The following is a 57,671-nucleotide window of genomic DNA, read 5'->3' on the forward strand; positions in this document are numbered from 1 at the left end:
GTTTCACTCAAGTCCAGACGCGATCACCATCACCGAGCGCGACACCGGGCGATATCTGGAGGTCAACGACGGTTTCTGTCGCCTCACCGGCTACCGCGCTGACGAAGTGGTGGGCAAAACCGTTTATCAGGTGGGGATCTGGGCCGAAGAGAAACAACGCTCGACCTTGCTCGCCGAGTTGCAGATCAAGGGACGCGTGCATCATCAGGAAATGCTCGGGCGCAACAAGCGCGGCGAATTGCTCACGGTGGAAGTCTCGGTCGAGCCGATTACCCTCAACGAAACCGCGTGCCTGCTGCTGACCGCGCGCGACGTCAGCCTGTTGAAGAACGCCGAAGCGCAGATTCGTCACCTGGCCTATCACGACCCGCTGACCAACCTGCCCAATCGCGCGCTGCTGATGGATCGCTTGAGTCAGCAGATCGCCCTGCTCAAGCGCCACAATCTACGCGGCGCCTTGCTGTTTCTCGACCTCGATCACTTCAAGCACATCAACGATTCCCTCGGTCACCCGGTCGGCGACACCGTGCTGAAAATCATCACCGCGCGGCTCGAAGCCAGCGTGCGCATGGAAGACACGGTGGCGCGCCTCGGTGGCGATGAGTTTGTGGTGTTGCTCAGCGGCCTCGAAGGTTCGCGCAGTGAAGTCAGCGAACAAGTGCGCGCGCTGGCCGACACCATTCGCGAATTGCTTTCGGAGCCGATGTTCCTCGATGGCCAGCGCCTGCAAGTGACGCCGAGCATTGGCGTCGCGTTGATCCCCGATCACGGTTCGACCCCGACCGACCTGCTCAAACGCGCCGACATCGCCCTTTACCGGGCCAAGGACTCCGGGCGCAACACCACGCAGATGTATCACAACACCATGCAGAAAGCGGCCAGCGAACGCCTGCGCATGGAGACCGACCTGCGTCTGGCGCTGTCACGCGGCGAGTTCAACGTGCACTTTCAGCCGCAGGTCGATGCCCGCGACAACCGCATCATCGGCGCCGAAGCGCTGGTGCGCTGGAATCATCCCGAACTCGGCGCGCAATCGCCCACCGAGTTCATCAAGGTACTGGAAGACAGCGGCCTGATTCTCGAAGTCGGCACGTGGATCCTCGATGAAGCCTGCAACGCCTTCAAAAAACTGATCGCGTTGAAACTGGTCGACCCGCTGAACTTCAGCCTGTGCGTGAACATCAGCCCGAGACAGTTCCGCCAGAACGATTTCGTCGAACGCATCGAACACAGCATGACCAGCCACGGCCTGCCCTGCTCGCTGCTTAAACTGGAAATTACCGAAGGCATCGTCATCCAGAATCTGGAAGACACCATCAGCAAAATGCGCCGCCTGAAAAAGCTTGGCGTGAGCTTCGCCATGGATGATTTCGGCACCGGTTACTCATCGCTGACCTATCTGAAACGCCTGCCGGTGGACACCTTGAAAATCGACCAGTCGTTCATCCGCGATGCGATCACCGACTCCAATGTCGCGGAGATCATTCGCGCAATTGTCGCGATGGCGCGCAGCTTGGAGCTGGAAGTGATTGCCGAGGGCGTGGAGACGCCGGAACAGTTGGCGTTCTTGCAGGGGCTGGACTGCCATTTGTATCAAGGTTATTTGCATAGCCGTCCGGTGGGGTTGGAGGATCTGAAAAAACTGCTGCCCTGAATCGGCGGTCGCACGGCCTGGCAACAGAGCAACAATTGCCACGGTTTGCGTCAGCCTGTAGGGTCGCGTTTTTTGCGCCGCTTCGAGATCAACCATGCAGGATGCATCCCTTCCCCGCCCGGCCCTGCTGGGCATCGACCTTGGCACCACCAACAGCCTGATCGCCGTCTGGCGTGAAGGACGCGCCGAGCTGATCCGCAACGCCCTCGGCGATGTGCTGACACCGTCGGTGGTCAGCCTTGATGAAGACGACACGATTCTGGTCGGCAAAGCCGCCCGCGCCCGCCTGACCACGCACCCGGAACGCACTGCCGCCGCGTTCAAGCGCTTCATGGGCAGCGACCGGCAAATCCAGCTCGGCTCTCGCCAGTTCAGCCCGGAAGAGTTGTCGGCGCTGGTACTTGGCTCACTCAAGCAAGACGCGGAAGCCTTTCTCGGCCAGGCGGTCACAGAAGCGGTCATTTCCGTACCGGCATATTTCAGTGACGAGCAGCGCAAGCGCACCTTGTTCGCCGCCGAACTGGCCGGGCTGTCCGTGACGCGCCTGATCAATGAACCGACCGCTGCCGCCATGGCGTACGGCCTGCACGAACAGAAGTTCGAACGCACGCTGATTTTCGATCTCGGCGGCGGCACGTTCGACGTCACCGTGCTCGAATACGCATTGCCGCTGATCGAAGTGCACGCCTCCACCGGTGACAACTTTCTTGGCGGTGAAGACTTCACCGCCGCCCTGTTGCAGGCCTGCCTGAAACACTGGCAACTCACCCCCTCAACAATCGATGCACAAGCCATGGCCAGCCTCGGTGATGCCCTCGAACAGCTGAAATGCAAACTCGGCGAAGGCGCGCAGCACTTGAGCTGGCGGTATGCCGAGCAGACATTCGAATGGGAACTGGATGAAGCCGCTGCGGTGAAAATCTGGGAGCCGTTGCTGGCCCGCTTGCGCGCACCAATCGAACAGGCTCTGCGCGATGCCCGACTGAAACCGCGCGACCTCGACAGCCTCGTACTGGTCGGTGGCGCCACGCGCATGCCGGCGGTACAGCAAATGGTCGCCACGTTGTTTGGACGCCTGCCTTATCGGCATCTTGATCCGGACACCATCGTGGCTCTGGGCGCAGCGACGCAGGCGGCATGCAAGGCGCGGGACGGTGCGGTCGAGGAATTGATTTTGACCGATGTCTGCCCTTATACGCTGGGGATTTCGACCAATCGTGGCGAAGGCGTCAGTGGCGCGTTCTCGCCGATCATCGAACGTAACACGGTGATTCCAACGTCACGGGTGCAGCGTTACTCGACGACGTTTGCGCAACAGACTGAAATCCGTATCGCGGTTTACCAAGGGGAACGCCCGTGGGTACGCGACAATATTTTCATCGATTCTTTCGACATCCAGTTCACCCCTAGTGAGCAGCTGCAGAGCCTCGATGTGCGTTTCAGTTATGACATCAACGGCCTGCTGGAAGTAGACGTCACGCTTCTGGAAACCGGCGAACGTTACGGCCACAGCATCGACCGCAGCCCGACCGGACTGGATGAACAGGCGCGCAGAGACAGCCATGCCCGGCTCGCGACGCTCAAAGTCCACCCTCGCGACGCCCTGCCCAACCGCACCCTGCTCGCACGTCTGGAGCGAGCATGGATGCAAACTCTGGGCGACGAGCGTGCGCGCATTGCCGAGTGGATGGACACCTTCAACACCGTGCTTGCCGGCCAGCAAGCCAGCAAAATCGCCAGCCACCGCTCAGCGCTGAATGATGCGCTGGATCAGATGCGTCTTTAACCGTTCAGTTGCCGTAAAGCAGCCTGCAACCCGCCGGACAACATATCTGCCCCACTGTCCGGCGGCACGCCATAGCGGTTAGGCAGTTTGTCTCCCGGAAAGCCGAACAACACCAGCGGCAGGAATGGCAGAAACGGCGACAATCCAAGAAATATCAGCAGTGTCGGTATGCCCCGGCCCATATCGTGCAACCGCCGTAGAACTGCCGCGAACAACAGCAGCACGCCAAGCAAAAAGATGACCAACCCGCCAATCGTCGTGCCCGTTATCAGCCCCGCTATTGGGGTTACCACTACGCATCCCAGGACCTGAGCGATAAAAGCCTTGCGCCCCAGCCGTGATCCGAGGCGCCAGAAAGCTTTCGCTGGTACTGGCTGGACATCACTGTTGGCTAACAGCAACCGCTCCGACCACGACAGCAACGCGCACAGTGCCAAGCGCAAACCGACGCTGTTCTGCACGTCATCCTTACCCTGCTGCAGTTGCCGCAACACTCGCGTTTTCGGCACACCGGCAGCGCCGTAGCGAATCAAGCTTTTGAGCGCATCCAGCGCCTCATAGGCCAATAGTTTGTCGACACCGAAATCCGTCAACACCTTGCGCGGTGGCCACACCGGTTCGCCCTTGATCAGACCGTCGCGAAAGCCTTCGAACCAGTCATCCTCGCAACTGACCGCTTCAATCGACTGCAACAACGCCCGGTGCTGCTCGGCGCTCAGGCCTGGATCGTGGTAGAGCACGCCCCAGAACATCAACAAGCCCAGCAGATCATCGCCGCACGCCGCACGGTCACTTTCGACGCAGGTGTAAAGCAGGGTATTGGCGGGCAGCCTGGCGCTGTCGAGAGCCTGCTCGACACTGAACAACTGTTGCACCAGCAAACCGTGCACAGGATCGTCACCCTGCAGCCAGCCCAGCAAACCGGCGCCATTGCCCTGCTCACGCAGCAAGCGCCGCAATAGCGGCTGCAGTCGGCTCAAAGGATGCGCAGGATTGAACGGCAAACGCTCCAGACACTGCGCATCAATCAATTGCAACCAGCGCTCGGGTTGTTCCAGCAATGCCAGAAAAAACACGGTTTGAGCGTGCCAATCCCAGATGGCCGCTCCCAACCCGATCGGCGGCAAACCTGTCGCGCGCCGACTCAACTGGAGCATGAGATCAAGCTCCGAGAGGTCATTGCCGTCTTTGACCGCACTCAGCTCGAACGCGTCGGCGATGCGTGCAAGCGCCGTGTCGCTATAGGGCCGCAAGCGCTGCAACCACAGACGACAAACCTTGTGCAGCGCACCTTCGGACAACGCGAGCGGCAATTGCGGTGAAAGTGTTTGCGAGTCAGTGAAAGCGCTCATGGCCTGCGCAACAGGCGCCTTGGCCAGCCAATGCAGATGTTGCCTGGCCTGATACTTCAGGCCGCTCAAAACCAGGCATTCCAGCGCGTCCACCGGCAGCGGTTCGTCGACAATCTGCTGCAACAAGGCCGAATCACCACGATGCAGCGCCCAGGCGTGCCGGTACAGACGCAGCAAACGGCTGTCGTGGTTTTCGCCGATCAACTGCGCGAGCAATGGCAACTCGTCGCCCGCCATGCGCCAATCAACAAAGCTTTGCGCCAGTGCATCAAGCTTGAGCCGTCCGACACCCAACCAACGGGTCAAGGTCTCGGGCCGTTGTGACGGACTGCCATACACTTGGCACTCAGCACCCAGTTCGTCCGGCCAAACGGCGCAGTCCTCCAGACGATCGAACGCCTGAATCAGCACCGGCAGAAAGGTCGGCTGACGCTTGGCACACAGCTCCAGCAAGCGACTCTCTGCCGCGGGATGGCGATGTTCGCTCCAGAGCCGAATCCAGCATGGAAACGCTTGATCGTCGTGCCCCAACAGACTGTACTGACACGCCAGCAGGTACAGCCAGTCGACGTTATCCGGCGCGGCATCGTGCTGTTCGGCACAGCATTGCAGGAACGTCGGCGCGCCCATCCCCGCTTGGGTGAACTGCACCAGCAACCGCTTGAGGTACGCGGCATCGTTGGGCAACGGCAAGCACGTGTGCCGACTGGCGAACTCGGCGAACTCGTGAAGCGGACGCTGAGTAAAGATGAAATCGAGGCTACGGGCATACCACAGCGACTCGGTCTGTGCCGGCTCTGACCAGGCGCTCATCAGATCCGTGTCGAACGGGTCGGGCGTCTTGATGCGCTGCAAAAAGCCTTCTACCGCTTGCGCATCGTCGAATGCCAGATCGAGCAATTGCTGGTCCCAGGCCATGCGCTGCGCCAACAGATTCGCACAACGGTAGGACAACGGACCGGCGCCGGAAAGTCGGTGGTACAAGCCCCAGTTGAGGTCATCGAAAACCTCCAGTGACAAGTCATCCAGCGTCCGGACAAATGCCTGCCATGCCGCGTAGTTGAAGCGTCGCGCGGGATCATCCAGCAGCGCACAGAAATCCAGGAAAGCTTGAGGCGCCCGGACGACATTGGCTTGTGCAGCGTCGATCTCGTCTCCAGCCTCTTCCTCCTCTTCACGGGCCAGACGCAGGGCACTCTCGTAGGCCATGCGTAGCGCTTGAAAACCTTCCGGATCGGTTTCCGGATGGTGCGCCGGCAAACGGGCGCGATAGGCGCTGCGAATCAGGGTTTCGTCAGTAGTCGGTTCAATGCCCAGTCGAATCCAGCAACTCATGACCAGTCGAACTCCCCAAGCGATGCCGGACGAGACGGCGGATCAATATCCATGTGCCAAGGCAGATCAGCGAGAAAGTGTGGAATGTTTTGCGCAAGGCCTCGGGCAATCCTGGTGTTGAAAGCGCTGGTGCCCTCACGACTCATCTCGACCGCCAGTTCACCATCGCTTTTGCTCATGCAGCACCAAAAAGTTCGTCCCACCAGAAAGCCGTTGAAATAAGCCATCCAGCTGCCGTAATGAAACTGCGCCCTCAACGCCAGACGACTGTGCAACCAGTTGCTCTCGTCCAGACCGATCCATTGATTACGCACGGCGCAGCGCAACAGAAAGCCCATCCGGCCGTAATCCCAGGACAAGATGCCGCCGGGACCACAGCTGCCGAAGGTACGGCTGGCAAATTCATGCAGGACGCGCTCGCGCGGGCTCAGCTCATTGAGCAACGACTGCCATTCACTCGGCAGGCATCGCTGCCACGCCAGATAGGCCGCACTGAGGTGTTTGGCATGGCCGTCGTCGGTCATCCATCCGAGCATGTCGAACAACTGTTGCCGATCATCGATACCCCAACTTTCCTTGAGGTTGATGTAACGATCGTTGCAGAACGCCGGGTCGTCATACCTGGCGCCGGTGTTGAGCGCGGCCATTGGTGCGGACAACGCGCACAGCCAGCGCTGTTGAATCTCGTCCATGAAAAAAGGCTCCAGGCCGACCGCTGGGAAATGGGGGCCGGCAAAACTGCGCCGATTGTAAAGAGCCCCGCCAACAGCGGCAAACCCTGCATCGCTTTGACTGCGCGCACAAAAAAGGCCCCGACGTATCGGGGCCTTTCGTTCAGCGGCTTATCGCCGGTTCGGGCGATTGTGTGTCAGCACATGAATCAATGCTGCAACGCCGGCTGCTGCGCTCCATTGATCGGGATGCGCTTGGCTTTCGCCTCTTCCGGGATCACACGGAGCAGGTCGATGCTCAGCAGGCCGTTGCGCAGGGCAGCGTCCTTGATCTCGATGTGATCAGCCAGACGGAACGACAGCTTGAAGGCTCGCTGAGCGATGCCTTGATGCAAGAACGTGACGCTTTCGTCGGTGTCACGTTTGCCGCCACTGATGGTCAGCACACCCTTCTCGACTTGCAGGTCCAGGTCTTCTTCCTGGAAACCGGCGGCCGCAACGACGATACGGTATTGGTCATCACCGTGTTTTTCGACGTTGTAGGGTGGGTAGCTGCTGCCTGGCTCGTTGCGCAGGGCGGTTTCGAACAGGTCGTTGAAACGGTCGAAACCTACCGAGGAACGGAACAGTGGTGCGAGAGAAAATGCCGTACTCATGATTCAAATCTCCTGAAAACAATCAGCAAGGTTTTGTGTCTCCGCGACCCGAATTCGGCATCGCGTAACCCTTAGATAGGGACCGCTGTTTTGATTTCAAGAGAATATTTTGAGATTTTTTATGCGGCTTCGACGAGCGGCAATCCGAGCAGACGCGAGACTTGATCCGGCTCGGTTTCGCGGCGCAGAACGGTGAAAAGCTCAGCGGCCTCCGGGTAGTTGCGCGTCAGCATGGCCAGCCATTGCTTGAGGCGACCGGGCGATTGGCGCGCGGTCATCTGCGCTTTGGCCTGCAGCCAGAAGTCCTGAATCAGCGGCATCAGCTCGGCCCAGGTCATCTCGACGACCTCTTCGCCAGCACGAGCGGCGGCGATCTGCCGGGCCAGATCGGGGCGCGAGACCAGGCCCCGACCGAGCATAATGTCTTCGACACCACTGATTTCGCGGCAACGGCGCCAGTCTTCGACGCTCCAGATATCGCCGTTGGCGAACACCGGCACCTTGACCACGTCCTGCACGCGCGGGATCCACTCCCAATGTGCCGGCGGTTTGTAGCCGTCCATTTTCGTCCGCGCGTGTACAACGATGTGCTCCGCCCCGCCTTCGGCGAGCGCCGTGGCGCAGACCAGCGAACCGTCAGGACTGTCGAAACCCAGGCGCATTTTTGCGGTAACCAGGATGTGCGCCGGCACCGCGCGACGGACATGCTCGACGATCTGGTTGAGCAGCTCCGGCTCCTTGAGCAGCACGGCGCCGCCGCGGGATTTGTTGACGGTCTTGGCCGGGCAGCCGAAGTTGAGGTCGATCACTTCAGAACCGAGCTCGCAGGCCAGAGCGGCGTTTTCCGCCAGGCACACCGGATCGGAACCGAGCAATTGCACGCGCAGCGGCACGCCGGACGCGGTGCGAGCACCGTTGAGCAGCTCGGGGCCGAACTTGTGGAAATACGCCGGGGTGAGCAACTGGTCGTTGACCCGAATGAATTCGGTCACGCACCAGTCGATGCCGCCAACGCGGGTCAGCACGTCGCGCAGGATGTCGTCGACCAACCCTTCCATGGGCGCCAGAGCAATTTGCATGGGGAAACACTACTTGAAGAAAAACGTGCGGCAGTTTACTGGATATCGCCCAAATCCGCAGAACTACACATATCTCTGTGGGAGCGAGCCTGCTCGCGAAGACGGTCTTTCAGCTCATGCATGCGTGACTGACCTGACGCTTTCGCGAGCAGGCTCGCTCCCACAGGGTGAGATTTACATCGCCTCTGCAATCTGGATCGCCGGGCCATAGCCTTCGATGAATTCCGCCGGCATACGCTTCGGCTTGCCGGTCGACAGTTCGATGCACACAAACGTGGTCTGCGCGCGCAGCAGGGTGGCGTTGTCGCTGGGGCGTTTGAGCTGGAAGTGACGGGTCATTTTCAAGCGCTGATCCCAGTCGACGATCCAGGTCGCCAGTTGCAGTTCATCACCTTCATAGGCGGCGGCCAGGTAATCGATTTCGTGGCGGACAACGGCCATCGCCCGATCCAGTCGCCGGTATTCGACCAGGTCCAGGCCGAGGCGCTGCGAATGGCGCCAGGCGCAGCGCTCGAGCCAGGTCACGTAAACGGCGTTGTTGGCGTGCCCGAGCCCGTCGATGTCTTCCGTGCCTACTTGCAGATCAATGGTAAACGGCGTTGCCCGATCCCAGCCCATGCCCCACTCCCGGTCAAAGTATTCAACCGGGGCAGTGTAACGGAGCTCAGGCCGATTGGCGCGCCTGAAGGCTGCGACCGGCAAGCAGTGATAACACACCATCAATCACTCGAGGGTCGGCCAGCACGCGTTGATGGCCGCCGCTTTCCAGGCGCAGCAGACGACTGTCGAACCAGGCTTCGTGAATCAATTGCGATTCTTTGACCGAGACAAAATTGTCGTCCTCGGCATGCACGATCAAACCGGGCATATCCAGTTGGTAGTGAGCCACGTCGAGCGTCGCGGCGCGCATGCCGACGTCCTGCTCGACTTGACGGATGAACGCAGAACGCGCGCGCGGCGGCATGCCGACCATGCGCGCAAAACCGCGCAGCACGCCGAGAATCCGCGACGGTGCGGCGATGCTGACCAGAGTTTCCGTGCGCAGGCCCAATTGCACAGCGAGCATCGCGCTGGCGCCGCCCATGGAATGGCCGATAACCGCTTGCAGCGGCGGCAATTCGGCAGCGGCTTCGAGCATGGCGCGGGCGAACAGCACTACATTGGCTTCTCGCCCAGGGGAGCGACCGTGGGCCGGACCGTCGAGCGCGACGACGGTATAGCCGGCATCGACCAGAGCATTGATCAGCGAGGCGAATTGGGTTGGCCGCCCTTCCCAACCATGCATCAGCAGCACCGTAGGGCCTTGCCCCCAGCGCAGCGCCGACAGGCCGAAGCGCAATGTGATGCGTTCGGAGCTGGCCAACAGCGGCAGCTCCCAATCCCGCAGCGGTAGCGCGCGGGGCGTCATGAACGCCAGACGCATTTTGCTCGCCACCAGCTTCGGTGCAAACCAGCCCAAGGTACCGTTAACGCCACGAACCCACTTCAACGCGTTCATCGCACTCTCCTCAGGCTTGTTGCCTTCAGGTCAACGCACCGCCGACTTGGCGGCGCGCAGCAATCGATCGGATAACTCTCCCGGACCCAGCGCTCTGGCCAAGGCCAGACCACCGACCATCAACGCGACATCGGCCAGAGCCTTGTCGGTGTCTTCAGGGCTGGCCGCCAGTTGCGCGACCATCAGCTCCAGATGCTCGTTCAGTGCAATGCGGAACGACTCTGGCAGACGGCCCAGCTCGCCAATAGACGCCGGAATCGGGCATGCGGCTTCGCTGGAATCACGGTGTTTGCGCGACAGGTAGAACGCAGCGACCAAAGCGCGACGCTCTTCGCCGGTCAGATCGGCGTCCATGTCGGCAATCAGGTCGCGACGGCGGCCCAGCAGTTGCTTGAACGCTTCGAGCATCATCGCGTCCTTGCTTTCGAAGTGTGCGTAGAAGCCGCCGACGGTCAGGCCGGCTGCGCCCATCACTTCGCCCACGCTCGGGTCTGCCGGGCCGCGCTGAATCAACGCGGCGCTGGCAGCCTTGAGGATGCGTTCGCGGGTTTGAGCTTTTTTATCGTTCATCGTTGCCTCCGAATATTACGACTAGAATATTATTCGCATAATAATATTCCGCAAGTCATGAATATGACCGCTGGTCTGAAGCACAGTGTAAGGAAAAAGGAGAGTTGGCCAAACGCCAGACAAACAAAAGGGCCATTCAATAATTGAATGACCCTTATAAAATCCCGCAGAGCGGGTAATCGTGGCGTCCCCTAGGGGACTCGAACCCCTGTTACCGCCGTGAAAGGGCGGTGTCCTAGGCCACTAGACGAAGGGGACACAAACCCTTCTATACAACTGATCAGTGCTGAGAGCTGATCGATTCAAGGCCGGTGTGGCCAGACCTTGAACTGTAAAATTGGTGGAGCTAAGCGGGATCGAACCGCTGACCTCCTGCATGCCATGCAGGCGCTCTCCCAGCTGAGCTATAGCCCCGGATTTTTCGCCTCACGGCGGAGTGATCTCTTGCAACATCACTTCTGTAAAACTGGCGTCCCCTAGGGGACTCGAACCCCTGTTACCGCCGTGAAAGGGCGGTGTCCTAGGCCACTAGACGAAGGGGACGCAAACCCTTCTATACAACTGATCAACGCTGAGTGCTGATCGCTTCAAGGCCGGTGTGGCCAGACCTCGAAGTGTAAATTGGTGGAGCTAGACGGGATCGAACCGTCGACCTCTTGCATGCCATGCAAGCGCTCTCCCAGCTGAGCTATAGCCCCTCATCGCTGAGGACGGGGCGAATCTTAAGGGCGTATCGAAAGCCTGTCAAACTTATTTTTGAAAAATTTCAAAATTTTTTGCCGGGATAACAATCACTTACCGCCCTCCCCTGTAAAACCGGGAGGTTTGCAACGCGGGCAGACCTGCAGGAGCTGGCGCAGCCTGCGATCTTTTGACTTTGCCTTTTGAAAACAAGATCAAAAGATCGCAGCCTGCGGCAGCTCCTACCAAGAAGCAAAAGCGTTTAGACGATAGAGCCCAAGAGCTTTTCCCATTCCTTGTTTTCTTTCTTCGACACGCCGCCCAGCAGCTCAATCGCCTGTCGCAGGCGGAAACGGGTGAGATCCGGGCCGAGGATTTCCATCGCATCGAGCACCGACACCGAACTCGCCTGCCCGGTGATCGCAGCAAACATCAGCGGCATCGCGTCGCGCAGTTTCAGCTCGAGGGATTCGACCACCGCCTGAATCGTCGCGGTGATGCTGTCCTTCTCCCACTGCCGCAGACTTTCCAGTTTCCACAGGATCAACTGCATCAACTGGCGAACCTGATCGCCGGAGAGCTTTTTCGACTCGAACAGCCTGGCGTCCGGATTAACGCCGCCGGCAAAGAAGAACCCCGCCAGCGGTGCGACCTGGCTGAAAGTTTCAACCCGGCCCTGCACGTGCGGCGCGATTTTCATCATGTATTCAGAGTTGAACGCCCACTTCTGCACGCGGGCGGCAAACTCTTCCACCGGCAGATCGCGCAGCCACTGGCCGTTGAGCCACGATAGCTTCTCGATGTCGAAGATCGGCCCGCCGAGGGAGACACGCTTGAGGTCGAAGTTGTCGACCATTTCCTGCAGCGAGAACTTCTCGCGCTCGTCCGGCATCGACCAGCCCATGCGCCCGAGGTAGTTGAGCATCGCTTCCGGCATGAAGCCCATGCGCTCGTAGAACGTCACCGAGGTCGGGTTCTTGCGCTTGGACAGCTTGCTCTTGTCCGGGTTGCGCAGCAGCGGCATGTAGCACAGCTCCGGTTGTTCCCAGCCGAAGTATTCGTAAAGCAGGATCAGTTTCGGCGCCGATGGCAGCCATTCTTCGCCACGCAGGACGTGGGTGATGCCCATCAGATGGTCATCGACGACGTTGGCGAGGAAGTACGTCGGCAGGCCATCGGTCTTCATCAGCACTTGCATGTCCATACGATCCCACGGGATCTCGACGTCACCACGGAGCATGTCCGGCACCACGCAGACGCCTTCGCTCGGCACCTTCATGCGAATCACGTGCGGTTCGCCAGCAGCCAGGCGCGCCGCGACTTCTTCCTTCGACAGCAACAGTGCGCGACCGTCGTAACGTGGAGTTTCGCCGCGAGCCATTTGCTCGGCGCGCATCTGGTCCAGCTCTTCAGCAGTGCAGAAGCACGGGAACGCATGGCCCATGTCGACCAGTTGCTGGCAGTAGTTCTGGTAGATATCGCCGCGCTCGCTCTGCCGATATGGGCCGTGCGGGCCGCCGACGTCCGGGCCTTCGCTCCAGTCGATGCCGAGCCAGCGCAGGGCGTCGAAGATCTGCTGTTCGGACTCGCGGGTCGAACGCAACTGATCGGTGTCTTCGATGCGCAGGATGAACTCACCGCCGTGCTGCTTGGCAAAGCAGTAGTTGAACAATGCGATGTAAGCGGTACCTACGTGGGGGTCCCCGGTAGGCGATGGCGCGATGCGAGTGCGGACGGTGGTCATGGCATGTCTCGAAAAGAATGAAAAGCAAAACAATCAAGCGGCGAATGGTAACAGGCGACACCCGCCCCGCTCCAGCGGGCAGGGTATTTAAGCCGGAAGCCCTAAGGCCTTCCGATTGTGTGAAGGCCATTCGCGAGCAGGCTCGCTCCCACAGGAATATGCAATTGCTATGTGGGAGCGAGCCTGCTCGCGAAGAGGCCCGGCAAGGCGATCAAGATCAAACGGTGAGAAGTCGTTCGCGCAGTTTGGCAATCTCGTCGCGCATCTGCGCCGCCGCTTCAAACTCCAGATCCCGCGCCAGTTGGTACATCTTCTCTTCCAGCGCGCGGATGCGTTTGGTGATTTCGCTTGGCGAGCGCAACTCGGCTTCGTACTTGGCGTTCTCTTCGGCGGCCTTGGCCATGCCTTTGCGCTTCTTGCTGCGCGAACCCGGCACGGTGGCGCCTTCCATGATGTCGGCGACGTCCTTGATCACACCTTTCGGGGTAATGCCGTTCTCAAGGTTGAAGGCGATCTGCTTCTCGCGGCGGCGCTCGGTCTCGCCGATCGCTCGCTCCATCGAACCGGTCATGCGATCGGCGTAGAGAATCGCTCGGCCGTTGAGGTTACGTGCCGCACGGCCAATGGTCTGGATCAGCGAGCGTTCGGAACGCAGGAAGCCTTCCTTGTCGGCATCGAGAATCGCCACCAGCGACACTTCCGGCATGTCGAGCCCTTCGCGCAGCAGGTTGATCCCGACCAACACATCGAACACGCCGAGGCGCAAGTCGCGGATGATCTCGACGCGCTCGACGGTGTCGATGTCCGAGTGCAGATAACGCACGCGCACGCCGTGGTCGGCGAGGTAATCGGTCAGGTCTTCGGCCATGCGCTTGGTCAGCGTGGTGACCAGCACACGTTCTTCGATCGCCACGCGCTTGGTGATTTCCGAGAGCAAGTCATCGACCTGGGTCAGCGCCGGCCGCACTTCAACCTGCGGGTCGACCAGACCGGTCGGCCGTACCACTTGCTCAACCACGCGGCCGGCGTGCTCGGCTTCGTAGTTGCCGGGCGTTGCCGAGACGAAGATGGTCTGCGGGCTGACCCCTTCCCACTCGTCGAAACGCATGGGCCGGTTGTCCAGCGCCGAAGGCAGGCGGAAGCCGTACTCAACGAGGGTTTCCTTGCGCGAACGGTCGCCCTTATACATTGCGCCGACCTGCGGCACGCTGACGTGGGATTCGTCGATCACCAGCAAGGCGTCGGCGGGCAAGTAGTCGTAAAGCGTGGGTGGCGCCGCGCCGGCCGGACGCCCGGACAGGTAGCGCGAGTAGTTTTCGATGCCGTTGCAATAGCCCAGTTCGAGGATCATTTCCAGGTCGAAACGGGTGCGCTGTTCAAGACGCTGGGCTTCCACCAGTTTGTTGTTGCTGCGCAGGTATTCGAGGCGCTCCTGCAATTCGACCTTGATGCCTTCGATGGCGTCGAGCAGGGTTTCCCGAGGCGTCACGTAGTGACTTTTCGGGTAGAAAGTGAAGCGCGGCATCTTGCGGATGACTTCGCCGGTCAGTGGGTCGAAGGCGGAAATGCTCTCGACCTCGTCATCGAACAGCTCAATGCGGATCGCTTCGAGGTCGGATTCCGCCGGGAAGATATCGATCACGTCACCACGCACGCGGAACGTCGCCCGGGCAAAATCCATATCGTTGCGGGTGTATTGCAGGTCGGCCAGGCGCCGCAGCAGAGCGCGCTGATCAAGCTTGTCGCCGCGATCAACGTGCAAGACCATTTTCAGATAGGTTTCCGGACTGCCCAGACCATAGATGCACGACACCGTGGTGACGATGATCGCGTCCTTGCGTTCCAGCAACGCTTTGGTCGCGGACAGGCGCATCTGCTCGATGTGGTCGTTGATCGACGCGTCCTTCTCGATGAAGGTGTCGGACGACGGCACATACGCTTCGGGCTGGTAGTAGTCGTAGTAGGAAACGAAATATTCCACCGCGTTGTTCGGGAAGAACGCCTTGAACTCCCCGTACAACTGCGCGGCCAGGGTCTTGTTCGGCGCCAGTACCAGCGTCGGACGCTGTACCTGCGAAATGACGTTGGCGATGCTGAAGGTCTTGCCCGAACCGGTCACACCGAGCAGCGTCTGGTGCGCCAGCCCGGCGTCAATGCCCTCAACCAACTGGCGAATGGCTTCCGGCTGATCGCCGGCGGGCTCGAAGCGGGTGACTAGCTGGAATTCCGACATACACACCTCTGGAATCGCGGCGTTCCGCGTCAGACGGAACACCACGAGGACGACCGCAAACGACCGATGTCGCGCAAGAAAAAACCTGGATTGTGCTGAATGTGGTGGCGATTGCCTGACCTTTCAAGGCAAACGTCCTACATCCGGTAAAGAATCTGACAAAGTCAATCGACTAACGGTCAAGAAATAATCGGAAAAACTTACCGTAAAAGCCGATTCGCCTGTCGCCATTGCGCGGTGATGGCCTCTATACTAGCTCCCCGTTTGTGCACCGCTCTAGTGCATTCGGCTGGAGCGCTACACGTCCCTCCACTCTCCATTCAGAGCCGACGTAATAATGAGCCTGTTCTCCGCTGTCGAAATGGCACCCCGCGATCCAATCCTGGGCCTCAACGAAGCATTCAACGCCGATACCCGGACCACCAAGGTCAACCTGGGCGTGGGCGTGTACTGCAACGAAGAGGGGCGAATTCCACTGCTGCGTGCGGTGATCGAAGCCGAGACGATTCGCGTCGCGCAACACGCTTCGCGCGGTTACCTGCCGATCGATGGCATCGCCGCCTACGACCAGGCCGTGCAGAAACTGCTGTTCGGCAACGATTCGCCGCTGATCAGCGCCGGTCGCGTCATCACCACTCAGGCCGTCGGCGGGACTGGCGCACTGAAAATCGGTGCCGACTTCCTCAAGCAACTGCTGCCGAACGCCGTCGTGGCGATCAGCGACCCGAGCTGGGAAAACCACCGCGCACTGTTCGAAACCGCTGGTTTCCCGGTGCAGAACTACCGTTACTACGACGCTGCCACCCATGACGTGAACCGTGCCGGCATGCTCGACGACCTCAACGCCCTGCCGAACGGCTCGATCGTTGTCCTGCATGCTTGCTGCCACAACCCGACCGGCGTCGACCTGACCCCGGCGGACTGGAACAAGGTGCTGGAAGTGGTCAAGGCCAAAGGTCACGTGCCGTTCCTCGACATGGCTTACCAGGGTTTCGGCGACGGCATCGACGAAGACGCCGCCGCTGTGCGCCTGTTCGCCGAATCCGGCCTGACCTTTTTCGTCTCGAGCTCGTTCTCCAAATCGTTCTCGCTATACGGCGAACGCGTTGGCGCACTGTCGATCATCAGCGAATCGAAAGAAGAAAGCGCGCGCGTGCTGTCGCAGGTCAAGCGCGTGATCCGCACCAACTACTCCAACCCGCCGACCCATGGCGCCAGCATTGTTGCTGCCGTGCTCAACAGCCCGGAACTGCGCGCGCAGTGGGAAGCCGAGCTGGCCGAGATGCGCCTGCGTATTCGCGGCATGCGCGAACAGATGGTTGCCCTGCTGGCGGAAAAAGCCCCGGGCCGCGATTTCAGCTTCGTTGGTCGTCAGCGCGGCATGTTCTCCTACTCCGGCCTGACCACTGAACAGGTGCATCGCCTGCGCAACGAGTTCGGCATCTACGCCCTGGACACCGGCCGCATCTGCGTGGCCGCGCTGAACCAGAGCAACATCAAGGCTGTGACGGACGCGATCGTTCAGGTCATCTGATTTCGGCCAGTGATGAAAAACGGGAAGCCTTTTCGGCTTCCCGTTTTTATTTGTCTCTGGAAACGCCTTGCAACCTCTAGACTGCACACAATTCAGAACCGTAGGAGCTGGTAGGAGCTGACGAGTGAAACGAGGCTGCGATCTTTTGATCTTGTTTTTTAAGATCAAGATCAAGATCAAGAGCAAGATCAAAAGATCGCAGCGTTCCGCAGCTCCTACCGGTTTTGTGTACACCCGAGATTTTTGAAGAGAACCCACATGAAAAACGACAACCTGCGCGCTGACCGTGACGACCTGGATGATTTCATCCCGCGCGCTCCGGCCAAGCGTGAAAAGAGCCTGGTACTGCAAGTCGCCGCCGGGGTATTTCTCGGTGGCCTGGCCCTGTGGCTGGTGCAACTGGCGGCGACGGTGGTCTATGCCAAGCTGATGCTCGGCACGATTACCTTCGGCAGTTAAGCCAGCTCGGCCGCGCGTTGAGTGGCAGCATCGTCGTAAATCACATACAGCGATTCGGCGACCTGGCTCTTGATGGCCTTGCTGCTTTCCAGACCGAGGACAAAACCTTCAGCCTTGCCGCCGGCGCGGTTCAATTCTTCGGCAGTGCTTGCCCCGGTGATTGCATCGAAAAGTTTTTCGGCGTGCGGGCCGATGCCCTTGGGCAGGCTGATCTGTGCAGTGCTCATGCGAGCACCTCGCTGTTGCGGGTGATTTGATTCATGGCGCGTACCTTTGCGGCGAATGGCCGGTAGCGCGTGTGACCACTTCCGGGCTGCCATGGTAGACCTCTGAAGCCTTTCTGGTAACCGCCAATCACCGACAAAACGCCGTCCGTCCCGACGAATCGCAAAAGTTGCCAGGCGATGCTTGACTTCTCTTTTTGAATCAGTAACATACGCACCAATTCCGCAATAGCTCAGTTGGTAGAGCAAGTGACTGTTAATCACTGGGTCCCTGGTTCGAGTCCAGGTTGTGGAGCCAAATAGCAAAGCCCCTGAATCGCAAGGTTCAGGGGCTTTTTTGTGGGCGCACGAAAAATACCAAAAGGCCGATCTGTTTGGGCAGATCGGCCTTTTCTGTTTCAGACGCAGCGGTCAGACATGTTCGCTGCTTTTCACCTGCACCTTCGGCGCGCCGTGGCCATGATCATGGTCATCCGGCTCGATCACCGGCACTTCCTTGCCATCGCAATCATGCAGCTTGCCGTCGCTGAAGTAATCGCCTTCACGCAGCGCGGCGAGATCGCGATAACGCAGGGTGCGCTCTTCCGCTGCGGCGAACACCGATTGTTGATCCGAATTGCCGGTCGTGAAGTGGTTGAACGCCAGGTTGAGCAGGATCGCCATGATTGCCGACGAACTGATGCCCGAATGGAAAATCGTCGCGAACCAGCTCGGGAAATGATCGTAGAAGTTCGGCGCGGCGATCGGGATCATGCCGAAACCGATCGAGGTGGCAACGATGATCAGGTTGACGTTATTGCGGTAGTCCACCTTCGACAACGTGCGGATGCCGCTCGCAGCCACAGTACCGAACAGCACGATCCCGGCGCCGCCAAGTACCGAAGTCGGCACGGCGGCAATCACCCGGCCCATGAACGGCAGCAGGCCGAGCACCACCAGGAACAAGCCGCCGGTAGCGACCACGAATCGGCTCTTGATCCCGGTCACCGCCACCAGGCCGACGTTTTGCGCGAAAGCACTTTGTGTAAAAGAACCGAAGATCGGCGCGAACATGCTCGACAGCATGTCGGCACGCAGGCCGTTGCCCAAGCGTTTCGAGTCGACCTTTGTGCCGATGATCTCACCCACCGCAAGGATGTCCGCCGAGGTTTCCACCAGCGTCACCATGACCACAATGCACATCGACAGAATCGCGGCGAAATGGAAGGTCGGCATGCCGAAGTGGAATGGTGTCGGAAAGCCAAACATGGGACCGGTGGTGACGCTGGAGAAATCCGCCATCCCAAGGAACACCGCCAACACCGTGCCGATGACCATGGCCAGCAGAATCGACAGCCGGGAAATGGTCGCGCTGCCAACCTTGCTCAGCAGCAACACCAGCACCAGCGTGACCGCCGCCAGACCGATGTTCTGCATGCTGCCGAAGTCCGGCGCGTGGCTGTTGCCGCCCATCGCCCAGCGTGCGGCCACAGGCATCAGCGTCAGGCCAATGGTGGTGATCACAATGCCGGTGACCAGGGGCGGAAAGAACTTGGTGATGCGTGAGAACACCGGCGTGATCAGCAAGCCGATCAACGAGGCGGCAATCACCGCACCCAGCACCGATTGGAAACCGCCCTCCCCGCCGCTGCTGACGATCGCGACCATGGTCGCCACGCCGGAGAACGATACGCCCTGGACCAGCGGCAACTGACAGCCAAAAAACGGCAGACCCAGGGTTTGCAGCAACGTCGCCAGCCCCCCCGCAAACAATGAAGCAGCAATCAACAGACCAATGTCCGCCGGCGACAGACCGGCCGCCTGGCCAATGATCAGTGGCACCGCAACGATACCGCCGTACATGGTCAGAACATGTTGCAGGCCGTAAGCCATATTCGCGCCGACCCCGAGGTTTTCGTCCTCGGGCCGTTGGTGTGAAACATGGGGCGTTTTCATGGTGGGGGGTTCCCTGGTTTTTGTTATGCGCACACTGTATTCAATACTCAGGACAAATGTCCATAGAGTTGTATACAACTTATCAGTCACATAATGGTTAGGTAGCCATCCAACCTTCTAGCCTGCGCTTCTTGCCCCAACAAATCCGGCAACACATCCCCGCTGCGTCCGCGCCAGTGCCCACCAGGCTGAAGTGTTCACGGCGACCGACGGTGCAGTCGCGCTCTTTTAGCGGCCATCGGCGAAATCCGTCGCGTATTGGAGCCTGATGTAAAGCCTTAGATGGAGGCTGGCGCGATGACCCGAGCCAGCGCTTGTCGTACACGCGGTGAATCAGGGACCTGAAGGTCGAACTCGCGGCGCAGCAACTCCATCAGCTCGTCGACGTCCGCCACCTCGCGCCGCTCACTGTCCGCGCCCATGTGATGTATGGCAAAACTGCCGTTGTTAAGCGTCTTGCGCCAGCCATCCCCGGTGCGCGCAACCATCAGGCGCTGGGCAAAAGGTGACTCGGGATGGGTGGAGACGTACCAGTTACCGACGGTGTAATCGATGTCTTCCTGGCGTTGCAGATCAAACAGGTACATCGGCCGCCATTCGCCTGCGACTTTGGCGCGCAGCAGGTAGCCATCTGCTTGCTTGTCGATGCGGTAAGGTTCGTGCGGGGTGGGTTGCTCATGTTCATTGTCGAGCAGCAGCGGCGCGGTGGGCACCATGCCACCGAAGCCGACGTCGGTGATGTAACGCACTGCGTCGATGGTCACCAGACTCAAACGATGGGTTCGCGCCGTCCAGCTGCCTTCCGGCTGATTCATCACCACGCGCCCGCTGATCGCCCGCGCGTCGAAGCCCAATTCAAGCAGCAGCGCATAGAACAAATGATTGAGCTCATAGCAGTAGCCGCCCCGCCCCTGCTGCAACACCTTGTCTTCGATGGAGACCAAGTCGATCAACACCGGCTCTCCACTGATCGTTGCCAGATTTTCGAAAACAAACTGAGCGGTGTGGCGCAGTTGCAACTGATGCAAGGTTTCCAGCGTCGGTGGCGGCGGCGCATCGAAACCCAGACGTTGCAGGTACAGATTGGTATTGGTCAGCCGTGGCGCACTCATTGCTCGATCCTTATGCATGGGCCGCAGAACACTGCGTGGATGTTGCCCTGTATACGGGATCAGGCACGGCTTTCGACAATTGATTTCGCTAATCGGCCGTTCAGCGTTTTTTCCGCGAGCCGATCCGAATCCACGTCGGCGCATGGTCACTGGCGTGCGGTTCATTGCGCACCCAGGCGTCGACGCCAGCGTCATGCAGATACGGGCTCAATGCCGGGTTGAGCAGCAGGTGGTCGATGCGCAGGCCGGAGTTGGTTTGCCAATGATTGCGGAAGTAATCCCAGAAGGTGTAGAGGCGCTCTTCGGGATACACGTGGCGCAGAGAATCGGTCCAGCCCTGATCCAGCAGCCGCTGGTAGCACTCGCGGCTTTCGGGTTGCAACAAAGCATCCTTGAGCCAGGATCGGGTGTTGTAGATGTCCATGTCGGTGGGCACGACATTGAAGTCACCGGCGAGCACCACCGGGTGATCGCTGCTTTGCAGGTCTTTGGCGTAATTGATCAGACGCTCGAACCAGGCCAGTTTGTAATCGAATTTCGGCCCCGGCTGCGGGTTGCCATTGGGCAGATACAGGCAACCGACCAGCACACCGTGCACCGCCGCTTCGATATAGCGGCTGTGGGTGTCATCGGCATCGCCGGGCAAACCGCGTCGACTCTCCAAAGGCTGCGCATCACGCGCCAGAATCGCCACGCCATTCCATGACGCCTGGCCCTGCCAGATTGCGCCGTAACCGGCGGCTTCCAGTTCGGCGGCGGGAAATGCGCTGTCGACTGATTTGAGCTCTTGCAGGCAGGCGATGTCCGGCTGCTCGCGCTTGAGCCATTCCAGCAGATTCGGCAGCCGCGCGCGCATGCCGTTGACGTTGAAGGTGGCGATTCGCAGGTTTTTCATCGTCTGCAACTCCTGCCCGGTGGGATTGCAAATTGTGACCCTGAGAACGCCGCGCAGGTTGCATCGAATGACAATGCGACAGCTCAGACGCGATTACGCAGCCATTGCAGAAAGCCTCTTTTCGGCGCGACCACGGGCGTTTCCTCGGTCAGCGACTGCGCCTTGTGCAGACGGAAATCGAGCAACGCCTGCATCGCATCGTGGATGTCATGGCGCGCGTCCAGGCACGGTTTCAGGTAGGACTTCTCGATGCGATACAGCGCGCAGAAAGTCTTCGCGGAAAAATCCGCCGGCAAGGCGGTGTCGGAAAGAATCCCGGCCTCGCCGATCACCTCACCCGGCCCCATGCGCCCGGATTCCAGGGGTGCGCCGTGGCGCTTGAGCGTCACCGAAACCACGCCGGATTCAATGATGAACAAATGATCGCTGACCTCCCCGCCCGCGAGAATCGTTTCGCCGGCGCGGAAGGTTTGCAGAGTCATGTTCTGGCTGAAGGTGTCTTTCTCTTCTTCACGCAGAGTCGAGAAGATCGGTGAGCTTTCCAGCAGCGCCCGTGGCCGCGACAACTGCGGTGCGGCGCTGGTCTCGTTGCTCGACAGCAGGTTGACCCCGGAGGCCTGCAAATGCCGGTACGCGAGATCGAACAACTGATTGCGCACCACGCGCTTCTCGCCCATCGAGGCGACAAACCCGCTGATTTCGTACTCCGCGCCGCCGCTGGCAGAACTCTTCAACGATACGCTCGGCGCCGGCGTGTCGAGCAATTGCCGGCAGCCTTGCATCGCTCGCTCCAACGCCTCGATCACTGAGCTGGGCCGGGCATGGGGGCTGACGGGCACGCTGACGGAAACGCCGAACATGTTGCTCGGCCGACTGAAGTTGATGATCTTGGCTTTAGCCGCCAGTGAATTCGGAATGACCGCCATGCTGCCCTGACTGGTCTGCAGACGCGTGGCGCGCCAGTCGATGTCGGTGACGCGGCCCTCGGTGCCGTCGATGGAGATCCAGTCATCAAGTTGATAGGGCTTGGTGGTGTTGAGGACGATGCCGGAGAACACGTCGCTCAAGGTGCTCTGCAAAGCCAGGCCGACAATGATCGCCAACGCGCCGGACGTCGCCAGCACGCCTTTGACTGGCAGATCGAGCACGTACGCCAGCGCCGCAATGATCGCGATGAGGAAAATCACCGCGCCGAGCAAGTCCTGCAACAGCCGGCCGGTATGGCCGACCCGTTGCATCATCACCGCGCCGATCAGCACCGTCAGGGTCCGCGCACCAAACAGCCACCACCCGATCTGCAACCCGGTCGCCGCCAGATGCAGCGGCACGTTGTCGGCCCACGGTGCCGGTTCCATCGGGTTGAGGCCTTCGTTGAACAGCACAATGCTGAACAAGGCGAAAATCAGCACCCGCACCAACAGCTTCCATTCGCTGCCGCGAGAGCTGATCAGCCGCCACAGGCCAAGATCGAGCAGGATCAGGATCAACGCGCTAAACAACGGGTGTTCGGTCAGCAGAGACAGCATCAAACAACTCCGACAAAGGCCAATCGCGAGAAGATCGCACAGATTGGCACAGTGTAGGAGCAATTGATTTCGGTGGATGAACAGCGTCTCGAAAACGCTGAAAAACCTGTAGGAGCGAGCCTGCTCGCGAAGGCGTCCTGTCAGTCACTACCTCTTGGACTGAAACAGAGCATTCGCGAGCAGGCTCGCTCCCACAGGGGGGTTCAGTTGCCAGTAAAGCTCGGGGTCAGGGGTGCATCTGGCCAAAGCGCCCGGACTGGAAGTCGGCAAAGGCCTGATGGATTTCCTGCTCGGTGTTCATCACGAACGGGCCGTGGCCGACGATCGGTTCGTCGATCGGCTCGCCACTGAGCAGCAATACCACCGCGTCTTCGCTGGCCTGGAGGGTGAGTCGATCACCGTCGCGTTCGAACAGCGCCAACTGCCCTACCCCAACCGACTCCGCACCGTTGACTTGCACTGAACCTTTCAGCACCACCAGTGCGGTATTGCGTCCTTCGTGCAGATCAAGCGTCAGCAACTTGCCGGCATTGAGGCGCAGATCCCACACGTCGATCGGCGTGAACGTCCGCGAGGGTCCGCTGTGCCCGTCGAATTCGCCGGCGATCAGACGCAGGCTGCCGGCGTTGTCCTTGAGCGCGATGCTCGGAATGTCGCGGTCGAGAATGGTCTGGTAACCCGGCGCGGCCATTTTGTCCTTGGCCGGCAGGTTGACCCACAGCTGGACCATTTCCAGCTTGCCGCCGGTTCGGGCGAAGTTTTCCGAGTGGAATTCCTCATGGAGGATGCCGGACGCTGCGGTCATCCACTGCACATCACCCGGGCCAATGGTGCCGCCACTGCCGGTGGAGTCACGGTGCTGCACTTCGCCGTCGTAAACGATGGTCACGGTTTCGAAACCACGGTGCGGGTGCTGGCCGACGCCACGCTGTTCAGTGGTCGGGGTGAATTCGGCGGGACCGGCGTGATCGAGCAGCAGAAACGGGCTGATGTGCTTGCCCAGGTTGTCATAGGAAAACAGCGTGCGCACCGGGAAACCATCGCCGACCCAGTGGCCGCGCGGGCTGGTGTAAATGCCGATGATATTTTTCATGGGGTCTCCAATGTGTAAGTGCATTGGATTAAGCGTAAGGGCATATCGAATATTCGACTAGAGGGTGCAAACCGGCTTGAGTGTTCCATATGCAGAACAATTGATTTGGCGGTGCGCTCTTCGCGAGCAGGCTCGCTCGCACAGAAGACTGCACTGGCTTACAGACATCGCGCGAGGCCGTGCATGGCTTCGCGCAACTTGTTGATGGCGTGGTCGATAACTGCGTTTTCACTGTCTCGGCACACCGTATCCAGATCTGCGCACGCCGCTACGACCCGCGCAGCCCCGACCATCTGCGCGCCACCCCGGATGCGATGGGCCAACTCCCGCAAGTCTGCGCGGTCGCTCGCCTGCAAGCGATCCAGTGCTTGCAGATCATCGCGCAGGCTATTGCCGACTTCCTTGCGCAAGCGTTCGATCAACGAATGATCGGCACCCGCCATCTGTTCAAGAACACTGAGATCAATCTCGACCGGCTCGGCACCTGGCGGTTCATCTTCGTGCGGCGCGCAAGGCTGCGCGCCGGTCAAGGCCTGTGCCAAATCGCGCAAGCGAATCGGTTTGAACAAGCAGTCATCCATGCCGGCATCCAGACAACGCAAACGCTCTTCGACCTGCGCGTTGGCCGTAAAACCGAGGATCAGACAGGATGCGCGGCCGCTGGCGGCCTCTTCATCGCGAATGGATCGCGCCAGTTCATAGCCATTGCGTCGCGGCATGTTGCAGTCGGTTATCACCACATCAAAAGCCTGCGCTCGCCAGCGTTGCAGCCCTTCATCGCCATCCCCGACATCAGTCGTGCGATGCCCCAGTTCGCTCAGTTGCCAGCACATCAGCAAGCGGTTGACCGGGTGATCGTCTACCACCAGCACGTTCAATACACAGGCGGCGAGCGTCACGTCGGGCGTAGCCGCTGTGGTCGTCATCGCGGTCAGCAGTGGCAATTGCAGATGGACTTCCACTCGCGTGCCCTGCCCCAGGTCACTGTCGAGGCGCAGCGTACCGCCCATCATGTCGCAGAGGTTGCGGCTGATCACCAGCCCCAGACCGGAACCGCTGCGCGCCGTTTGCGAACTGTTGCTTGCCTGGACGAAAGGACTGAACAGAAGCTTTTGATCTTCGACACTGATGCCGATGCCGCTGTCTTCGATGCGCACCAGCATGTCCACTTCAGCGTCGGTCATGGCGATGACCTGCAAGCGCAAACTCACCTCACCCACCTCGGTGAATTTGATCGCATTGCTCAACAGGTTCGACAGCACCTGTTTGAAGCGCGTCGGATCAATCAGCACATCCACGTCGGTGCGCGGATCAAGTTCGATGCGCCACAAGAGCCGTTTCTGCCGCGCCAGCCCTTCGAAAACCCGACACACCGATAACACTGTCTCGCGCAGGTTGGCCCGATTGGGCGCGAGGGACAAATGCCCAGACTCGATACGGGCGATGTCGAGAATGTCGCCAATCAACGCCAATAACTGCTGGCCGGCATTCGACGCCACCTGAATTGCCAGTCGATCAGTCACGCCCTCCTCTGCGCGCTTGAGGGCCAGTTCGAGCATGCCGATCAAGGCGTTCATCGGTGTGCGGATCTCGTGGCTCATGGTCGCCAGGAAAGTGCTTTTGGCCCGATTGGCCTCATCCGCTGCGTCCTTGGCCTGTTGCAGTTGCAACAACCATTGCTGGCGCTGATGGATCTGCCGACGCTGCCAGCCGATCCAGATCAAGGCCAGCAGCAGCAACACCGCCGCGCTGGCAAAGCCGAGCAGAATCTCCTGACGATGGCGCGACCAATAGCTGTCTTCAACCACCACATCGTGGCTCCAGCGCTCGACCAGTTCATCCATTTGCTGCGGCGCGATGCTCAGCAACGCCTTGTTCAGGATCGAGTGCAGCAGCGCCGACTGCGGCGCCGTGGCCAAAGCGATGCGCGCCGGCTGATCGCCAACGGTGCCGGTGATGCGCAGGCGGTCGCGATACTGGCGGGCGATCAGAAAATGCGCTACCAGCAACGAGCTTACCGTCACGTCGACCTGTCCTCGGGCAATCAGCGCCATGCCTTCGGCTGGGCTTTTGACCTCGACCAGACGCAGACCGGGGACCCGTTGCAGCAAATAATCGCGCAACGGGTGCCCCCGATAGATCGCCAGGCGTTTGCCCGCCAGTTCGTCGAGCGGCAATGGATGTTGCCCGTTCGCCGCGCTGACCAGCACGAACGGATTGTTCAGATAGGCGCGAGTGAATTGCAGCTGCGCTTCACGCTCGGTGCTCGGCGTCACCACCGGCAGAACATCGAGTGCGCCGGCCTGGAGCTGCTCGAACTGATCGTTCAGGGAGGTGCCACGCACGATCTCGAAATTCAGCCCGCTGCGCTGTGCAATCAGGCTCAGCAACTGCGCTGCCAGCCCTTTGAAGCGTCCGTCGGCATCGAAAAACGCCAACGGCGCGAAGTCTTCGACAGCGCCGACCCGCACCACCGGGTGCTGATCCAGCCACTGCTGCTCGGCGGCGCTGAGCTGTACCCGCGACTGTTCGGCCATCTCGGCGAGGCCGACGCTCCAGCGCTGTTCGATCAGATGGCGACGCTCCATGGGCACGGCCAGCAAGGCCTTGTCGACGATGCGTTTGAGCACCACGTCGCTGCGCAACAACGCAAAAGCGAACGGATTGGCATCAAGCCCCGACGGCCCGGCCAGTTGCAAATCGTTGCGGTAATTGGTGTTGATCAGATAGTTGGCGCTGATGAAGTCGCCCAGGTACGCATCGTCGGCACCGAAGGCGACCGCGCCGAGTGCATCCATTGCCGAAGCATAAAGCTGCACGTAGGCGCCGGGGTAGAAGGCCTGAACGTGGGCCAGCGGCAGGTAATCCTCGACCATGGCGATGCGTTTGGCCGCCAGGTCGGTGGGCAGTTTCTCGTCGTGGCGCGTAACCAGCATCGGCTGATCTTCAGCGTACGGCCGCGACAGAATGAAGGCCGGATCTGCCGCTTCGAAACTGTTCGAGGTGCCCAAGAGATCGACATCACCGCGCTTGAGTGCCGCCATCAGCGCGGGTCGATCGGTAAAACGCCGCACTTCGATCCTGATGCCGAGCAGTTGTGCCAACAGGTCGACGTAATCCGCCGTCAGTCCCTCCAACTCATGCTGATGGCGGGTGATTTCGAAGGGCGGGTAGTCCGGGCCGGAGATGCCCATGCGCAACACCGGATGCTCACGCAACCACTGGCGTTCCCGATCATCGAGGCGGACCTGGACATTGCCCGGTTCGAGGCGGGCCAGCACTTCCAGTGTCTGCGGCCGGTCATCGGCCCAGACCGAGGCGGCCAGCCCCAGCCACAACCCTAAAACCCGCAGTCCCTGCGTCATGTCGGGGCACTCAGATCAAGTGATTGCGCTTGGCGAACTCACGCAGGAGCACCAGTGAACCCAGGCAAAGCTTGGCCATCATGCGGGTTTTGTAGGTGCTGACGGTCTTGTGACTCAAGTGCATCTCCTGGGCGATGGCCTTGTTCGGTTTGCCCAGCGCCAGATTCACGAAGATGCATAACTCCCGATCGGACAGCTGAGCGATCATCTCCTGTTCAGTGCGTTGCACGGCGTTGTACAGACCGCTGGTATTGGGTAACGCGGAGAAATAGGTGTGGCCGGACATCAATGCCTTGATGGCTTCGTGCAGCAGAGTCAGTTGGTTGCTCTTGGTCACGTAGCCCCGTGCGCCGGCACGCAGACAGCGCTCTTGATAATGCGTGGGCTCATGCATGCTGAACACCAGGATTCGGCAGCGCGCCGTCGGCGCCTTGATCTGAATCCGCGTCAACACTTCCAACCCATCCATGGACCCCAGCCCGAGATCGAGTACGACGAGCTGCGGATCATGTGTGCAAATCAGCGGCACGACCTCGTTGCCATTGGACGCTTCATGAATATCGGTGAAGCCTTGGGCCTGCAGAACGATCCGAATGGCCGCGCGCACTACTGGATGATCATCGACGATCAGCGCTGACTTCATTGGTACTCCTGCAAAATCGAAGACACCGCAACAATCTGTTCCGGAGTCGGTGGCTGCGCAGGCACTGTTACATGGATGATCAAGAGAATCACCTGTCAGGTCTGACAGTTGTGCAGCCTGGTTTTTTATGCATTGGCATGGCGCAACGACCAGCGGGAATCAGACGCAGCTTGGCGTTCGCCGGCGGCTTCGACTCTCGCCATCACCTGTTCGATGAGTGCTGAACTGGGCAATGGCGCCGGGCTGATCTGCGCGTTTTCCTGAGCAAACCCGGCAACCGCCTGCAAAGGTGCCGACGGTTCGTTGTAGATCAGAGCGTGGCGGACCTGTGGGTTATCGAGCAGAAAGCCCAGCAGATCGAGAGAGCCTGCCGCCAGTTCGGCATTGATCACCAGCACATCGAACGGCTCGCAGCCGTAGTCGACCAGGGTCAACAATTCACCGAGATTCTGCACCGGGGCGACGCGGTAGTAGCCGAGCGCGTTGAACAGGCGCTCGATTTTCATGCGATGAAAATGCTGCGGGTCGGCGATCAGGATGCGCAACGATTTGTTGCTCATGGTCATTCTCCCGGTGGGGTTTGGGGAGGGCAAGACTACGCAAGCGCCGGGGATAGCTCTGTAGGACTTTTCCTAAAAATCCGGTCATTCATCCGGCGGCCCTGACGCACCAATATCCCCTGTGGGAGCGAGCCTGCTCGCGAAGGGGCTATACCAGTCAGAGATATATTGACTGACACGACGCCTTCGCGAGCAGGCTCGATCCCACAGGGGAAAGCATTCCATGGCGGTTACTGCCAGCCGAACCGGCGGATGTAGAAACCCTTCACTGCCTGGGTCAGGGCCATGTACGCCAGCAGAATCATTGGCAGAAACACGAAATACAGCGACGGCAGCGCCTGCAATTTGAAGTAATGCGCCAGCGGGCCCATTGGCAGGAAGATGCCGACGGCCATGATGACCCCGGTCATCACCAGCAGCGGCATGGCGGCGCGGCTTTGCAGGAACGGGATCTTCGGCGTGCGGATCATGTGCACGATCAGCGTCTGGGTCAGCAGACCGACCACGAACCAGCCGGACTGGAACAGTGTCTGGTGATCCGGGGTATTGGCGTCGAACACGTACCACATCAAGGCGAACGTCGTGATGTCGAAAATCGAGCTGATCGGACCGAAGAACAGCATGAAGCGCCCGACGTCAGCCGGCTGCCAGCGCTGCGGCTGTTTCAGCATCTCGTCGTCGACGTTGTCGAACGGAATGGCGATCTGCGAAATGTCGTAGAGCAGGTTCTGCACCAGCAGGTGCATCGGCAGCATCGGCAGGAACGGGATGAACGCGCTGGCAACCAGCACCGAGAACACGTTGCCGAAGTTGGAACTGGCGGTCATCTTGATGTACTTGAGCATGTTGGCGAAGGTGCGCCGCCCTTCGAGCACGCCCTCCTCCAGCACCATCAGGCTTTTCTCCAAGAGAATGATGTCCGCCGCTTCCTTGGCGATGTCCACCGCGCTGTCCACGGAAATGCCGATGTCGGCGCTGCGCAGCGCCGGCGCGTCGTTGATGCCATCGCCCATGAACCCGACCACGTGGCCGTTGCCCTTGAGAATGCCGACGATGCGCTCTTTGTGCGATGGCGTGAGTCTGGCGAAGACGTTGGTAGTCTCGACCGCCGCGGCCAGTTCGGTATCGCTCATGCGCTCAATGTCATTGCCCAGCAGCAAACCCTGTTGAGCCAGGCCGACCTGACGGCAGATTTTCGCCGTCACCAGTTCGTTGTCGCCGGTCAGTACCTTGACCGCCACGCCATGCTCGGCCAAGGCCTTGAGCGCTGGCGCGGTGCTTTCCTTCGGTGGATCGAGGAATGCCACGTAACCGATCAGCGTCAGTTCCTGTTCATCTGCCAGGCTGTAAATCTCGCGCCCTTCTGCCATTGAGCGAGCCGCGACCGCCACCACGCGCAGACCTTCGGCGTTGAAGGCTGCGGTAACCTGGCGAATCCGCGCCAGCAATTCATCGCTCAAAGCCTCATCAACTTCGCCGTGACGCACGCGGCTGCACACCGCCAGCACTTCTTCCACCGCGCCTTTGCAGATCAGTTGATGGGGCTGACCGCGGCCCTCCACCACCACCGACATGCGCCGGCGATTGAAGTCGAACGGGATCTCATCGACCTTGCGAAACACGCTGCCGACCTTGAGTTCGCGATGGACTTCCACGTGTTCGAGCACGGCGACATCCAGCAGGTTTTTCAGGCCGGTCTGGTAGTAGCTGTTGAGGTAGGCCAGTTCCAGCACAGCGTCAGAGTCCTCGCCCCAGACGTCGACATTACGCGCCAGAAAGATCTTGTCCTGAGTCAGGGTGCCGGTCTTGTCGGTGCACAGCACATCCATGGCGCCGAAGTTCTGGATCGCGTCGAGGCGTTTGACGATGACCTTTTTGCGCGACAGGAACACGGCGCCTTTGGCCAAGGTCGAGGTGACGATCATCGGCAGCATTTCCGGAGTCAGGCCGACGGCAATCGACAGCGCGAAGAGTAGCGCTTCGCTCCAGTCACCCTTGGTGAAACCGTTGATGAACAGCACCAGCGGCGCCATGACGAACATGAAGCGGATCAGCAACCAGCTGACCTTGTTGACGCCCTGCTGAAACGACGTCACCGCGCGGTCCGTCGCGCCGACCCGTTGCGCCAGCGCACCGAAGTAGGTGCTGTTGCCGGTGGTGAGAATCAGTGCAATCGCGCTGCCGGAGACAACGTTGGTGCCCATGAACAGAAGGTTGTCCAGCTCCAGTGGGTTACGCGTGTCGCGATCGGTCTGCCGGGTGAATTTTTCCACCGGCATCGATTCACCGGTCATCGCTGCCTGGCTGACGAACAGGTCCTTGGCGCTGAGCACGCGGCAATCGGCAGGAATCATGTCGCCAGCCGAGAGCACGATGAGATCGCCGGGCACCAGTTGTTTGATCGGCAGTTCCCGCCGTGGCCCATCCCGGCGCAGCACCGTAGCGGTGTTGCTGACCATGGCTTTGAGCGCATCGGCCGCCTGATTGGATTTGCTCTCCTGCCAGAAGCGCAGCAGCGTCGACAGCACCACCATGGAAAAAATCACCACGGCCGCCTTGAGGTCTTCGGTCAGCCAGGAGATCACAGCAAGCAGAGTCAGCAGCAGGTTGAACGGGTTTTTGTAGCAGTGCCACAGATGGTTCCACCATGGCAGCGGCTGCTCGTGTTCGACTTCATTAAGTCCGTGTTGCGCGCGCAGTGCATCGGCCTCGACCTCGGAGAGCCCCTCGCCGTGCGTGCCCAGCGATGACAGCAACGCAGCGCTGTCTTCATGGGCGGCAGCGACCAGCGTGTTGGCCAGCGTCGGCGGTACTTCACGGCTGACCGTGGTGTCATTGATCGAATCCAGCAGCGCCAGGCGACGGAAGTGCCGGGCGATGTGGCGGCTGCGCAGAAAGCCTGCAAAAAATTCCTTGAGCGTGAGTTTCATGGCTGTGTCCCCTGTGGTCAGCCGGGAAACCGTCGAGCAGGTACCGCCGCGCCCTGGCACCGGGAAAACCGGCACGGCAAGGCGTGGCACGCCGGTCAGGAACAGGCGTGTCGATAGGCTGCGATGACGACTGAGGTCGCCATCACGCCTGGTTCAGCGTCGATGAGAAGGACGTCGAGACACGATCCGGAACGGGTCGTGCACGGGATGCCGCTGCTCGCTGTTACGGCGAGACAACGGCAGGGAAAGGCTGCGCGTTATCTTGCCGAGAATCTGCCGGTGATCGAGACCGGCCGACAACTGTCACTCGAACAAGTACCCACTGTGGGTCTCCGCAATTGATGAAAACGCGCGCAGCTTACGCCCGCAGCGAAACGGCTGGAAGAGGTGTTTTCGGGGAATGTGGGGGGTGTTCAGGAAGGGTTCAGATTCAGGATCTGTGGGGCTTTCCATGGCCCCTTCGCGAGCAGGCTCGCTCCCACATTCTGGCCTGCGTTCACAGAACCATTGTGGGAGCGAGCCTGCTCGCGAAAGCGGTATGTCAGGCAATGCAGATTCAGCTGGCAGTCGCCAACAACAGCTCCGCCACCGAGCGACTGTGCCCGCGCTGTTTGCCATGCTCGTACAGCGAGCCAGCGATTTCGTCGGCGCGAATCGGCAGCACCGAGAGCAGCGTATCGCTCAGGCCATGGCTGGCCTGGCAGAAGCCCTGCATATAAATGCCGGCCTTGCAGCGCTCGTCGGTGATCAGTTTGTAGTTGCGATCGACCTCGAACTCACCGAGGTATTCCTCCAGCGGCGCGAGCAACTTGCGGTGCATCTGCCGCTCGTAACCGGTGGCCAGCACCACGGCGTCATAGATTCGCACCGTGACTTCGCCGGTGGCATTGTTGCGCACTGCCAGTTCGATACCGTTTGCCGTGGCAGTGGCGCTCTCGACGGTGGTCAGGGTGCGGAACGCATGGCGGGCAATTCCGGAAACCTTCTGCCGGTAGAAGATGCCGTAGATGCGTTCGATCAGGTCGATGTCGACCACCGAATAGTTGGTGTTGTGGTACTCATTGACCAACCGCTCGCGCTCGACGCTGTTCTGCTGGAACACCAGATCGGTGAACTCCGGCGAGAACACCTCGTTGACGAACGGGCTGTCATCCGCAGGCTTCAACGCCGAACCACGCAGGATCATGTCGACCTGCACCGACGGGAATGAATCATTCAGGTCGATAAAGGCTTCCGCCGCGCTCTGCCCGCCACCGATGATCGCGATGCTCATCGGTTGGTTGTTCACGCACGGCTGCCTGGCCATTTGCGACAGGTATTGCGAATGGTGGAACACCCGGTGATCGCCCTTCAGTGCCTTGAACGCTTCTGGAATACGCGGTGTACCGCCAGCGCTGACCACCACCGAACGCGTGGTACGCACGAACTGCTGGCCGTCGCTGCCCCGGGAAATCACCCGCAAGGCTTCGACCTGCTGGTTGTGCAATACCGGTTCGATGAACTGCACTTCTTCGCCATAACGGCTCTGCGCGGTGAACTGCCCGGCCACCCAGCGCAGGTAGTCGTTGTACTCCATGCGGCAAGGATAAAAGGTGCCGAGGTTGATGAAATCGACCAGACGCCCGTGGTGCTTGAGGTAGTTGACGAACGAGTACGGGCTGGTCGGATTGCGCAGGGTCACCAGGTCCTTGAGGAAGGATATCTGCAACTCGCTCTGCGTCGACAAGGTGTTGCCGTGCCAGCTGTAAGTGGCCTGCTTGTCGAGGAACAGCACATCCAGTTCGCCCTGGATTGCTCCGCGTTCCTGCAGAGCGATGGCCAGTGCCAGGTTCGAAGGGCCGAAACCGACGCCGATCAGGTCGTGAACGATGGGCGATGCAATTGCCTGTGTCATTTCCAGTGTCCTCTGGATGAACCCCTCAACGCGGGGAAATAAAGCCTGGGTGGCCTGACCGGCCTGAATCAGGTCAGCAGGTCGTCTGTTGAGTAGGAACGAGGACGATGAAAGGAAATTTAACCGGTGCGGATCACTGGCCATCCCATTGCTGGATGCGCAAGCGGCAATGTTTCATGGCGTTGACGATGTGTTTTTCCACCAGCGCCCGGGAGATGCCGAGGGTCTGGGCGATTTCCGGATGGGACATTCCTTCAATCTTGCGCAGCAGAAAACTGTCACGGCACAGCGGCGGCAGCTCGGCCAGTGCGCGCTGGAGCATTTCCAGACGCTGGCCGTGATCAAGGGTGCCGTGAGGCGAGGGAGTGAAATAGCGCTCTTCGTTGTCGAGCACGTCCAGCGATTCGACCTGGCGCAGCGCGTTGCGGCGGTGATCATCGATAACCAGGTTCAGCGCGGTGCGATAAAGGAAGGCCCGTGGTTGTTCGATCGGCACCTCGCTGGAGCGCTCCAGCACGCGTACATAGGCGTCATGCACCACATCCTCGGCGACCTGACGGTTGCCCAGTCTGGCGTTGAGGAAACACACCAGCTCACGATAGTAGTTTTCCAACATGACTCCCGACCGCATCGATGCCGTTTCTGTCCTTGAGCGCACTGATCAGACCTGCGAATCACGCAGTAGCAAGATAGTGGCAACTTGAGGTGCGTAATTTATAGTAATTCTCATATAGATTTAAAGAGTTGATTCCATATCCCGGACAAATAGTCGTGGCCCGGCTGCGGTAACTCGATGTGTCTGCGGCTAAATTCCGTCGCCCATGCCTCGTTTACAGGACAGCCCCTGTGTCTGTCGTGCCTTGCGACGGGCCGCAACCACTGGCCGGAACCCTGCATGAATCGTCCCCGCCCCGCCCGTCGCGCACTGTTCGCCGCCCTCTGTCTGATTCCCGTGATCGCCGTCGCTGCCTGGCAAGTCTTGCCACCCGGTCGCGACGCCGTTGCCACTGTGCAGGTCAGCCGCGGCGATATCGAAAACAGCGTGACGGCGCTCGGCACCTTGCAGCCGCGCCGCTATGTGGATGTCGGCGCACAGGCTTCGGGGCAGATTCAGAAGATTCACGTCGAAGCCGGCGATACGGTCAAGGAAGGCCAGTTGCTGGTGGAAATCGACCCGTCGACACAGAAAGCCAAGCTCGATGCCGGGCGCTTTTCCATCGAAAACCTCAAGGCGCAGTTGCAGGAGCAACGCGCCCAGCACGATCTGGCGCAGCAGAAATACCAGCGCCAGCAGAAACTCGCCGCCGGTGGCGCCACCCGCGAAGAAGACGTGCAGACCGCGCGCGCCGAGGTCCGCGCAACCCAGGCGCGCATCGACATGTTCCAGGCGCAGATTCGTCAGGCCCAGGCCAGCCTGCGCAGTGACGAGGCGGAACTCGGTTACACGCGCATCTACGCGCCGATGAGCGGCACCGTGGTCGCCGTCGGTGCGCGCGAAGGCCAGACCCTCAACGCGCAACAACAGACCCCGCTGATCCTGCGCATCGCCCGACTGTCGCCGATGACGGTGTGGGCCGAGGTTTCAGAGGCCGACATCGGCCACGTCAAACCGGGCATGACCGCCTACTTCACCACCCTCAGCGGCGGCACTCGGCGCTGGAGCAGCACGGTGCGGCAGATTCTGCCGGTGCCGCCGCGTCCGCTTGAACAGAACCAAGGCGGCAGTCCCACCAGTGGTCGCAGTGGCAGCGAACGGGTGGTGCTGTACACCGTGCTGCTCGATGTCGATAACGCCGACAACAGCCTGATGACCGACATGACCGCGCAGGTGTTCTTCGTCGCCGAACAGGCGCAAGACACCCTGACCGTACCGACTGCCGCCCTGCAACCGGGCTCGCGTCCGCAGTGGCAGCGAGCGCAGATAGTCGCCGCCAACGGTGATATTCAGGCGCGCGAAGTACGCACCGGCATCAGCGATCGCCTGCGCACCCAGGTGCTCGAAGGTCTGGCCGAGGGCGAGCATGTTCTCAGCGCGCCGGCCGCTGGTCATGGAGGCTGAATGCACACGCCCCTGATCGACCTGCGGCAGATCCGCAAAGCCTACGGCGGTGATGACAGCCCGCGGGTGGAAGTGCTGCGCGGGATCGATCTGTCGATCCATGCCGGCGAGTTCGTTGCGATTGTCGGCGCCTCCGGTTCAGGCAAATCGACGCTGATGAACATTCTCGGTTGCCTCGACCGCCCCACCAGCGGCGAGTATCTGTTTGCCGGGGAAAATGTCGCGCAGCTGGACAGCGATGAACTGGCCTGGCTGCGCCGCGAAGCCTTCGGTTTTGTCTTTCAGGGCTATCACCTGATCCCGTCCGGCTCGGCCCAGGAAAACGTCGAGATGCCAGCGATCTATGCCGGCACCCCGGCCGCCGAGCGGCATGCTCGAGCCTTTGCGCTGCTGGAGCGTCTTGGCCTCGGCAGTCGCACCGGCAACCGTCCGCATCAACTTTCCGGCGGCCAGCAACAGCGGGTGTCGATCGCCCGTGCGCTGATGAACGGCGGCCATATCATCCTCGCCGACGAGCCGACTGGCGCCCTCGACAGCCACAGCGGCGCCGAGGTCATGAGCCTGCTCGACGAACTCGCCGATCAAGGCCATGTGGTGATCCTCATCACCCACGACCGCGAAGTGGCGCAACGGGCCAAACGCATCATCGAAATCCGTGACGGCCTGATCATCAGTGACAGCGCCGAGCACGCGTGCGCGCCGCCTGTGGCCAATCCCGGCGCGTTGCAAGCGGTCGACCTGCGCCAGCGCCTGAGCAACGGCAGCAGCCAGACCGGCGCCTGGAAAGGTGAACTGCTTGACGCTGTACAAGCGGCGTGGCGGGTGATGTGGATCAACCGCTTTCGCACGGCGCTGACGCTGCTGGGCATCATCATTGGCGTGGCCTCGGTGGTGGTCATGCTCGCCGTCGGCGAAGGCAGCAAGCGCCAGGTCATGGCGCAAATGGGCGCGTTCGGCTCCAACATCATTTACCTCAGCGGTTCGGCGCCGAACCCGCGCACGCCGGAGGGCATCATCACCCTCGACGATGTTGCCGAACTGTCCACCCTGCCCCAGGTGGAACGGATCATGCCGGTCAACGGCTCGACCGCCGGCGTGCGCTTTGGCAACGCCGACCACAGCAGCTACGTCGGCGGCAATGACACCAACTTTCCGCAGATTTTCAACTGGCCGGTGATCCAGGGCAGCTACTTCACCCAGGCCGACGAGGACAGCGCCGCCGCCGTCGCGGTGATCGGCACCAAGGTTCGCGACAAGTTGCTCAAGGATGTCGCCGACCCGATCGGTCAATACATCCTCATCGAAAACGTGCCGTTCCAGATCCTTGGCGTGCTTGCGGAAAAAGGCGCCAGCTCCGGCGACTCCGATAGCGACAACCGCATCGCCGTGCCTTATTCGGCGGCGAGCACGCGCCTGTTCGGCAGCCGCAATCCGCAATACGTGGTGATTGCCGCCAAGGACGCGCGCAAGGTCAAGGACGCCGAACAGGCCATCGAACAGGCGATGTTGCGTCGGCACCACGGCAAGAAGGATTTCGAGCTGACCAACAATGCCGCGATGATCCAGGCCGAAGCGCGCACGCAAGGCACGCTGTCGCTGATGCTGGGGGCGATTGCGGCGATTTCCCTGCTGGTCGGCGGTATCGGCGTGATGAACATCATGCTCATGACCGTACGCGAACGTACCCGCGAGATCGGTATTCGCATGGCCACCGGCGCCCGTCAGCGCGACATCCTCCGTCAGTTTCTCACCGAAGCGCTGATGCTTTCGGTGGTCGGCGGTGTCGCCGGGATTGGCTTGGCCCTGCTGGTCGGCGGCGTGTTGTTGCTCAGCGGCGTGGCGATTGCCTTTCAAGGGCTGGCGGTGATCGGTGCGTTTGCCTGTGCGCTGGTCACCGGCGTCATCTTCGGCTTTATGCCGGCCCGCAAAGCTGCCCGGCTCGACCCGGTCACGGCCCTTACCAGTGAATGATCGACCTATGAAAGTGCGACTGACCTTCCTCGCCGCCAGCCTGCTACTGGCGGCCTGCAGCAGCCCGGCGCCGCGCCTCGACAGCGGCGTACAGCCACCGAGCGCGTGGCAGTCCGACAAAAGCCACGGCGCGCTGCAAAGCAATCGGCAATGGTGGACGCAATTCGGCAGCCCCGAGCTGGCGCGACTGGTCGAACAGGCGCGGCTGGGCAGCTACGACCTCGCCGCCGCCGTGGCGCGGGTCAGGCAGGCCGAGGCCAGCGCAACCATCGCCGGCGCCCCGCTGCTGCCCGAACTCAAGGCCGGGCTGAATGCCAACCGGCAAAAACTGATCCACGGCAAGGGCTACAGCCAATTGGATGTCAGCCCGGAAAATCGTTCGCTGGACTATTACGATGCCGAGCTCAGCGCCAGTTACGAGATCGATTTCTGGGGCGGCAAGCGAGCCGCCCGCGACAGTGCCGTGTTCGGCGTGCAGGCCAGCGAGTTCGACCGCGCCACCGTCGAGCTGACCTTGCTCAGCGGCGTCGCCAACAGTTACACCCAAGCCCTGGCCTTGCGTGAGCAGGCGCGCATTGCCGCACTCAATCTGGCCAATGCACAAAATGTGCTGCATCTGGTGCAGACCCGTTTCGACGCCGGCAGCGCCACCGCGCTGGAACTGGCCCAGCAGAAAAGCCTGGTGGCCGAACAACAGCGCCGCCTGCCGCTGGTGCAGCAGCAGGCCCGCGAAGCACAGATCAGCCTCGCCGCCCTGCTCGGCCGACCGGTACAAACGTTACCGTTGCCCACGCAATCCTTCGCCCAATTGCACTGGCCGGACATCGCCAGCGGCGTGCCGAGCGAATTGCTCAGCCGCCGCCCGGACATCGCGAGCGCGGAGGCCAAGCTCGCCGCAGCCCAGGCTGATGTCACCGTCGCCCGCGCCGCGATGCTGCCGAAAATCACCCTGACCGCCAGCCTCGGCAGCGGCGCCGATCTAGCCGCCGATTTGCTACGCACGACGTTCTACAACCTGTCCTCGGGGCTGATCGCGCCGATCTTCAACAACGGCCGCCTCAGCGCCGAACGCGACAAGGCCAAGGCGCGCCAGGACGAATTGCTGGAGACCTATCGCGGGGCAATCATCAACGGCTTCGCCGACGTCGAAAAAGCCCTCAGCAGCATTCGCGGCCTCGACGAACAACGGCAATGGCAAAGCGAAGAACTGAACCAGGCACAAACCGCCTTCGACATCGCCCAAAGCCGCTACCAGGCCGGCGCCGAAGACCTGCTCACCGTCCTGCAAACCCAGCGCACGCTGTATGCCGCGCAAGACCTCAACGTGCAACTGCGCCTGGCGCGATTGCAGGCGAGCATTGCCTTGTACAAAGCGTTGGGGGGTGGCTGGGAGGTGATCTGAGGGCAACGCGTCGACTGAACTGACGCCTTCGCGAGCAGGCTCGCTCCCACAGGGAGCCTTGGTTGTGCCGAAAATTTCTGTCCAGACCGAATTTCATTTGTGGGAGCGAGCCTGCTCGCGAAGGGGTCCTGTCAGGCACTGATGCACCTGAATGACACACCGCATTCGCGAGCAGGCTCGCTCCCACAAGGGGATTGCGAACTATTCTGGATATGTGTGTGTTGAACCCTTCTAGAGCTGTCGGCCCTTGACCTTCAGGTGCCGTGCATACCACGGGCGCTGCGGCACTTTGCGGAACAGGTCGGTCATATTGTCTTCGTCGCCAAAAGTGATGCGCAGCGCCAGTTTCATGGTTTCCGGATCCATCTCCACGGAGCGCCCGACTTGCAGGCCGGGCACGGTGCTGCAGCCGTGGGTGTCGGGGCCGAGCCAGGGGTCGGCGACTTCCACCCAGCGTCCCGGTGCAAACCATGGCACGCCGTTGACTTCCAGACGGCTCACTTCGCCCGGATGAAAACGTTCATGGGCGCGGAACCAATCTTCCAGGCGATCATCGATCCAGCCATGAAAGCGCCAGAACACCGGGTTCACATGGGAGGAAAACGGATCACCGAGAAAGTCGTTTTCCGGCGCATACCAGCGCGCAGCGAAGTCCGCCTGATCGCGCGCCATCGGCACCGGAATGTCGTTGGACGGATCACGCGCCACCGAAGCCCAGCGCATGTGCAGCCAGTCGTGCAGGCCCAGTTCGACTTCCGAACCGAACTGGCCAAGGGTCAATTTCGACAAATAACGCGGATCACGGTACTGCGATTCCCAAACCAGAAAATTGCTCTGAAAAGTCTCCGCCGCTTTGATGTCGCTGACCCATTTGGTGTACTCGTCATCACCCTCGGCCAGCCAGGTCGGCGGCAGTGAGTTCCCGTCGTGGTTGTCGAAGTAACGGGCGAAACCCTGCCGGTCACGTTCCAGCTCAGGCTGCGGCTGCGGGAACGCCGGCCAGGAAGGCAAATCCTGCATCGAACGGGCGATGCCGAGCATGTGCCGATGCATAAAGAAAAAGTCCACGCCCGAGCCATTGCGATCCTTGCTCGGCCCACGTGCGTCGCGTTCCTTGTCACGTGGCCCGGGCTGCCAGCCGATGCCGCGCAGCGCTTCGCGTTTTTTCTCCGAGAGCTTGTGCCACTTGTCGCGGGTGGCGTGCCAGAGTTGGTGGAACAACCGATGCTCGGGCGCCACCAGCCAGGCCAACAGTTGCGGATTGAGCCCGGTGCGTTCACGGGCCTCGGGAAAACGCCGCTTGATAGCGATGAAATGATTGTCCAGCTCGGGCAACGCCAACGGCCGGTCCAGACGCAGTACCTGCCCGGTGAACGTGGCGCTGCCGGCATTGCCGAACGCTGCCCAGACTTCATCCAGTTTGACTTTTAATTCATACACCGGTGGCGCCAGCGGCTCATCGGTGCGCAGCAGGCGCCAATACATCTCGGCGCCGTTGCCCGGTGCCAGATCGCCAATGACTTGATAACGCGCAGGCCCTTCGGCACGCAGATTGGTGCCGGTGTCGAGATAACCACGCAAGCCGCGCCCACGGTGGCCGATGTCGAGAAACAGCTCCAGGCCTTGCGCCGGCAGACCATCAAGCCCCGCCGCCGCACCGGTAAAGCGAATGTCCCAGACCCCACGCAAATTGTCCGCCAGCTGTTGCCCGGCGGTGTCCGCCAGATCGACCGTGGCCTCGCCCGGGGTGATCGGAAACTCCTCGCGAGTCAGTTCACGATGTGCATAAAAAGCGGCAGGCAGCGCGGCGCCCGTGAGTGCCATGCCCGCCATGAACCAGCGTCGAGAGATCGTCATTGCCCTACCTGTGTCAGCCATGAAGCAGGCTTTATCCAAGCTAGAACGTTTGCTCGGCGGGGAAATTTACGCCGCCGGCAAACATCACCCGCGCCGCTGCCGGGCATTTGTAACGCACACCTAAATTAGCCGTGCAGCCACTCGTTCTTCCCAGATAGCAAAGGCCCCTGCGCCTGCACCTCGACGGCGAACCTGAATGAGATGGCAATGACAAAACCGCGTTGGAAAAAGGCTCTATTCATCGGCCTGCCGCTGGCCCTGGCGATCAGTGCCGGCGCAGGATTTCTGGCCTGGGATTACCTGAACAACCCCGGCTACCCGGTGAAGGTGATGAAACAGGCGAGCGAGTTGCAGGATCGCCTGCTGTCGTTCGACAGCCACATCACCGTGCCGCTGAGTTTCGGCAGCCACGATCACGAAGCCGACAAGGATGGCTCGGGCCAGTTCGACTTGGTCAAGGCCAATCGCGGACGCTTGTCCGGCGCAGCATTGACGGTGTTCGGCTGGCCGGAAATGTGGAACGGCCCGAACGCCCCTCACCGTCCGACCGAGGGTTTTGTCGAAGAAGCGCGCAATCAGCAGGAGGTGCGCTACAAGATCATTTCCGGGATTGTCCGCGACTTCCCCAATCAGGCCGGCATCGCCTACACGCCAGATGATTTCCGCCGCCTGCACGGCGAAGGCAAGTTTGCGATTTTCATCAGCATGCTCAACGCCTACCCGCTGGGCAATGATCTGAGCAAGCTCGACCTGTGGGCCGGGCGCGGCATGCGCATGTTCGGTTTCAGTTACATCGGTAACAACAGCTGGGCCGACTCGTCGCGACCGCTGCCGTTTTTCAATGATTCGCCCGATGCCCTCGACGGTCTGTCGGACATCGGTAAACAAGCGGTGCAGCGCTTGAACGATCTGGGCGTGATCATCGACGTGTCGCAGATGTCGACCAAGGCCCTTGAGCAAGTCGCCGAACTGAGCCGCACACCGCTGGTGGCCTCGCACTCGGCGCCCCGGGCGGCTGTGGATATCCCGCGCAACCTCAGCGACAAAGAGCTGCAACTGATCAAAAACAGTGGCGGCGTGGTGCAAGTGGTCGCTTTCTCGCAATACCTGAAACCGCTGACCCAGGGCACGCAGGACAAACTCAATGCGCTGCGTGCGCGCTTCGATCTGCCGCCACTGCCCAACCTCGCCATGGCGCTGATGCCGGGCGATCCGATCATCACCGCCTGGTCGGAACAGAAGCTCGGCCAGTACGCCAGCGGCCTCTACGCGATCCTCGAAGAGGAACCGAAAGCCACCCTCAAGGACTTCGGCGACGCCATCGATTACACGGTGCGCAAGATCGGTATCGACCACGTCGGCATTGCTTCGGACTTCAACGATGGTGGCGGCATCAAGGGCTGGGAAAACGTCGGCGAGATCCGCAACGTCACCGCCGAACTGCTGCAGCGCGGCTACTCCGAAGCGGACATCGCCAAGCTCTGGGGCGGCAACTTCATGCGCGTCTGGGATCAGGTGCAAAAAGCCGCGAAACCGGCGCTGGCGTCACGTCAGGAGGTGGCGCGACCATGACCGATCGTCGCACTTTCCTGAAGCAGGCCGGCCTGCTCGCCGCCGCCCTGCCCCTGGGCGCCAGCCTGACTGCACCGGCGGCCATCGCTGCCGTGCCGACTGCCTCGCGGGACAAATGGGCGCAGTTGCGTCAGTTGTTCGATCAGGATCCTCAGGCGATTCACTTCGCCAATTTCCTCGTCACCTCGCACCCCAAACCGGTGCGCGAAGCCATCGAACGCCATCGCGCGGCGCTGGATCTGAATCCGGGTCTGGCGATGGACTGGGATCTGGGCGTCACCGAGAAGCGCGAAGAAAACGTGCGCCATTGGGCCGGCCAGTATCTGCAAGCCAAACCGGCGCAGATCGCGCTGACCGGCAGCACCACCGAAGGCCTGGCGATGATCTACGGCAGTGTGCAGGTGCGCGCGGATCAGGAAATTCTCACCACGGTTCACGAACATTATTCGACGCGCAACATTCTCGATTTCCGCAGCCGTCGTGACGGCACGCGCGTGCGCAAACTCAAGCTGTTCGAAACCCCGCAGAGCATTTCTCTGGATCAGGTACTCGACACGATCAATCGCAACATCCGCCCCGAGACCCGCGTGCTGGGCATGACCTGGGTGCATTCGGGCAGCGGTGTGAAGCTGCCGATCAGCGAAATCTCGCAATTGGTCGACGAGCACAACCGCCAGCGTGCCGATCAGGATCGGCTGATCTACGTGGTCGATGGTGTGCACGGTTTTGGCGTCGACGACTTGAGTTTCCCGCAGATGAACTGCGACTTTTTCATCGCCGGCACGCACAAGTGGATGTTCGGCCCGCGCGGCACCGGCATCGTCTGCAGCCGCACTGAGGAATTGAAATACGTCAGCCCCAGCGTGCCGACCTTCTCCGAGGCCACTGCCTTCTCAACCATCATGACCCCGGGCGGCTATCACGCCTTCGAGCATCGCTGGGCGCTGGACGAAGCCTTCAAGCTGCACCTGCAACTGGGCAAGGCCGAGGTGCAGACGCGCATTCATCAGCTCAACAGTTACCTCAAGCAACGCTTGCAGGAGCACCGCAACATCGAGTTGGTGACCCCGCTCGACTCGCAGTTCTCCGCCGGATTCACCTTCTTCCGGATCAAGGGCCAGGACAGCGATGAAGTGGCGGCCTGGCTGATGCAAAACCGGGTGATCTGCGACGCGGTCAGCCGCGACGTCGGGCCAGTAATTCGCACCGCGCCGGGCTTGCTCAACAGCGAAGCCGAAGTGGATCGCTTCATGGACATCCTCGGCAAAAAGCTGCGCGCCTGATCCTCGATTGCCGTTTTCCTTTCAAAGAGACGACTCATGAAAAAGCCTCACGCGTCACTCACCTTCAAAGCCCTGCCCGCACTGGCGCTGAGCGCCCTCTGCGCTGCGCTGCTGCCCGGCAGCGCGCTGGCGGCGACCGCGCCTGCTGCGGGCAAAGTGTTCAAGGACTGCAAGGACTGCCCGGAAATGGTCGTGTTGCCAACCGGCAGCTACACCATGGGCACGCCGGATGATGAAGTCGGCCGGCAGCCCGACGAAGGCCCGCTGCACACGGTGACGTTCAGCAAACCATTCGCTATCAGCCGCTCGCAGGTGCTGGTGGGCGAATGGGACGCCTACGTGCGCGAGACCGGCAACAAGCCCTACGACTTCGATGATCGCCCGGGCCGTCGTTGCACCGCCGGCAAGCCGGAATTCAAACAGACGCCCCGCGATCCGGCGGTGTGCATGAACGTCGCCGAAGCCCAGGGCTACATCGACTGGCTGTCGAAAAAGACCGGCCACGCCTATCGCCTGCAAAGCGAATCGATCCGCGAATACGCCGCCCGTGGCGGCAGCGCCGGGCCTTTCCCCTTCCCGTTCGATGAGGGCAAGGATTACCAGATCTCCAAACACGCCAACACCTACGGCGCAGCCGACGGCTACAACTTCACCTCGCCGGCCGGCACCTTCCCGGCCAATGCGTTTGGCGTGTTCGACGCACACGGCAACGTCTACGAGTGGACAGCCGACTGCTATCACCCGGACTACTCCGGCGTGCCCGCCGACGGTCGCCCATGGACCCAGGAAAACTGCGAACGCCAGGTCATGCGCGGCAACGATTGGGGCGAAGCGCCGATCTTCTCGCGCTCGGGCAACCGCAACAGCAGCTGGCCGACCAGCAAGGGCGACTGGCTGGGCTTTCGCGTAGTACGCGACTTCTGACACTGCCCTCGACGAGCGCAGCCACGCCTGCGCTCGGTTAAAGAAACTCCGCGACCATTCGTTTTCCTTAAGTACCGGCACTCCCTCCGCATCGAAGCAGGAATCCTCCATGACCAAGCCTACGCGTGGGGCGATCAACGAATTGTTCGCCCTGCTCAAGCCCTTCCGCCTGATCGTCTCGGCGTCCATCGTGCTCGGCATGCTCGGCGGCCTGAGCGTCACCGTGCTGCTGGCGACCATCAACAACGCCCTGCATTCCGATGACGGCCTGACCCGCACGGTGGTGATGATCTTCGCCGGCCTCTGTGCTCTGGCCCTGCTGACCACGATCCTGTCGGACATCGGCACCAACTATGTCGGCCAGCACATCATCGCCAAACTGCGCAAAGAGCTGGGGGAGAAAGTCCTGTCGGCGCCGATCGACCAGATCGAACGCTATCGCAGCCATCGCCTGATTCCGGTGCTGACCCACGACGTCGACACCATCAGCGACTTCGCCTTCGCCTTCGCGCCGCTGGCGATTTCCATGACCGTGACCCTTGGTTGTCTCGGCTATCTGGCCATGCTGTCGTGGCCGATGTTCCTGATGATGCTGGTGGCCATCGCCATCGGCACCACCATCCAGGCGATTGCGCGGGCCAAGGGCATGCGCGGTTTCTACGCCGCGCGCGACTCCGAAGACGAACTGCAAAAGCATTACAACGCGATCGCCGAAGGTGCCAAGGAACTACGTATTCACCGCCCGCGCCGCCAGCGCATGTTCGTCGCCGGCATTCAGAAAACCGCCGAGAAAATCTGCGACACCCAGATCAGATCGATCAACACCTTCGTCATCGCCAAGTCGTTTGGCTCAATGCTGTTCTTCGTGGTCATCGGCATGGCCCTGGCCCTGCAATCGCTGTGGCCGAGTGCCGATAAAGCGGTGATGAGCGGTTTCGTTCTGGTGCTGCTGTACATGAAGGGGCCGCTGGAACACCTGATCAGCACCCTGCCGATCATCAGCCGCGCGCAGATTGCCTTCCGCCGCATCGCCGAGCTGAGTGAACAGTTCTCTTCACCTGAACCGCACCTGTTGCTGCAGGATCAGGGCAGCAAGCCGGCCGCCGTCAACAGCCTGGAACTGCGCAACGTGCGCTACGCCTTCCCTCCCGTGGAAGGCAGCGAGCCGTTCCGCCTCGGCCCGGTGAACCTGCGCATCGAACAGGGCGACATCGTGTTCATCGTCGGTGAGAACGGCTGCGGCAAAACCACGCTGATCAAACTGTTGCTGGGGCTGTACGCGCCGACCGAGGGCGAAATTCGCGTTAACGACAAGCCGATCACTGCGGTCAACCGCGACGATTATCGGCAGAACTTCACGACGATCTTCGCCGACTACTACCTGTTCGATGACTTGATCCAGGGCGATCGTGAAGTGCCGCAGGATGCCACCCGCTACCTCGAACGTCTGGAGATCGCCCACAAGGTCAGCGTGCGCGACGGCGCGTTCAGCACCACCGACCTGTCCACCGGCCAACGCAAGCGCCTGGCACTGGTCAACGCCTGGCTCGAAGAGCGCCCAGTGCTGGTGTTCGATGAATGGGCGGCGGATCAGGACCCGACCTTCCGGCGGATCTTCTATACCGAGCTGCTGCCCGACCTCAAGCGTCTGGGCAAAACCATCATCGTGATTTCCCACGACGACCGTTACTTCGACGTCGCCGATCAACTGGTGCGCATGGAGGCCGGCAAGGTCAGAAGCGAACTGCAAACCGCTTGATCGAGGCAGCCGCGACCGGGCCGGAGAAAAAACTTTTCCGGTTTGCCGCGGCTTCCTCGTCTTAATGAGATGAATAAGAACCATTAACAACTATACCTGCCAAGGTCTTAACCTCATGTCCGCATCCCGTTTCATGCTTCGCCCTCTGACTCGAGCCCTGCTGATGCACGGCGCGACCCGCACACGCCTGGCCGGTAGCGGCCTGGGTCTGGCACTGACCCTCGCGGCAGCGCCGTATGTCCAGGCCCAGGAATGGACCCTGAACATCCCGGCCCAACCGCTGGCCCAGGCCCTGCAAACCCTCGGTCAGCAGACCAGCCTGCAAATCGTCTACAGCCCGGAAAGCCTGCAAGGCCTGCGCTCCAGCGCCCTCAACGGCCGCTATCAGGATGACGAGTCGCTCAAGGCCATGCTCAGCGGCACCGGCATCCGCTATCAGCGTGACGGCAACACCGTCACCGTGCTCGGCCCGGCCACCAGCGGCAGCGCGATGGAACTGGCGCCGACCAACGTCAACGCCAACCGCCTCGGCGCCACCACCGAAGGCAGCAACTCCTACACCACGGGCGGTGTGACCATCGGCAAGGGCGTGCACTCGCTGAAGGAAACGCCGCAGTCGGTCACGGTGATGACCCGCAAGATGCTCGATGACCAGAACCTCAACACCATCGAACAGGTGATGGAGAAGACCCCGGGCATCACCGTCTACGACTCGCCAATGGGCGGCAAGTATTTCTACTCGCGCGGTTTCCGCATGACCGGCCAGTACCAGTACGACGGCGTACCGCTGGACATCGGCAGCAGCTACGTGCAGGCGGACAGCTTCAACAGTGACATGGCCATCTATGACCGCGTGGAAATCCTTCGCGGCGCGGCCGGCATGATGAAAGGCGCGGGCGGCACCGCCGGCGGCGTCAACTTCGTGCGCAAACGCGGCCAGGACACCCCGCACACGCAGCTGTCGCTGTCGGCCGGGACCTGGGACAACTATCGCGGCCAGGTCGACACCGGCGGCCCGCTGAACGACGCCGGCACTGTCCGTGGCCGCGCCGTGGTGACGCAGCAGACCCGTCAGTATTTCTACGATGTGGCTGAACGCCGCGACCAGATCTACTACGGTGCGCTGGACTTCGACCTCAGCCCCGACACCACCCTCGGTCTGGGCATGGCCTATGAAGACGTCGACGCCACCCCGTGCTGGGGCGGCCTGCCGCGCTACGCCGACGGCTCCGACCTGCACCTGAAACGCTCCACCTGCCTGAACACCTCGTGGAACAACCAGCGCAGCAAACGCGCCACCTACTTCGCCGACGTCAAGCACCAGTTCAACGACGATTGGTCGCTGAAAGTTGCCGGTGTCTACTCGCGCAACACCCAGGACATGGAATATTCCTTCCCGAGCGGCGCGGTGCCGGTCGGCGCCACTGCCACCAACACGCTGATGCTCGGCAGTACCTATGACTACGATCAGCGCGACTACGGTTTCGATGCCTACGTCGACGGCAAATTCGACGCCTTCGGCCAGCAGCACGAACTGATCGTCGGCGCCAACGCCAGCCGTTCGCACAAGGACGACTTCTACGCGGTGGCGGCATTGCCGCAGCGCCAGAACGTGTTCAACCCGAACCACAACATCCCGCAGCCGGATGAAAGCTACTACCTGGCCAACGCCTCCCGTGGCGGCCCGGTGGACATGCACATCAAGCAATACGGCGCTTACTCGATCGCCCGCCTGAAACTCGCCGACCCGATGACCCTGGTACTCGGCAGCCGGGTCAGCTGGTACAAATCCGACACCGACTCGGTGCAGTACTTCCGTGGCGAAGGCACCGAGGTCAACACCCAGTCCACCGAAACCGGCCAGGTCACGCCGTTCGCCGGCCTGCTCTACGACCTCAACGACAACCTGACCGCCTACGCGAGCTACACCGACATCTTCACCCCGCAAGGCTCGTACAAAACCATCGACGGCAGCACGCTCAAGCCGCTGATTGGCCAGAGCTACGAATTGGGGATCAAGGGTGAGTGGTACGACGGTCGCTTGAACACCACGTTCAACCTGTTCCGCACCATCCAGAAAGACGCGGCGCAGGATGACCTGCGGTGCGAGGACAGTTCCTGCCAGATCAACTCGGGTAAAGTCCGCGCCCAGGGCTTTGAAGCTGAAGTCAGCGGTGAAGTGATCGACCGCCTGCAATTGCTCGCCGGTTATACCTACACCCAGACCAAAGTGCTGGAAGACGCCGATGCTACTCAGGATGGCGCGGTCTACAACTCCTACGTGCCGCGTCACCTGTTGCGCGTCTGGGGTGATTACGCCCTGAGCGGGCCGCTGGACCGTGTGACCATTGGTGCGGGTGTCAATGCGCAGACAGGCACCTACCGGGTTTCGCCTCTGGGCGGGGACAATGTCAATGGCGCGGGTTATGCGGTCTGGAACGGTCGCATTGGTTATAGGATTGATGACACCTGGTCGGTGGCGTTGAACGGCAACAACCTGTTCGACAAGCGTTATTACGCGACCATTGGTACCGAGGGGTTCGGTAACTTCTATGGGGATCCGCGCAATTTTGTGATGTCGGTTAAGGCTGATTTCTGATTTTTTGATTTGAGCTGTGAGAGAGCCCCGCATTGTGAGATGTGGGGCTTTTTTGTTTTTTGGGATTGAGGCATATCCATTGCTGCGGGTGTTGCCGCTGGCGGTTTCGCTCTTACAGCGAGTCCCTTTTTCAAACGCCAAAAAGGAACCAAAAGGCTTTGCCCCGGCGTACGGCCCGCTCGCTTGGGCTCGGGGTACCTTCGTTACGGAACCGATCCTGGCGCAGCGTCTACGGTTTGCTTCGCTGCACCTCCAATCGCTGTGTACGACTGCGTCGTACGGTCGCTGCGCTCCCACGCCCGGATCGATCCCGTAACGAAGCCTGCCGAAGGGGCAAAAGATCAAGAGCCGGATCAAAAGCCAAAGCCAGATCAAAAGATCGCAGCCTTCGGCGGCTCCTACAGTTGGATCGCGTGAATTCGATAGGAATTGGTTGCCTCGCAGATCGCCATCGCGAGCAGGCTCGCTCCCACAAAAGCAAAAGCAAAAGCAAAGCAGCGCAGCTGCCCGCGGCGAAGCCGCACCACTCAACAATGAGCGCAAGCTCGAGTGCTTTTGATCCACCGGCGACGTCGGAAGGCTGAGTGGAGGGATTGATCCGGGCGTGGGAGCGCAGCGACCGTCTGGCGCAGCCAGACACAGCGGAAGGAGGTGCAGCGAAGCAAACCGTAGCCGCTGCGCCCGGATCGATCCCGCAGCGAAGGAACCCGAGCCTGCGAGGGCCGAACGTAGGAGCTAGCGTTTTTTGCTTACTTTTTTAGGCGCTTGTAAAAAAGTAAGTCGCCGTAAGGGCGAAACCGCCAGCAGCAACACCAAAAAAAACGGATATTCACCCAATCTCAAGAGCCCGCGCAAGCGCCCCACCCACCCGCAAATACACCTCCAGAACCCCAGGCACCACCGCCCCCAACCGCAACAAATCATGAGTCAACCCGGCACAAACCTCGACATCGACCTCAACCCCCTGCCCGCGCAGCCTGTCGACATAAGCCTGCCCCTCATCCAGCAACGGATCAAACCCGGCCAATACCACAATGGCCGGCGCAACCCCACGCAAATCCTCCGCCAGCAACGGCGAAAAAAGCCAATCCAGATAATCCTCCGGCCCTCGCGCATAGTGCTGATAAAACCACTCCAGCGTGTCGTTCTCGAGCAAATACCCCTCGCCAAACAACAGCCGCGAATCATGCACCCGCGAAGCATCCGTCACCGGATAACACAACAACTGCGCCTTGGGCGCGATAGCCACCGTGTGCGGCTGCCGCACGGCCTGAATCGCCAGCACCGTCGCCAACGTGGCGCCCGCGCTGTCACCACCAAACGCAACGCGCGAACCATCCAGGCCGAGGCTCTCAGCCTGTTCGGCCAGCCACGACAACGCGTCCTCGCCATCCTCCAGCGCCGTCGGAAAGCGATGCTCCGGCGCCAGTCGATAACCGACCGAAAGCACCGCACACGGCGTGCGCTGGCAAAACTCGCGGCAGACACCGTCGTGGGAATCCAGACTGCCAACGACAAACCCGCCACCGTGGAAATACACCAGCACCGGCAGCGGCGATTCAACACCGCTTGGCCGATACAAACGCAACGCCAGCGCCGCACCGTCACGGGCCTGTGTTTCGATCTCGGTGACTTCAACATCCTGCGGCGCCGGCCAGCGCAGTTGCGCGGTGGTCTGCTCGAAGGTGGCGCGGGCCTCGCTCGGGGTCAGTTGGTGCATGGCCGGCAGGCCGGCGTCCTGGCTGTCTTGGGCCAAGTCGAGAAACGCTTCCAGATCAGGGTGCAACGACATCGATAAGATCCTTTATCCGCAAAAAACCGGGCGCGCCTCGGCAGCGCCCGCACAAAAAGAGCGATCAACCCACCCGCGCCATGCAATGTTCGATCAACGCTTCAAGCTCGCGCTGGTAATCGCTCATCAGCGCATCCATGGTGCCGGCGCGGTAACGCTGACTGCTGTAGATGCAGCGCAACGCCAGTTGCCCGTCATAGACCTGGCCGACGATTTCCAGCCAGTTGCCCAGGTTCGCCTTGAGGCTGTAGTTGTCGCCGGTCTCTTCCAGTGCCGGCACCAGCAACGCCTGTTCGTCGAAGCTCTGGTCGAACTGCCCGAGGTAGTTGAAGGTCACCCGTGCCTGCGGCAATGCGGCAAGTTGCGCCGAGATTTCCGGCCCGGCCAGATGACGCAGCACGCCGTAGCCGATGCCCTTCTGCGGTACGCCCGCCAGTTGCGCCTGCACATCGATGATCGACTGGCCGATGTCGTCGCCGTCCGGGCGCAAACGCACCGGGAACATGCTGGTGAACCAGCCGAGGCTGCGGCTCAGGTCGATCGATTCGAAGAGGTCTTCGCGACCGTGACCTTCAAGCAGGATCAGCGCCGACGGTTGCTGGCTCCAGCGGCACAGCGCGCGGCTGAGCGCTGACAACAGCAGGTCGTTGATCTGCGTGCCGTACACCGCCGGGGCCTGTTTGAGCAGTTGTTCGGTGTGCTCGCGGGACAGTTTGAGCCGTGCCTGCGCCTGTTGCCGCACGAGGTTCTTGCCGCGCGGGTTGTCGCACGGCAGATCAACGCCCGGTTGATCCAGTTGCTCCAGCCAATAGTTCAATTCCTGCTCGGCAATCACCGGCGCCTGCGCCTGCAATGCCTCGGCAAACGAACGGTAACTGCTGGTGCGAATCGGCAGCTGCGGCGCCAGCCCCTGCACGCAGGCCTCGTAAGCGACTTTCAGATCGTCGAGCAGAATCCGCCACGACACGGTGTCGACCACCAGGTGATGAATCACTACCAGCAAGCGCGCCTGGCCATCCGGCAACGCCACATGCATGACCCGCCAGACCGGCCCGTCATTGAGTTTGAGGCTACGCTGCGCGAGGTTGGCCAAGGCTTCGACCTCTTCGCTGCTTTGCGCTTCACGGCGCCACAGCACAGCCTCGTCGGAGGCGCTGGTGCTATAGCGCTGCAACCAGCGCCCGCCGTCGTTGGAAAAACGCAGGCGCAGCGAATCGTGATGTTGTTCGATCAAGCCCAGCGCTTGTTCCAGTGCATCGAGATCCAGCGACTGACGTGCGCTGAGCAGCAACGACTGGTTGTAGTGATGCGCCTCGACCATGCCTTCGGCGAAGAACCACTCCTGGATCGGCAGCAAATTGAACGCGCCCTCTGCGGCAACCTGAGTCAGGTCCGGCAGCGCTTGCCCGGCGCCCTCCTTCGCCACTTGCTGCTCGAGAATGCCGGCGATGGTTTGATAGCGCATCAGATCGCGCAGCTTCAGCTCCATCTGCAGCGTCGGGTGGTTTCGCACCCGCGAGATCACTTGCAGGCTAAGGATCGAATCGCCGCCCAGTTCAAAGAAGTTATCGCTGATACCGACCTGCTCGACCTGCAACACCTGCGCCCAGATTTCCGCCAGCAGGCGTTCCTGCTCGGTGCGAGGGGCAACATATTCGTCGCTTTTGAACTCCGGCTCCGGCAGGGCCTTGCGATCGAGTTTGCCGTTGGGCGTAACCGGGAATGCGCTGAGGCAGACGATCTGCGCCGGCACCATGTATTCCGGCAGCGAAGCGCGCAGCCCGGCCTTGAGTTCATCGCCGATATCATCACCCGTGGCGGTGACCACATAACCGATCAGTTGCTTGCCGGAGGCATTGTCGCGGGCAATCACCAGCGCATCGCTGACCGCTGGCAACTGACGCAGGCTGGCCTCGACTTCGCCCAGCTCGATGCGGAAGCCGCGCACCTTCACCTGATGGTCGATGCGTCCGACGTAATCGACCACGCCGTCCGCGCGACGGCGCACCAGATCGCCGCTGCGGTACAGGCGCTCGCCGGGCGCAAACGGGTTGGGCACGAAGCGTTCGCCGGTCAGGTCGGGGCGCCCGTAATAACCGCGAGCGACGCCGTAACCGCCGATGTACAACTCACCGGCAAAACCCGGCGGCAGCGGATTCAGATCGTCGTCGAGCACGTACAGCGAACGCGCACCGACCGCGCGGCCGATCGGCGCGTACGCCGCTTCGCAGTGCTGGCTGATGGCGACTTTCCAGAGCATCGGCGTGACCACGGTTTCGGTCGGGCCGTAGCCGTTGGTGAAGTATTGCGGACGCAACGCGGCTTTGACCTGTTCGAAGGTCTGCTCCGGCACCGCATCGCCACCGAAGCAGTAGATGCGCACCGGAGGCGGTGCAATGCCGCTGGCGGCTGCGTACTCGGCGAGTTGCTTGAGATAGGCCGGCGGGAAGCAGGCGATGGTCACGCCGTAATCGTGCAGGGCCTGATAGGTCTGCTCCGGCGTCCACAGACAACCGTCGCGAATCACCAGACGACCGCCGCTGTACAAGGTACTCAGCCAGCGTTCATGGGCACCGTCGAAAGCGAACGACATGAAGTGCAACTCGCAACTGCTGGCGTCCATTTCGTACAACTCGGCAATGGCCTGGCAGTGCATGCTCAGCGGTCCCTGCGTCACGGCCACGCCTTTCGGCCGTCCGGTTGAACCGGAGGTGTAAACCAAGTACGCCAGGCTCTGCTCGTGAACATCGCAGACCGGGGCAGCATCGCTGTAAAGACTGCGATCGAGTTGATCGATTTCCAGACGCCGCACGCTTTGTGGTGCAGGCAACGTCGCGCGCAGGCTGGTTTGCGTCAGCAGCAGGGCCATGCGCGAATCTTCGATCATGTACGCCAAGCGCTCGGGCGGATAATCGATGTCCAGCGGCACGTACGCCGCACCGCTCTTGAGCACGGCGAGGAAGCTCACCAGCATTTCCAGCGAACGCGGCAACGCCACGCCGATCACCACTTCCGGCCCGGCGCCGTGGGCGATCAGGCACTGCGCGAGACGATTGGCCTGCCGCTCCAGTTCGGCGTAGCTCAGGCTTTCGCCGGCGCATTGCACCGCGATCGCGTCGGGCTGCTGTTGCGCATGACGGCTGATCAACTCCGGCAACAGGCGCGGTTCATGGCGGTGCGCCGGCTCGGCGCTCCAGGCCTGCGCCGCTTGCCATTGTTCGGCGGACAGACGCTGCAAGTTGCCCAGCCGCTCATACGGCGCGGCCATCATCGCCGCGAGGGTGTTTTCCAGGGTCAGGCGAATGCCTTCTACCGCCGCGGCGCTGAAGTGGCTGCGCAGGTACAGGTACTCGATCGACAACTCGTCGCCGAGCATCACCGCAAGGTCCATCGGCACGTTGGTCACGCCGTGGCCGATGGATTTGCCGAAGGTCAGCTCGGTGTCGGTTTCTTCCTGCAAGCGCTCGTCGATCGGGAAGTTTTCGAACACCACGATGCTGTCGAACAGCGCCTGACCACCGAGGTTCGACCAGCGCTGCACATCGGCCAGCGGTGCCTGGGAGTAATCGCGGATGTCGAGGTTGTAGGCCTGCACTTCACCCAGCCAGTCGGCCAGACGCTGATCGGCCTGCGGGGTCTGAATGATCGGCAAGGTGTTGATGAACAGGCCGAGCATGTTGCCGACGTTCGGCAGACTTTCCGGACGCCCTGATACGGTGGCGCCGAAGGTCACCGTCTGCTGGCCGGTGTAGCGTTGCAACAGCAGCAGCCACGCGCCCTGGATCAGTGTGTTGGGGGTGATGCGCAGGTCGCGGCAGAACTCCAGCAGGCGTGAGGTTTGCGCTTTGTCCCAGTTCGAATAGATAGCATCGTGGCCGGTAACGTCGGCGCTGTGACGCGGGTGCATCGCCTGACTCAGCGCGGTCGGTTCGTTGACCACCGCCAGACGCGCCTTCCAGAACAGCTCCTGGGCATCCTGATCCTGCGCCTGCAACCAGGCAATGAAGTCGCGATAGCGGCCATTTTCGCCAGTCACCTGGCCCGTGGAGTAGTACTGCAAGACCTCGCCGAACAGCCGCGAGCTGCTCCAGCCGTCCATCAGGATGTGGTGGCTGGTCCAGATCATCTGGTACTGCTCGTCGCCCAGCTGCAGCAGGGTCACCCGCTGCAATCGCGCCTCGGACAAGTCGAAGCCCAGCGCGCGGTCGGCGCTGGCGAATTCGGCAATCGCAGCCTCGCTGCAATCCTGCCCACGCCAATCGAGCACCTGCATCTGCAGCGGCGCCTGGCGATGGACGACCTGCAACGGCTTGGCCAGCCCATCCTGCCAATGGAAACTGGTGCGCAGGATCGCCTGACGCACAATGATGAATTCCCAGGCCCGGCGGAAACGCTCAACGTCGAGGCCCTTGATCGGCAGGCTGACCTGTTGCACATAGAGGCTGCTGCCGTTATCCGACAGGGTGTGGAAGAGCATGCCTTCCTGCATCGGCGACAGCGGATAGACGTCTTCGATCAGCTCCGCCGGCACCGGCAAGGCATCGAGCTGCGCCTGATCCAGTTGCGCCAACGGGTAGTCGGCAGCGCTGGCGGATTGCGCGTCTGCATGCGAAACCACTGCGGCCAGTTTCTGCACCGTCTGCTGCTGGAACAGGTCTTTGGGCGTGAAGCAAATGCCCTGCTGCCGCGCGCGGCTGACCAGTTGAATCGAGATGATCGAATCACCGCCGAGGGCGAAGAAATTGTCGGTCACGCCGACCTGCTCGATCTTCAGAATGTCCTGCCAGACCTCGGCCAGCTGCTGCTCCAGCGGCGTCGACGGCGCGACGTAATCGCGTTGTGCCTGGCTGGCATCCGGTGCCGGCAAGGCCTTGCGATCAAGTTTGCCGTTGGGTGTCAGGGGCAATTGTTCGAGGAACAGCCACTGCGCCGGCACCATGTAGTCCGGCAGATGCGCCTTGAGCGCGGCTTGCAGCTCAGCACTCAACGCGTCCAGTTGCGCGGGGCTTTGATCAGCTTCGGCCGGTACCACATAAGCCACCAGTTGCTGGCCGCCGACGCCGTCCACCGCCAGCACCACGCCTTCGCGCACGCTGGCCTGGGCCAGCAGACGCGCTTCGATTTCGCCCAGTTCAATACGGAAGCCACGCACCTTGACCTGATGGTCGATGCGGCCGACGTATTCGATACGGCCGTCGTCCATGAAACGCGTCAGGTCGCCGGTGCGGTACATGCGCTCGCCGTTGCTCGCCAACGGGTTGGGCACGAAGCGCTCGGCGGTCAGGCCCGGGCGCAACAGATAGCCACGGGTGATGCCGTCACCGGCCAGATACAGCTCCGCTGCGATGCCGAGCGGTGCTGCCTGCAATTGCCCGTCGAACAGGTACGCGGTGGTGTTGCGCAGTGGCCGGCCGATATTGGCCTGGCCGCCGAGTTCGCGACGGGTCCAGGTCGAATACGTGGTGTCTTCGGAAGGCCCGTACAGGTCGTAAACGTGGGCGACCGAAGTCTCGCGGTACAGCGTGTCGACCAGCGCCTGCTTCAGCGGCTCGCCGGCCAGATTGATGATGCGCACGCCCGGCGGGATCTGGCCGATGCGTTGCAACGCGGCAATCGCCGACGGCACGGTGTTGATCAGGCGCACCTGATCACGCTCGGGCAAGTCTGGCAGCTCCAGGGCATTGCGCGCCATGACCATGGACCCGCCGCGCGCCAGGGTGACGAAAATCTCCCACACCGACAGGTCGAAGCACACCGACGTCGAGGCCAGCACGCCCTGCAGATCGTCCTCGCTGTAGACCTCGGCGGACCAGTCAATCAGCGCCTGTACGTTGCGATGGGCGATGGCCACGCCTTTCGGTTTACCGGTGGAACCGGAGGTGTAGATCACGTAGGCAAGATTGGCCGAGTCGGCGCGCGCCGGCAGGTTGTCCGGTGCTTGCGCGGCGAACGCCTCACCGCCGGCCTCGACCAGCACCACTTGCGCTTCGCTGGACGGCAGTTGCGCCAGCAGCGCTTGCTGGGTCAGCAGGACTTTCGCCTGACTGTCATCGAGCATGTAGGCCACGCGGTCGGCCGGGTAGTCCGGGTCCAGCGGCACGTAGGTGCCGCCGGCCTTGAGCACCGCCATCAGGGCGATCACCAGTTCCGCCGAACGCGGCAGCGCCACGCCGACGCGCACTTCGGCGGTGACACCCAGCGTCACCAGATGCCGGGCCAACTGGTTTGCGCGCCGGTTCAGTTCGCCGTAACTCAGGGCCACGCCGGCATGACTCAACGCCAGTGCCTGCGGATGCGCTGCGACCCGCGCTTCAAAGCTCTGCGAAATCAACCGCTCGGCCGGATAAGCGGCGTGATTGTCGTTCCACTGCGCCAGCGTCTGACGCTCGGCCAGCGGCAGCAGACCGATCTCGCCGAGTGCCCGTTGCGGCGCCTCGATAAATAGCTCCAGCACCTCACGCAGATGCGCGGCCAGAGCGAGCACGCTGCGCTCGGCAAAGTGCTCGGTAAGGTAATTGAAATCGAGGTTGAGCACTTCGCTGGCGCCGGCGATCAGGGTCAGAGCGTAGTTGGTCTGCTCGCGATGCTCCAGACCGGAAAAACGCAGCCCACCCGGATTGGCCTCCAGCGCTTCGGACACCGGATAGTTCTCGAACACCAGCAAAGTGTCGAACAGCGCTTCGCCACTCAATGCGGCCAGACGCTGAATGTCCTGCAACGGCGTCTGTTCGTAGTCGCGCAACAGCAGGTTCTTGTCCTGCACGCTGCGCACCCAGTCACCGACGCTGAGGGTGGCCTGCGGGCTGGCGATCACCGGCAGAGTGTTGATGAACAGCCCCAGCTGTTCTTCGATGCCCGGCAAATCCACCGGCCGCCCGGATACCGTGGCGCCAAACGCCACGGTGGCCTGGCCGGTGTAGCGCTGCAACACCAGCAGCCACGCGGCCTGCACCAGACTGTTGAGGGTCACCTGTTGCTGACGGGAGAAGCTGTTCAGACGCTGGGTCAACGCTTCATCGAAATG

General features: G+C 61.2%; 37 protein-coding genes and 5 tRNA genes (2 of these 42 cut by a window edge). 13 read left to right on the forward strand and 29 right to left on the reverse strand.

Annotation, left to right across the window (positions count from 1 at the left end):
* On the forward strand, positions 1-1,654 hold the 3' portion of the coding sequence (locus ND528_RS02190) for a PAS domain S-box protein (RefSeq protein WP_263469569.1). 1,625 nt of this gene lie to the left of the window's left edge; the window shows 1,654 of its 3,279 coding nt (coding positions 1,626-3,279); its start codon lies beyond the left edge, outside the window; it ends in the stop codon at positions 1,652-1,654.
* A gap of 94 nt (positions 1,655-1,748) precedes the next feature.
* Entirely contained in the window at positions 1,749-3,440 is a 1,692-nt protein-coding gene (locus ND528_RS02195) for a molecular chaperone HscC (protein ID WP_137215751.1), read from the forward strand.
* Here the strand turns inward: ND528_RS02195 and ND528_RS02200 are convergent.
* The 13 genes from ND528_RS02200 to uvrB form a co-directional block, all read right to left on the reverse strand.
* Positions 3,437-6,127, reverse strand: coding sequence for a DUF805 domain-containing protein (locus ND528_RS02200; protein ID WP_137215752.1), 2,691 nt, complete (start codon positions 6,125-6,127; stop codon positions 3,437-3,439). The two genes, ND528_RS02195 and ND528_RS02200, sit on opposite strands and share 4 nt — an antisense overlap.
* Positions 6,124-6,819: a DUF1266 domain-containing protein gene (locus tag ND528_RS02205; protein WP_263469570.1), complete on the reverse strand. Its 696-nt coding sequence runs from the start codon at positions 6,817-6,819 to the stop codon at positions 6,124-6,126. The genes ND528_RS02200 and ND528_RS02205 overlap by 4 nt, the downstream gene beginning before the upstream one ends.
* Positions 6,820-7,007: 188 nt before the next feature.
* On the reverse strand, positions 7,008-7,454 hold the full coding sequence (locus ND528_RS02210; RefSeq protein WP_016773925.1) for an Hsp20 family protein: 447 nt from the start codon (positions 7,452-7,454) through the stop codon (positions 7,008-7,010).
* Between the two features lie 119 nt (positions 7,455-7,573).
* Positions 7,574-8,533, reverse strand: a complete 960-nt coding sequence (locus ND528_RS02215) for a tRNA dihydrouridine synthase (RefSeq protein ID WP_263469571.1) — start codon at positions 8,531-8,533, stop codon at positions 7,574-7,576.
* 174 nt (positions 8,534-8,707) lie between these two features.
* Positions 8,708-9,151, reverse strand: a complete 444-nt coding sequence (locus tag ND528_RS02220) for an acyl-CoA thioesterase (protein WP_263469572.1) — start codon at positions 9,149-9,151, stop codon at positions 8,708-8,710.
* Between the two features lie 46 nt (positions 9,152-9,197).
* A complete protein-coding gene (locus ND528_RS02225) occupies positions 9,198-10,031 on the reverse strand; it encodes an alpha/beta fold hydrolase (protein ID WP_016773922.1) in 834 nt (277 codons plus the stop codon).
* Between the two features lie 30 nt (positions 10,032-10,061).
* Positions 10,062-10,601, reverse strand: coding sequence for a TetR/AcrR family transcriptional regulator (locus ND528_RS02230; RefSeq protein ID WP_016773921.1), 540 nt, complete (start codon positions 10,599-10,601; stop codon positions 10,062-10,064).
* Positions 10,602-10,783: 182 nt separating this feature from the next.
* A tRNA-Glu gene (locus ND528_RS02235) sits at positions 10,784-10,859 on the reverse strand.
* Positions 10,860-10,939: 80 nt separating this feature from the next.
* A tRNA-Ala gene (locus tag ND528_RS02240) sits at positions 10,940-11,015 on the reverse strand.
* Between the two features lie 53 nt (positions 11,016-11,068).
* Positions 11,069-11,144 (reverse strand) — tRNA-Glu (locus ND528_RS02245).
* A gap of 79 nt (positions 11,145-11,223) precedes the next feature.
* Positions 11,224-11,299 (reverse strand) — tRNA-Ala (locus tag ND528_RS02250).
* A 245-nt stretch (positions 11,300-11,544) separates the two neighbouring features.
* Positions 11,545-13,026 (reverse strand): glutamate--tRNA ligase, encoded by a 1,482-nt coding sequence (gltX, locus tag ND528_RS02255; RefSeq protein ID WP_263469573.1) that lies wholly within the window; start codon positions 13,024-13,026, stop codon positions 11,545-11,547.
* Between the two features lie 217 nt (positions 13,027-13,243).
* Positions 13,244-15,259, reverse strand: coding sequence for an excinuclease ABC subunit UvrB (gene uvrB / locus ND528_RS02260; protein ID WP_024012378.1), 2,016 nt, complete (start codon positions 15,257-15,259; stop codon positions 13,244-13,246).
* 337 nt (positions 15,260-15,596) lie between these two features.
* Here uvrB and ND528_RS02265 point away from each other — a divergent pair, with 337 nt between their 5' ends.
* Together ND528_RS02265 and ND528_RS02270 are read left to right on the forward strand one after the other, a co-directional pair.
* Positions 15,597-16,793, forward strand: coding sequence for an amino acid aminotransferase (locus ND528_RS02265; RefSeq protein WP_016773918.1), 1,197 nt, complete (start codon positions 15,597-15,599; stop codon positions 16,791-16,793).
* A 258-nt stretch (positions 16,794-17,051) separates the two neighbouring features.
* A complete protein-coding gene (locus ND528_RS02270; protein ID WP_263469574.1) occupies positions 17,052-17,252 on the forward strand; it encodes a hypothetical protein in 201 nt (66 codons plus the stop codon).
* On the opposite strand, the gene ND528_RS02275 is transcribed toward ND528_RS02270, so the two are convergent.
* Together ND528_RS02275 and ND528_RS02280 are read right to left on the reverse strand one after the other, a co-directional pair.
* Positions 17,249-17,479, reverse strand: a complete 231-nt coding sequence (locus tag ND528_RS02275) for a hypothetical protein (RefSeq protein WP_122506462.1) — start codon at positions 17,477-17,479, stop codon at positions 17,249-17,251. The two genes, ND528_RS02270 and ND528_RS02275, sit on opposite strands and share 4 nt — an antisense overlap.
* A complete protein-coding gene (locus tag ND528_RS02280; protein WP_178083705.1) occupies positions 17,476-17,688 on the reverse strand; it encodes a hypothetical protein in 213 nt (70 codons plus the stop codon). The genes ND528_RS02275 and ND528_RS02280 overlap by 4 nt, the downstream gene beginning before the upstream one ends.
* A 10-nt stretch (positions 17,689-17,698) precedes the next feature.
* Here ND528_RS02280 and ND528_RS02285 point away from each other — a divergent pair.
* Positions 17,699-17,774: transfer RNA gene (locus ND528_RS02285), tRNA-Asn, on the forward strand.
* Between the two features lie 113 nt (positions 17,775-17,887).
* Here the strand turns inward: ND528_RS02285 and ND528_RS02290 are convergent.
* The 11 genes from ND528_RS02290 to ND528_RS02340 all read right to left on the reverse strand — a co-directional run bounded on the left by ND528_RS02290 (position 17,888) and on the right by ND528_RS02340 (position 34,045).
* Entirely contained in the window at positions 17,888-19,411 is a 1,524-nt protein-coding gene (locus tag ND528_RS02290; RefSeq protein WP_130911608.1) for a nucleobase:cation symporter-2 family protein, read from the reverse strand.
* Positions 19,412-19,689: 278 nt separating this feature from the next.
* Positions 19,690-20,523 carry an arylamine N-acetyltransferase family protein gene (locus tag ND528_RS02295; RefSeq protein WP_263469575.1) on the reverse strand — a complete coding sequence of 278 codons (834 nt, stop codon included), beginning with the start codon at positions 20,521-20,523 and terminating at the stop codon, positions 19,690-19,692.
* Between the two features lie 100 nt (positions 20,524-20,623).
* Positions 20,624-21,418, reverse strand: coding sequence for an exodeoxyribonuclease III (xth, locus tag ND528_RS02300; RefSeq protein ID WP_263469576.1), 795 nt, complete (start codon positions 21,416-21,418; stop codon positions 20,624-20,626).
* Between the two features lie 83 nt (positions 21,419-21,501).
* On the reverse strand, positions 21,502-22,944 hold the full coding sequence (locus tag ND528_RS02305) for a mechanosensitive ion channel family protein (RefSeq protein WP_024012372.1): 1,443 nt from the start codon (positions 22,942-22,944) through the stop codon (positions 21,502-21,504).
* A 226-nt stretch (positions 22,945-23,170) separates the two neighbouring features.
* Positions 23,171-24,037, reverse strand: coding sequence for a pirin family protein (locus tag ND528_RS02310; protein WP_263469577.1), 867 nt, complete (start codon positions 24,035-24,037; stop codon positions 23,171-23,173).
* 158 nt (positions 24,038-24,195) lie between these two features.
* A complete protein-coding gene (locus tag ND528_RS02315) occupies positions 24,196-27,402 on the reverse strand; it encodes a transporter substrate-binding domain-containing protein (RefSeq protein WP_263469578.1) in 3,207 nt (1,068 codons plus the stop codon).
* 10 nt (positions 27,403-27,412) lie between these two features.
* Positions 27,413-28,045, reverse strand: a complete 633-nt coding sequence (locus ND528_RS02320) for a response regulator transcription factor (RefSeq protein WP_130911614.1) — start codon at positions 28,043-28,045, stop codon at positions 27,413-27,415.
* A gap of 125 nt (positions 28,046-28,170) precedes the next feature.
* A complete protein-coding gene (locus ND528_RS02325; protein WP_263469579.1) occupies positions 28,171-28,605 on the reverse strand; it encodes an ANTAR domain-containing protein in 435 nt (144 codons plus the stop codon).
* Positions 28,606-28,835: 230 nt separating this feature from the next.
* Positions 28,836-31,535: a magnesium-translocating P-type ATPase gene (gene mgtA, locus ND528_RS02330; RefSeq protein ID WP_263469580.1), complete on the reverse strand. Its 2,700-nt coding sequence runs from the start codon at positions 31,533-31,535 to the stop codon at positions 28,836-28,838.
* Positions 31,536-32,091: 556 nt separating this feature from the next.
* Positions 32,092-33,429 carry a lysine N(6)-hydroxylase/L-ornithine N(5)-oxygenase family protein gene (locus ND528_RS02335; protein WP_263469581.1) on the reverse strand — a complete coding sequence of 446 codons (1,338 nt, stop codon included), beginning with the start codon at positions 33,427-33,429 and terminating at the stop codon, positions 32,092-32,094.
* Positions 33,430-33,562: 133 nt separating this feature from the next.
* Positions 33,563-34,045, reverse strand: coding sequence for a sigma-70 family RNA polymerase sigma factor (locus ND528_RS02340; protein WP_016773904.1), 483 nt, complete (start codon positions 34,043-34,045; stop codon positions 33,563-33,565).
* A gap of 279 nt (positions 34,046-34,324) precedes the next feature.
* Between ND528_RS02340 and ND528_RS02345 the strand changes: the two genes are divergently transcribed.
* From ND528_RS02345 to ND528_RS02355, 3 genes are read left to right on the forward strand one after another with little or no spacing between them, the layout of a single operon-like run.
* Positions 34,325-35,488, forward strand: coding sequence for an efflux RND transporter periplasmic adaptor subunit (locus ND528_RS02345; protein WP_136493951.1), 1,164 nt, complete (start codon positions 34,325-34,327; stop codon positions 35,486-35,488).
* On the forward strand, positions 35,489-37,459 hold the full coding sequence (locus tag ND528_RS02350) for a MacB family efflux pump subunit (protein ID WP_263469582.1): 1,971 nt from the start codon (positions 35,489-35,491) through the stop codon (positions 37,457-37,459).
* A 7-nt stretch (positions 37,460-37,466) separates the two neighbouring features.
* Positions 37,467-38,861: an efflux transporter outer membrane subunit gene (locus tag ND528_RS02355; protein WP_263469583.1), complete on the forward strand. Its 1,395-nt coding sequence runs from the start codon at positions 37,467-37,469 to the stop codon at positions 38,859-38,861.
* A gap of 231 nt (positions 38,862-39,092) precedes the next feature.
* Here the strand turns inward: ND528_RS02355 and pvdP are convergent, their stop codons facing one another.
* A complete protein-coding gene (gene pvdP, locus ND528_RS02360) occupies positions 39,093-40,718 on the reverse strand; it encodes a pyoverdine maturation tyrosinase PvdP (protein WP_263469584.1) in 1,626 nt (541 codons plus the stop codon).
* Positions 40,719-40,925: 207 nt separating this feature from the next.
* Here pvdP and pvdM point away from each other — a divergent pair, with 207 nt between their 5' ends.
* The 5 genes from pvdM (at position 40,926) to ND528_RS02385 (ending at position 48,855) form a co-directional block, all read left to right on the forward strand.
* A complete protein-coding gene (gene pvdM / locus ND528_RS02365; protein WP_101160093.1) occupies positions 40,926-42,290 on the forward strand; it encodes a pyoverdine-tailoring dipeptidase-like protein PvdM in 1,365 nt (454 codons plus the stop codon).
* Entirely contained in the window at positions 42,287-43,573 is a 1,287-nt protein-coding gene (gene pvdN / locus ND528_RS02370) for a pyoverdine-tailoring periplasmic protein PvdN (RefSeq protein ID WP_263469585.1), read from the forward strand. Before pvdM ends, pvdN begins: the two co-directional genes overlap by 4 nt.
* A gap of 36 nt (positions 43,574-43,609) precedes the next feature.
* Entirely contained in the window at positions 43,610-44,497 is an 888-nt protein-coding gene (gene pvdO, locus ND528_RS02375) for a dihydropyoverdine dehydrogenase (protein WP_263469586.1), read from the forward strand.
* Positions 44,498-44,606: 109 nt separating this feature from the next.
* Positions 44,607-46,256, forward strand: a complete 1,650-nt coding sequence (locus tag ND528_RS02380; protein ID WP_024012358.1) for a cyclic peptide export ABC transporter — start codon at positions 44,607-44,609, stop codon at positions 46,254-46,256.
* Between the two features lie 115 nt (positions 46,257-46,371).
* A complete protein-coding gene (locus tag ND528_RS02385; RefSeq protein ID WP_178084505.1) occupies positions 46,372-48,855 on the forward strand; it encodes a TonB-dependent siderophore receptor in 2,484 nt (827 codons plus the stop codon).
* An 829-nt stretch (positions 48,856-49,684) separates the two neighbouring features.
* On the opposite strand, the gene ND528_RS02390 is transcribed toward ND528_RS02385, so the two are convergent.
* Positions 49,685-50,647: an alpha/beta hydrolase gene (locus ND528_RS02390; protein WP_263469587.1), complete on the reverse strand. Its 963-nt coding sequence runs from the start codon at positions 50,645-50,647 to the stop codon at positions 49,685-49,687.
* Positions 50,648-50,711: 64 nt separating this feature from the next.
* On the reverse strand, positions 50,712-57,671 hold the 3' portion of the coding sequence (locus ND528_RS02395) for a non-ribosomal peptide synthase/polyketide synthase (RefSeq protein WP_263469588.1). The gene runs 5,355 nt beyond the window's last position; the window shows 6,960 of its 12,315 coding nt (coding positions 5,356-12,315); the start codon falls outside the window, past its right edge; it ends in the stop codon at positions 50,712-50,714.

It is taken from the genome of Pseudomonas mercuritolerans (assembly GCF_025706525.1).
Classification (GTDB): domain Bacteria; phylum Pseudomonadota; class Gammaproteobacteria; order Pseudomonadales; family Pseudomonadaceae; genus Aquipseudomonas; species Aquipseudomonas mercuritolerans.

What these genes read in the sequence shown, in the direction of transcription:
- ND528_RS02195 (WP_137215751.1), top strand. Translation starts at nt 1,749, where the DNA reads ATGCAGGATGCATCCCTTCCCCGCCCGGCCCTGCTGGGCATCGACCTT.
- ND528_RS02200 (WP_137215752.1), bottom strand. Translation starts at nt 6,127, where the DNA reads ATGAGTTGCTGGATTCGACTGGGCATTGAACCGACTACTGACGAAACC.
- ND528_RS02205 (WP_263469570.1), bottom strand. Translation starts at nt 6,819, where the DNA reads ATGGACGAGATTCAACAGCGCTGGCTGTGCGCGTTGTCCGCACCAATG.
- ND528_RS02210 (WP_016773925.1), bottom strand. Translation starts at nt 7,454, where the DNA reads ATGAGTACGGCATTTTCTCTCGCACCACTGTTCCGTTCCTCGGTAGGT.
- ND528_RS02215 (WP_263469571.1), bottom strand. Translation starts at nt 8,533, where the DNA reads ATGCAAATTGCTCTGGCGCCCATGGAAGGGTTGGTCGACGACATCCTG.
- ND528_RS02220 (WP_263469572.1), bottom strand. Translation starts at nt 9,151, where the DNA reads ATGGGCTGGGATCGGGCAACGCCGTTTACCATTGATCTGCAAGTAGGC.
- ND528_RS02225 (WP_016773922.1), bottom strand. Translation starts at nt 10,031, where the DNA reads ATGAACGCGTTGAAGTGGGTTCGTGGCGTTAACGGTACCTTGGGCTGG.
- ND528_RS02230 (WP_016773921.1), bottom strand. Translation starts at nt 10,601, where the DNA reads ATGAACGATAAAAAAGCTCAAACCCGCGAACGCATCCTCAAGGCTGCC.
- gltX (WP_263469573.1), bottom strand. Translation starts at nt 13,026, where the DNA reads ATGACCACCGTCCGCACTCGCATCGCGCCATCGCCTACCGGGGACCCC.
- uvrB (WP_024012378.1), bottom strand. Translation starts at nt 15,259, where the DNA reads ATGTCGGAATTCCAGCTAGTCACCCGCTTCGAGCCCGCCGGCGATCAG.
- ND528_RS02265 (WP_016773918.1), top strand. Translation starts at nt 15,597, where the DNA reads ATGAGCCTGTTCTCCGCTGTCGAAATGGCACCCCGCGATCCAATCCTG.
- ND528_RS02270 (WP_263469574.1), top strand. Translation starts at nt 17,052, where the DNA reads ATGAAAAACGACAACCTGCGCGCTGACCGTGACGACCTGGATGATTTC.
- ND528_RS02275 (WP_122506462.1), bottom strand. Translation starts at nt 17,479, where the DNA reads ATGAGCACTGCACAGATCAGCCTGCCCAAGGGCATCGGCCCGCACGCC.
- ND528_RS02280 (WP_178083705.1), bottom strand. Translation starts at nt 17,688, where the DNA reads ATGTTACTGATTCAAAAAGAGAAGTCAAGCATCGCCTGGCAACTTTTG.
- ND528_RS02290 (WP_130911608.1), bottom strand. Translation starts at nt 19,411, where the DNA reads ATGAAAACGCCCCATGTTTCACACCAACGGCCCGAGGACGAAAACCTC.
- ND528_RS02295 (WP_263469575.1), bottom strand. Translation starts at nt 20,523, where the DNA reads ATGAGTGCGCCACGGCTGACCAATACCAATCTGTACCTGCAACGTCTG.
- xth (WP_263469576.1), bottom strand. Translation starts at nt 21,418, where the DNA reads ATGAAAAACCTGCGAATCGCCACCTTCAACGTCAACGGCATGCGCGCG.
- ND528_RS02305 (WP_024012372.1), bottom strand. Translation starts at nt 22,944, where the DNA reads ATGCTGTCTCTGCTGACCGAACACCCGTTGTTTAGCGCGTTGATCCTG.
- ND528_RS02310 (WP_263469577.1), bottom strand. Translation starts at nt 24,037, where the DNA reads ATGAAAAATATCATCGGCATTTACACCAGCCCGCGCGGCCACTGGGTC.
- ND528_RS02315 (WP_263469578.1), bottom strand. Translation starts at nt 27,402, where the DNA reads ATGACGCAGGGACTGCGGGTTTTAGGGTTGTGGCTGGGGCTGGCCGCC.
- ND528_RS02320 (WP_130911614.1), bottom strand. Translation starts at nt 28,045, where the DNA reads ATGAAGTCAGCGCTGATCGTCGATGATCATCCAGTAGTGCGCGCGGCC.
- ND528_RS02325 (WP_263469579.1), bottom strand. Translation starts at nt 28,605, where the DNA reads ATGAGCAACAAATCGTTGCGCATCCTGATCGCCGACCCGCAGCATTTT.
- mgtA (WP_263469580.1), bottom strand. Translation starts at nt 31,535, where the DNA reads ATGAAACTCACGCTCAAGGAATTTTTTGCAGGCTTTCTGCGCAGCCGC.
- ND528_RS02335 (WP_263469581.1), bottom strand. Translation starts at nt 33,429, where the DNA reads ATGACACAGGCAATTGCATCGCCCATCGTTCACGACCTGATCGGCGTC.
- ND528_RS02340 (WP_016773904.1), bottom strand. Translation starts at nt 34,045, where the DNA reads ATGTTGGAAAACTACTATCGTGAGCTGGTGTGTTTCCTCAACGCCAGA.
- ND528_RS02345 (WP_136493951.1), top strand. Translation starts at nt 34,325, where the DNA reads ATGAATCGTCCCCGCCCCGCCCGTCGCGCACTGTTCGCCGCCCTCTGT.
- ND528_RS02350 (WP_263469582.1), top strand. Translation starts at nt 35,489, where the DNA reads ATGCACACGCCCCTGATCGACCTGCGGCAGATCCGCAAAGCCTACGGC.
- ND528_RS02355 (WP_263469583.1), top strand. Translation starts at nt 37,467, where the DNA reads ATGAAAGTGCGACTGACCTTCCTCGCCGCCAGCCTGCTACTGGCGGCC.
- pvdP (WP_263469584.1), bottom strand. Translation starts at nt 40,718, where the DNA reads ATGACGATCTCTCGACGCTGGTTCATGGCGGGCATGGCACTCACGGGC.
- pvdM (WP_101160093.1), top strand. Translation starts at nt 40,926, where the DNA reads ATGACAAAACCGCGTTGGAAAAAGGCTCTATTCATCGGCCTGCCGCTG.
- pvdN (WP_263469585.1), top strand. Translation starts at nt 42,287, where the DNA reads ATGACCGATCGTCGCACTTTCCTGAAGCAGGCCGGCCTGCTCGCCGCC.
- pvdO (WP_263469586.1), top strand. Translation starts at nt 43,610, where the DNA reads ATGAAAAAGCCTCACGCGTCACTCACCTTCAAAGCCCTGCCCGCACTG.
- ND528_RS02380 (WP_024012358.1), top strand. Translation starts at nt 44,607, where the DNA reads ATGACCAAGCCTACGCGTGGGGCGATCAACGAATTGTTCGCCCTGCTC.
- ND528_RS02385 (WP_178084505.1), top strand. Translation starts at nt 46,372, where the DNA reads ATGTCCGCATCCCGTTTCATGCTTCGCCCTCTGACTCGAGCCCTGCTG.
- ND528_RS02390 (WP_263469587.1), bottom strand. Translation starts at nt 50,647, where the DNA reads ATGTCGTTGCACCCTGATCTGGAAGCGTTTCTCGACTTGGCCCAAGAC.